The organism is Chryseobacterium sp. C39-AII1 (assembly GCF_039672645.1).
Taxonomy (GTDB): Bacteria; Bacteroidota; Bacteroidia; order Flavobacteriales; family Weeksellaceae; genus Chryseobacterium.
Genome location: NZ_JBDFPQ010000011.1, coordinates 65861 through 123531, shown reverse-complemented (window position 1 = coordinate 123531; position 57671 = coordinate 65861). Strand labels below are relative to the sequence as shown.

Sequence of the window (57671 nt, the reverse complement as noted above, 5' to 3'; positions counted from 1 at the left end):
ACAGCGCTTCTTTCGCAAAATCGGTTGTTGGCCTTACATCAAAATTTTTCGGAGCGGCTATTTTCTTGGCTTTCCATTTGCCTGAGATTATTCTGTACATGTTTTTAGTTGTTAGATTGTAGGTCATAGGTTGCAGGCTAGGAACTAAGACCTATCATCTGTTACCTGCGACCTAGTTTAATATAAAATTTTTATTAGGAAGATTATCAAATACAATTTTCAGATTCTTTACAAATTTTTGTAATTCTGAAATAAAGGTTTCATTTTCAGTGGTTTCTCCGTAAGCGAAAAAGTTGGTTTCATTAATTCCGAAACCTATTTTACTTAAAGTAAACATCACAAAATAAAGAAAATCCACCTCGGAGTTGATGTCCAGATTGTTATATAAGATAATTTTTTGATTGTCGATGGCGAAAAACTCACATTGATTATGATAAAGATTAATGTGAATTTCCTTATTATTCTTATTATTGATAGAATTTAAAAACTTTTCACCTGAGAAATTAAAATGAACCGGAATCGCCAATTCTTTTATTTTCTTGTAAAAATCTTTTGGAAAAGTGTAATAAAACTGAATTTTAAACTTCTTATTTACCGAAAGCATTAATTCTTCATTCTCTTTATCCACAGGTGCATTAAAAGAGATTAAATCAAAACCAGCTTCATGCTCCGAAAAACCTTCAGGCATTAGTGTAAAATGATTTAAAGCAGAAATCACAGAAATTTCATCGAATCTCTGTTTAATTAAAACTTCTTCTAATTGATTAGAAATAAAATTTTCCGGCGTTTCTTCGTCTACAAAGTAAGATTTTTCCTCCAAAACGTTTTTGTTCTTTACGATTTGGTAGATTAATCCGTCTTTGGTAAAAAGTAAATTAAGTACGTTCATATTTCAATTCCTGCAAATTTAGTGAAATTCTACCATTACCGCACCCGATTGATGGTGAAGTATTTCCTTATTATAAAAATCGAGATTAGTCTGGCTTTCCAAAACATCCAAAACCATTCTTTGTAGCGTTCCATCGCCAATTCCGTGAACGATTTCCAATCTTTTCAAATTATTTTTTCTACAAAAAGCCATCACTTCCAGTAATTTTTCTTTCTGAATGAATAATCTTTCAAAACTATCATAGTCACTCGGATTTTTAACTAAATTATGAAAATGAAGATCTAAAACCAAATGATTTTTATGATGTTTTTTAGAAATTAGTTTTTTAGGTTCTGCTTTTTTGACGACTTTAATATTTTCGTAAAAATCAACGTTTTTAGGAACAAGTTTCTCTTTGGGATATTGATGGGTGAAGCCATATTCATCTTTAAAAACCACAATATTTCCCTTCGTGGAAGTTACAATGCCTTCCAGATCTTCATCAACTACAGAAACTTTATCGCCAATCTTCATTATTAATTCTTTGGTCCCAATTCAATTATTTCCAAATCTTTTATCTCGGTGTCGTCTACCACAAATCTCATCATCGTCCTCACTTTATGCCATCCCTGTTTTCCGCATGCACCGGGATTTAAATGCAGTAAATTATTTTTTTTATCAAACATGGCTTTCAAAATGTGAGAATGTCCTGAAATAAAAAGCTTCGGAGCTTTTGCTGCAATTTCATCTTTAGCCAGCGGAGTATATTTTCCGGGATAACCTCCGATATGAATCATCAAGACTTCAAGATTTTCGCAGAAAAAACGATTCACTTCCGGAAATTCCGAACGTATTTTCGGGCTGTCGATATTTCCGTAAACACCTTTTAATGGTTTAATTTTTTCAAGCTGTTCAATCACGTCCATATTTCCAAAATCTCCGGAATGCCAAACTTCATCGGCTTGCATGGCATAGTCTAAAATTCTGTCGTCAATATAAGAATGAGAGTCGGAGAGAAGAAGGATGTTTGTCATTATTGCAAAATTCTCTGCAAATTTATGAAACTAATTAGTTTTTATAAAATTTCAACTACAAAGTAATTTGATAAATCCTCGATTCTTCTTCCCAAGGATGATAGCCCTGCCCAATATATTGGTAACCATATTTTTCATACAAACCAATATGATCGGTACATAGATTCAGATATTTAAATCCTGCATTTTTTGTATCTTCTTCTGCTTTCTTTAAAAGCAATGAGCTGTAATTATTTCCGCGATGTTTTTCATCAATAAATAAAGCACAAATCCAAGGATAAAGGTCTATTCTGCTGATAAAATCATTGGTAATTAATCCGGCACAGCCAATAATTTCACTGTCTTTTTCCAAGAGATACCACTGGGGTAAAGATTGTTCGGCTCCTATCGCATGAGTAATCGAATCTTCGTACATTTTCGGATATACTTCCGACCAGCTTTCCTGAAAGTATTGTATCGCTTTATCTTTATATTCGGGGTTGTGTCTTATCGAAATAATTTTCATTTGAATGTTTATTTTTCGGGTTAAAATTCAAATTTAATTAATAAATGCGGAATTGATTAACTTTGAGAAAATTTAAAAAATATGAAGAAGAAACTTTCTTTTTTCCTTTTTCTTTTAACGGTGAGTGTTGCCAACGCGCAGGTTGAAGAGAAAAAATTGGACGAGCTGGTTCAAAATACCTTAAAAACTTTTGACGTTCCGGGAATGTCTGTCGGAATTATCAAAGACGGAAAAGTTATTTATTCTAAAGGATTTGGTGTTCGTTCGTTAACTACAAAACAGCCAATGGATGATAATACTTTGGTTGGGATTGCTTCCAATTCTAAAGGTTTTACGTGTACGGCTTTGGCGATTTTGGCAGATGAAGGAAAACTGGATTGGGATGATAAAGTTTCAAAATATATTCCTGAATTTCAAATGTATGATCCGTATGTTTCCCAAAATGTGACGATCAAAGATTTGGTGACGCACAGAGCAGGTTTAGGTTTGGGACAGGGCGATTTAATGTTTTTTCCTGAAGGTGGAAATCTGACGGTGAATGATATTGTACATAACGTAAGATATCTGAAGCCTGAAAATCCTTTCAGAACGACTTTAGACTATAATAATATCATGTTTATTGTTGCCGGAGAAGTGATTCACAGAGTTTCTGGATTAAGCTGGGCTGAATTTATTGAACAGAGAATTATGAAACCTGTTGGCATGACTTCAAGTTTTGGAAGTTACAACAGAGCAAAAGCAATTACCAATAAAATTGATGCGCACGCACCGGTAGACGGAAAAGCAATCGCCGTTCCTCACGATTGGAATGAAACGGGAAATGCAGCCGGAGGAATTATGAGTAACATCAAAGACATGACGACGTGGGCAGAATGTCTGATGAATAATTTCACAACCAAAGACGGTAAAAAACTGGTTTCGGATAAAAATGTTCAGCAGCTTTGGAGTTTGCAGATTCCGGATAAAGTGGCGGCTAAAAATCCTTATGACACGAATTTTTATGGTTATGGAATGGGTTGGTTTTTAAGTGATGTTAAAGGCCACAAGCAGATTCAGCATACAGGCGGATTGATCGGTACGGTGACTCAGTTTACCTTGATTCCTGATCTTAAATTAGGTATTGTGGTACTGACTAATCAACAATCGGGTGCAGCTTTCAACACTATTACAAATACTGTGAAAGATTCTTATCTTGGAGTGGCAGACAGAAACTGGTTGAAAACTTACGGCGAGAGAATGAAAAAAGTGGATGAACTTTATGATAAACAGAAAAAAGAAGCTTTTGCTAAATCTGAAGCCTTTAAAAAAGAGAAAAATCTTCATCCAAAATCTGAACAGTTTGTAGGAACTTACAATGACGTTTGGTTTGGAGATGTAGATATTGCTCAACAAGGAAATATATACAGGCTTTCATGCAAAAATTCTCCAAGGTTAAAAGGTGAATTATTGCCTTTCTCCAATAATTCTTTCATCATCAAATGGGACGACAGAAGCTATGATGCCGATTCTTATATCATTTTCAGTTACGATGAAAACGGAAAAGCACAATCTGCGAAATTAAAAGCAATTTCTGATGTTACCGATTTCAGTTTTGATTTTGATGATTTAGATTTAAAAAGAAAATAAAAATTTAAAGCTTCAACTTTTGTTGGAGCTTTTTTTATTTAAATCTGTCAAAGAGATAATCTAGATCTTTCCGGGATCATAAAAGAACAGGAGTTTCTTTTTAGCACCATCAAACTCCGACCAGGAATTGCAGTCGATCTCAAAACCGGCAACACCGCAAGTCGGGAAGTGAAAAATATCTTCCGAAATAGAATTGGCGAAATTGGAAATTCCGTTATTGTGTGAGAAAAATGCAACCGATTCGTGGCTGTCGTCTAAATCATAAATTACCGATTCAAAATTGCTTTCCGAGGGATTGTAAAGTTTCTCATCCGTAATAATATTGATATGATAGGTCTGATTAAAAATTCTGCACGTATTCAGCGCTCGAACCGCCGGGCTCGATACAAAAGAATCTATGGAAACATTGTTTGTTTTCATAAATCGGGACATATGCATGGCTTCTTCTAATCCCTTGTCTGCCAATGGTCTGTCGAAGTCCTCCGTTTCTTCCGGCCAGTCGCTTTTTGCATGTCTTACGAGGATGAGTTTCTTCATATTTTCGTTTTTGGAAAATTAAAATTATAAAAAAAATAACGGAATAAAACATGATTTATAAAAAAAACTGTGTTTGGAATAAAATCATTAAAATTTACTAAATTTGCAAACTTATGGGACAGATCCTTGCAATAGACTATGGAAAGGCTCGTTGTGGCATTGCTGCGACGGATGATATGCAGATTATAGCTAGCGGTCTGGATACGGTACAAACTCCTTTATTAGTTGATTTTTTGAAAAAATATTTCGGCGAAAATAAGGTAGATGAAGTCGTAATCGGGCTTCCTGTAGATTTGAAAGGAAATATTTCAGAAGTAGAAACAGACATTTTAAAGTTTATAGAAATTTTTCAAAAAGAATTTCCGATTGTAAAAGTGAATCGTCTGGATGAAAGATTTACCTCGAAAATGGCTTCGTTTTTTATTTCCCAAAGTGGAAAAAGTAAAAAACAGAGACAGGAAAAGGGATTAATAGATAAAGTAAGTGCAACCATCATATTGCAGAATTTTTTAGAACAAAGAACAAGATGATTTTACCGATAAGAGCCTTTGGGGATTCAGTTTTAAGAAAAGTAGGGAAGGATATTGATAAAGATTATCCGGCGCTACAAGAGTTGATAGACAATATGTTTGAAACGATGTACAGTGCAAACGGTATAGGGCTGGCTGCACCGCAAATCGGGTTAGACATTCGTTTATTCGTGATAGACGTTACTCCTTTAGCAGACGATGAGGATTATGAAGATATTAAGGATGAATTGGCTGCATTTAAAAAAGTTTTCATCAATGCGCAGATTTTAGAAGAATCTGGCGAAGAATGGAAGTTTAATGAAGGTTGTCTTTCTATTCCGGATGTAAGAGAAGATGTGAAAAGAAAGGAAACAATCGTGATCGAATATTATGACGAAAATTTTGTAAAACATACAGAAACTTTTTCCGATATTAGAGCCCGCGTAATTCAGCATGAATATGATCATATTGAAGGGATTTTATTTACCGACCATCTAAGTGCTTTAAAGAAGAAATTGGTGAAAGGTAAATTATCAAAAATCACTCAGGGAGACGTAAGCATCAATTACAAAATGAGATTTCCAAAATAGTTTTGAATAATTAAAAAAGAAAAATAAAAGCGCAAAAAGTTTCAGACTGAGCGAGTCGAAGTACTGAAAGCCGATTGCAGAATTTACAAAAAATAAAATTATGCTGTTAGAAAAAATAATTTCAATTTCTGGAAAACCAGGACTTTTCAAATTAGTTTCTCAATTAAGAAACGGATTTATTATTGAAGATGTTACTACAAAGAAAAAAGTAAGCATTGGAAACTCTAGCCAAGTAAGTTTGCTAGATAATATCGCGATGTTTACATTCGATAAAGAAGTTCCTTTGTTCGAAGTTTTTGAAAATATTGCTAAGAACAACGATTACAAAGAAGCTATTGCTCACAAATCTAGTGATGCTGAATTGAAAGAATTCATGTTAGCTTCTCTTCCAAATTATGATACAGAAAGAGTTTACGCTTCTGATATCAAAAAATTGGCTCAGTGGTACAATATTCTTCACAAAGCGGGATACATCACTCCTGAAAGCTTCGTAAAAGCAGAGCCTGAAACATTAGAAGGTGCGCCAGCTGAAGAAGTAAGCTTAGAAACTGAAGCTCCTAAAAAAGTTGCTCCAAAAGCAGACAAGCCAGCAACGCCGAAAGTAAAAGCGACTTCAGCTCCGAAATCAGCTCCAAAAACGACTCAGTCTAAAAAAGGATAATTCTTTTTTGAACTAAAAATATCAACCTCGTCAGAAATGATGAGGTTTTTTGTTTTCAGACTTAAACCGACATAGGAAAATGGAGCGTTAAGAAAATTAGAATTTAGTCGGTTAAGAAATTCCCACGGTTTGAGCGCGAGACAATTTTTTTACGAAGGACTTATGCTTAATTCGCGTGAGTTTTGGGGATTTTAGGTTTGAATTTTAATTTTTAGCGGAAGATTCCAAGTCTTGAATTTTTCGTTCTTTTGTTTCAAGACAAAAGAACATTCACAAAGATTTCCCGTAAATTTGTATCACTTTGAATTTTCAATTTATGAATACCAAACAGGAAAAACTAGAAGCCTTCGGAAGATTATTGGATATTATGGATGATTTGCGTGAGAAATGTCCGTGGGATCAGAAGCAAACGTTAGAATCGCTTCGTCATTTGACGCTAGAGGAAACCTACGAGCTTTCGGATGCTATTTTGCAAAATGATTTACAGGAAATAAAAAAAGAACTAGGAGATGTTTTGCTTCATTTGGTTTTTTATGCTAAAATAGGTTCAGAAAAGGAGAGTTTTGATATAGCAGATGTCATAAATTCTTTAAATGAAAAACTGATTTTCCGTCATCCACATATTTACGGTGATACCGAAGTAAAAGACGAAGAAGAAGTAAAGCAGAACTGGGAAAAATTAAAATTAAAAGAAGGAAATAAGTCTATTTTGGGCGGAGTTCCGAAAAGTCTGCCGAGTTTGGTAAAAGCCTATAGAATTCAGGATAAAGTGAAAGGAATTGGTTTTGAATTTCATGATGCTGAAGATGCCTGGAAAAAAGTAGATGAAGAAATTCAAGAGTTTCACGCGGAAACAGATTTGGATAAAAAAGAACAGGAATTGGGCGATGTCTTTTTCTCGTTGATCAATTATGCAAGAATTTCAGGAATTAACCCGGATTCTGCGTTGGAAAGAACCAATTTGAAATTCATTTCAAGATTCCAGAAATTGGAACAGCTTGCAGCTGAGGCAGATTTACAATTAGGAGAAATGACTTTGGAAGAAATGGATGTTTTGTGGGAAAAAGCGAAGCGTTTACAATAAAAAATGAAGGTACAAAATCCCATATATCATCGGTTTCAATATTTATTGGAATTCAAACAGACAGAAAGGAAATGGCATTTTCCTGTTCTTGCTGCGTTGTGTATCGGAAGTTGTTTATTCATCGGCTATTTCTTAGGAAAACCCAATTACGGAAGCATTTCCAGTTTGGGAGCATTAACGATTTTGTATCTAACATCAGCACCAATTACACAGAGAATGATTCATTTGGCAATTTGTGCTTTAGGAATGGTTTTTTCGTTTACCATAAGTCTGTTCTTTGGTTTTAATGTCTACTTTTCGGCATTATCAGTGGGAATTGTTGCATTTCTGGCTCATTTTATTTCGTCTTATTTTACAATTCCGCCGCCGGGAAATTTTTTCTTTATCATGGTTGCGGCAATGGCGAGTACCTTTCCATTTGATTTAGAAATGATTCCTATAAGAGTAGGACTGGTGGCAATGGGAGCTATTTTATCCTGTTCTTTTGCTTTTATCTATTCTGTTTTTGTTGAAAAAAGTAAAAAGGTAAGCATTCCACGAAGATCGTTTAATAAGAGGAGATATACCAGGTTTGTAGAAAGTTCAATTATCGGAATTTTCATGGCTTTGACTTTAATCATCGGTCATGTTTTGAAGTTCAATAATAGCTATTGGATTTCTATTGCAGCGATTGCCATTATTCAGGGACGAAATTTTGAACATGTGCGACAACGAAATATGCACAGAATTTTAGGAACTTTTATCGGAATAGGTTTTGCATGGCTCATTCTGCTATTTGATCCCGAAAAGATTGTGATGATCGTTATTATCACGATTTTACAATTTATCATTGAATTGATGGTAGTGAGAAATTATGGTTTGGCGGTGATTTTCATTACTCCCTTAACTATTCTTTTAGCAGAAACAGGAAGTGAAATTCATCATAATGTAGAACATTTAATGCACGCCAGATTGCTGGACACGATCATCGGAAGTCTGATTGGTTTGGCGGCAGGGTTTTTCCTTCACCATCAGCAGATTATTAATAACTTAGAGAAAAATATCAGATTCTCTTATTTTCAGTTTAAAAAATTTAAAAAATAAATATGTTGCGAACTCTTATCTTATCAGCATTCTTTTTGTGGAGCTGTAATCCGAAAGCTCAGGATTCGCCGAAAAATGAAGAATTAAAAGTGGAATTTTCTTTACCTAAAAAACTAAAAGAAGTTTCCGGGATCGCTTTGTCTCAGGATAAAAAAACAATTTGGGCCATAGAAGATCAGGGAAATAAAAATGTTGTTTATAGTCTGGATCTGCAGGGGAAACAAATTGCAGATGTCTTGGTGGAAAATGCTGAAAACAACGACTGGGAAGATATTACAAAAGATGCTCAGGGAAATATTTATATCGGAGATTTCGGAAATAATGATAACAACCGGCAAAATCTTTCAATCTTAAAATTAGATTTGAAAGATGCTTCTCAAAAAAATACAAACGTTGTTCAAACGACTAAATTCCATTATGAAGGACAAACTGAATTTCCTCCAAAAAAATCGAATTGGTTATATGATTGCGAAGCTTTCATAGAAATGGATGGAAATTTTTACCTTTTTACTAAGAACAGAAGCAAAGGTTTCGACGGAACGTTTCTTGTTTTCCAAGTTCCTAATAAAGAAGGTGATTTTGAAGCGAAAATGATCGGTAAACTGAAGCTTGACGGCGGTTATAGCGATGCCGCGATCACTTCAGCTACGATTAACAGTACAAAAGATAAAATTGTTTTGCTTAATCATAAAAATATTCAGGTTTTAACAGGATTTACGACCAATGATTTTTCTAAAGTAAATATCCAGAAAATCTCTTTGCATCATAATTCTCAAAAGGAATCCGTTGTTTTTCTTGATGATAAAACATTGCTGATTGCTGATGAAAAGGATAAGAAAACTGGAGGGAATGTTTATAAGTTTGATTTAAAATAAAAATAAAATCCGCAGAAACAATCTGCGGATTTTTTATAATTATTTAGTTTATTTTCTTCTAAAAAGTCATTCCTAAAGCTGCTGAAATTCTTCCGCCATCTGAACCGTAGAAATAGTTTAGTCGTGCTGAGAACATTTCTACAACGCTTAACCAAAATCCGCCACCAACAGATTGATGCCATTTTCTGGAATCTTCATGATCATTCCATACTCTTCCTAAATCATAACCCAATAAAATTCCCATATTGGCCGGAACAATATTATTTCTGATTCTTCCGAAATCCCAACGAATTTCCGAGTTGTTGGTAAAGTAAGATCTTCCTGAAAAACGGTCATTTCTGAAAGCTCTCATTCCGTTATTTCCGCCAATGCTCGCCGCTTGATAAAATTCAAAATTATTATTACTGATCCACATTCCGTTGCTCGAATTCGCAAAAACGAAATTTCCTCTAGGATCAATTTTATGATCGATGGTAAAAGTTCCTTCCAAGGCAAAAAAGTTTTTATCAAGATTGGAAAGATTGGTTTTCCATTGCAGATTTGCCAAAAACTCCATACCCAAAGTCGGGAAGGCAGCATTATCCAAGTTTTTATAGCCGAAAGTATAATTAGCTCCTCCAAAATACTGATTATTAAATACCTCAGGATTTACATCTTGCGAAACGTCTACAAAACGATTTCCTTTTCGCTGAACTTTATTGTTCTCAAAATTCAACTGAAATTTATTCTCAATATTTCCCCAGCTTTTTCTTGAAATAGAGGGAGCAAAATAGATCTTAGAAATTCTTGCTCTGTTGTATTCACGCCCCGTTTCCTGCTTATCATATGGGCTTTCGTTTGATAATCCGAAGAAGTTTTCAGAAAAACGCGGAGTGCTGTAAAGAGCATCTAAATTGAAATCCCAGCCCCAGATCGCTTTTTTGAAAATTCCTTTATACGCCACGTTGAATCCCGCGGTTGCCGTATAAAAATTCACTTTCAACGTATGTCTTTGAGTAAAAGGGTCGCGTATGAAATTATTCACTGTGTAAGAACCCAATAGTCCTACGATAACACCGTCATCAGGATTGTAATCTAAATTAGGATAGCCCGCAAAAAAGTTGTATTTCGGATGTTTATAATTATAGGTATTAATATCATAATCATCAGAGATATTTTTCGTTGCTTCATGTGTGTTGTAAGTGTTTTTTTGAGATTTGAAATCATAAATTTTTACTTTGCTTCCATTGGTAACATTATAAGTATCATGATTATATCCTCCAATCAAACGGATGGTTGTTTTAGGTTTTCCATCCCCTGAAACATCGTAAATATCGTCATCTTCCAGACCGTAAATCCACAATTCTTTAGTTTTAGAATCATCATACGTTTTTTCAAAAACCAACTCGGGATTTTCCTGCTTTTTGTCTAATGAATATTGTTTTACATTAACTGAATTTCCTGTTTTTGTAATCACAAATTTATCAGGATGTACCGTTCCTGCTAACGGAACTTTTTCCTGCAGAACATCGAAATATTGACTTGCATAAGTCTGTAATTTCAGTTTTCTGGCTTTTAATTTTCTTTGAATATCAGCAATCGTTTCATCTTTTACTTCTTTCGGAAGATTGTCAAAAGCTTCATCAATATCTTTATCACTCAGATGATCCTGAATGTATTTTGCCTGTTCGATCCATTCTGGTTCTGTAGATCTTTTCAAGAAAATCAGATCTAAAGGATAAGGTTCCATCGCCAGCCATTTTACACTTTTAATATCATCTTTAAACGTCTTCATATGGCGAATTGCAGGAATATTCATAATGATTTTAAAAGCGGTACCATCATATTTACTGAAAGCCTGATCTCTGTCTCTTGGGATTGGTTTGTAAATTACTTTGTCACCTTCCTGATATTCTGCCCATTTCCATTGGTCGGAATGTCTGTCCCAGTCGCCAATCAACATGTCAAATATTCTAGCTCTGATGTAAGATTCCTGATCAATCGAATATTTAGAGTTTTTATTCAAATTTTTTAAAACATCATCCGTAGAAACAATATCTTTTGCATTTCCTAATGACGCCAATGTTTTCGGATCTGAAGAAAAACGTTCTTCGATCATGTACATTTCATCTCCGTAATGCTCGTTATATTCTCCCAAAGCCTTTTGTTTCGGAATGTAATATAATCGCGGATTGCTGTGGAAAAGATTCACTTTATCCGCCAGATTTCCTACTGAAAATGGAGTGAAAGGATGGTTGGTTGTATAAAAATCAAGCAAGAATTTTTCAGGGAAAGTATTATTCAATTCGTTTCCGAACGTACTTTTTTTGAAAGCGACATTATTAAGAAAACGAACCGCGCTTTTTTTCACGCCTCGCATTACAAATTCCTGTCCGTCCTGTGCTTTTAATCTCAAACTGTTAGACTGGTTTCCGCCACCTTCGCGGAAAGGTGTATAACCGCCATCCAGTGCGGCAATATTAGCGGTTGGCAGATCGATTGGCATTCCGTAATATTTTCGGTAATGCTCGCCCCAAAGCCAAGTGTAAAAACCTCCTTTTTCGGTTAATTTTTTAGGATAAATGGTTGATGTAACCTGTGATGGAATTGAACTTGGAAAATCATTGATAAACTTCTTCGGCTTATCAAAAACTTGGATCTGGGCTAATTTTTCGAATTTATTGTCTTTTGTAGAAAAATATTCTACATCGGTACTTTGATCTTTTCTGATATTTAAGACCGCAAAGCCACTTCCTCCGTAAGAAAAATCAGTTTTCTCTGCAATGGTGGCAGGGTCTGTTTTGGAACCCGCACCGCTAATGATTTGTCGGATATTTCTTTCCTGATGATATTGCAGATTATGATCGTGCCCGGAAACAAAAATAATATTGTCTTTATCCTGAACAATACTTTTTAATCTTCCGGCAAGATCGGCGTAATGTTGATTGTTGATATCCTGTGGATTGGCTCCTGATGCATTTCTCAGAATATTAATCGTCGTAGCAACTGCCGGAGCCGGAATTTTACCTTTTAATGGGAAGAGATGAGTTTTTGCAGAATTAAAACCGGCGTGAGTTCCGCTGCTTATGATTGGATGATGAAGCGCAACAATGATTTTTTTGTCTTGATTTTTATTAATTAAATCTTTAAATTCAGTGAAGAGATCTTCGCGGGCTTTAACGTCACAATTTTTATTGATTCCCGGATATTTATCCCAATTTACAAGAGCCCATTCTGTATCAATAACAATTAATTTAATATCTTTTGTTAAGCTGATATCATCAATTCCACATGAATTTTTTGGCAGAAAAGCCTTTTTATCATTAAAATAATTTTTAACGAAATCTTCCTGAGCTTTTAGGCCGTTCAATCCGTGATACCAATCATGATTTCCTGGAATGACGACCGTTTTACCCTTGAAATTTTTGGTAATATCTAATTGATTTTCCAGTTTTTGCTTTGCCAATGCGTAATCTTTGCTGGATTCTTTAGGCATTCCGCTGGGATAGATATTATCTCCCACAAAGATCAGCATAGAATTTTTATCTGCAGAATCTAGCTTTGATCTCAGAAAGTTTAAGGTGTTCTGAGCCTGCGTTTCATCGGAATTTCCGGCATCCCCAATAAGGAAAATTTTAAAGTCATTTTCAGATTGTATATCAGATTTTTCTACTTCAGATAAGTTTTTACCCTTTTTTACGTTATATGTTGCGCAGGAATAAAGAACTCCGGCAGACAATACTACTCTAAGGACAATAGAAGTATTTTTTAGATGAGTTTTAAAGGATAAATTCATAAATTTACATTAACAAATAATCGGCCATGAGCATTTTACAAAAAGCCAAAGATTACGTTGAAATCTTATTCAAAGATAAGTTATCTTCTGTATATTTTTATCATAATTTTATCCATACCACCTATACGGTAAATAAAGCGGAGGAAATTATGAGAAACACACCTGTCTCGATAGAAGATCAGGAAAAAGTGTTGTTAGCACTTTGGTTTCACGATACAGGATATATCGAATGCGCGCTTAATCACGAAGAAAAAGGCGTAGAGATTATGAAAGATTTTCTACAAAAAGAAAATTATCCAGAAAATGAGATTGCAGAAATCACCAAGCTTATTTTGGCTACCAAAATTACTTACGAGCCTCAAAACTTATTGGAGCAAATTGTAAAAGATGCCGATTGCAGCCATTTTGCGAGCCACGATTATAATGATATTTCTGACGCACTAAGAAAAGAGTGGGAGCTTACCAATGTAAGATGTTTCTCGAATGATGAATGGAATGCCGGTAACCTTGAAATGCTGAAAAACAAGCATCAATATTATACTGAATATGCGAAGACCAACTGGCAGCCGCTGAAAGAGAAAAATATCAAGAAAATTGAGAAAAAACTAGAAAAAGAAGAAGATAAAAAAGAAAATTCGGGAAGTAAAAAAGAGAAAGAAAAAGAAGCAAAACCAGATAGAAGTGTGGATACTTTGTTCAGGGTGACGCTGAATAACCATACCAGATTGAGTGATATTGCCGACAGTAAAGCGAATATTTTACTTTCTGTAAATGCCATTATCATTTCCGTTTGTCTTTCTGTATTAGTTCCAAAATTGGATGCTCCGAAAAATTCTCACCTGGTTATTCCGAGTTTTATTTTGCTATTATCCAGTGTTCTGACAATTATTTTCGCCATTTTATCCACAAAACCAAATGTGACGAAAACGAAATTCACCAATGAGGATATTCAAAACAGAAAAGTGAATCTTCTGTTCTTCGGAAACTTCCATCAAATGTTGTTTGATGATTATCATAATGCGATGAAAGATTTGATAAAAGACCGAGATTATATTTATGATTCTATGGTGAAAGATCTTTATTTTTTAGGGAAAGTTTTAGACAGAAAATACAAGCTTTTATCCACAACGTATAAGATTTTCATGGCGGGAATTATCATTTCTGTGTTGTCTTTCGGATATGCGTTTCTTTCGCTTTAACTGTGAAATTTAATATAAACCAATAAGAAAATGATTGTCAGACAGCGTGCCAATTGGTTGAGAATGTTATTCATATGGAGAGGTTCTGTGTTGAAGAAAATAATGGCTCAACTTTTTGTGATTTTGCTGTTTTCGCTGTTTATTTATTTTTTTAAAGGAAGAATTTTCGATTATAAAGTTCATCTTAATCCGACTATTTTCACGTTAATTGGTTTGGCTTTAGCGATTTTTATGGGCTTTTGTAATTCCGCGAGCTATGACCGCTTTTGGGAAGGAAGAAAACTTTGGGGATTGCTCGTAATTGAAACTCGATCGCTAACCCGACAGATTTTATCTTATATTCCGAATGTTTCAAAAGAAGAAAAGCAAAAAATCATAAAACTGATCTCTGCATTTTGCTGGGCTTTGAATTATCAATTAAGAGATAAGTCGGGAACGGGAAATTTACCTCAATTGCTTTCTCCGGAGCAGCTGGAGCAGATAAATGGGAAGAAGTTTATTCCGAGTATTATTTTAGGTTTTATTGCAGATTGGCTTCATGAGCAACATCAAAAAGGAAATATTGACACGATTATTTTAACCCAAATAGACGATCAACTGAATCAGTTTTCGAATATTTCCGGAGGTTGCGAGAGAATTTATAACACGCCTTTGCCTTTTGCATACAGCGTTTTGCTGCATCGTACCGTGTATTTATACTGTTTTTGGTTACCTTTCGGGTTGGTAGATACTTTGGGCTGGATGATGCCGTTGATTGTTTTGTTGATAAGCTATACCTTTATTGCTTTGGATGCTATTATTCAGGAGATTGGTGAACCGTTCGGTGAGGAAGAAAATGACTTAGCATTGAACAGCATTTGCAGAACGATTGAGTTTTCCATTTTTGAGCAAGCGGAAATTCCGCAAGGAGAATTGAAAAAACCGGATTCTTATTTTATAGATTAAATATGAGTTAAGGAAACCCTCAACGCCAATAATCCCGTAATTCCCTGTAGATCCTCAACTCTTAAAAATTCAACATCACTCTGAAGAATTCCTTTTTTCTGAAGTTTGGTGATGTATTCTAAGTATTCTTTCTGGTTTTCCATTCCGAAATAAACGATGGTAATTTTTCCGGGGCAGGTAATTCTTTCCTGAGAATCTTTTACATGCGCTTTATCCAAACGCTTTTTAATAATTTCATAGTAAGAATTGTAGGCGCCATCTATATCAAAACGTTTTTCATCCATTCGGAAACGGATGTCTACTTTTTCATTATAAACAAAAATTAGCGAAGCAATATCTAAAGGAATCGAAAGATCCTGTTTGAAATTCTGAAATTCCCGTTCCATATTGCAGATGGTTTTCAGCTGCCAATATCTCAGTTTATGAACGACTTTCGAGGAATATTGGAGATCAGGAGCTATATTCTGACCGATAAACAAATTATGCTCTACACCGTCAGATTTAAAACGCTCATAATAATGTGGGAAAATCTGCTGCGCCTTTACCTGACTTTCATCCAGCATGTCTGCTAATTTCCTGTTAACCAGCGTGATTGATTCGTCTAGGCTTCTTCTGTGGCTATAAAATAAATGATTCTGACTGAAAACTTTAGAAAAATATTCTTTGATTTTTGCCTTAACTTCGTCAGAGCTTTTTACTTCAAGCTTGCCCTGTAAATAAGGATGAATTTCATCTCTCAGTAATCTTTGTAGGCGTTGTTCCGTGTCTGCTTTAATTTCATTATTCAGTTCATTTTCAAAAATATCTAATGCCAATAAATATTTCTCCGAATCTGAATTAATGATTGAAAAAATATCGTGAAGACAATCGATTTGCTCATTCAGGTCTTCCAACATTAAATTGAAACGTTTTTCTGAAGAAGAACGAATATCTGAAAAGCCAAAAAGCGGTGTTAAATTTTTAAATGAAATCTGTTTTAAAGTGTATATTTTTCTCGATAGAAAAGCGTTGAAATACTTCTCGGCTTCACTTCTGAATTTCCAAACAACACTGTCGTGAATCGTAGTATATTCACGCTGAATAATCGCTTCAATCTGATTGTTTCGCTCAAAACTGAATCTTGACAGTGAGAAAAGAATCATATCAACAAAAAATTCAAGCTTTTTGAGTTTTAAACCATTTAAACTGTTGGGTTGAGGCGATGTAAACTCCATGATCGCCAACAATTCGTTGTCTTTCATAATCGGAATCACCATAAAACTGTTGATATTGTTATCTTTTAAAATATTAAAAGATGGCATTTTTTTGATGTGAGAATCTAAGTTATCAACATTGGAAACTACAATTGGTTTTGAATTATAACTAAAATTCTCAAAAGCCGTTTTTCGAACTTCTTCATCAAAAGTGTTGATCCAGAAGTCAAGAATGTGATTGGTGAATACATTTTCGTAGATCGGAACTTTATCAAGTCTTTTTTCCTTTTTGTTGAAAAGCATTAACCCAAAATTGAGTTCGGAAATGTCGAAATAAGACTTAAAAATCTCGGTTAAATTTTCATCAGGAATAAGATTTTCCGGATCAATTTTAATCATACTTGATTTTAGATCTGATAAAGCGACTTCAGAAGTACAGTCCACCAAGGAAATAATTGAAAATCCGCTTAAGATCCATGATTTGGAAGGAAAATATTTTTTCCACAATTTGATATCATCAAGATTTTCCAACAGCATATTGATGGTATCTTCATCCGGAATTTTCACGCCGTCCGTAGGATAAACTTCACTAAAATCGGAGTTTACCGTAATTTTATAATGTTTCATGATTCCCTGTTTATTGGGAATATCATAATAAAAAGGGATGGAGGCTTTTATATCCCGTTTGAAATAGGTCTGAACGATAAGACAGCAGCAGAAAACATAGAATTCATCGTCATTGATATTTCTTAGTTCTATTTCGAAATCTTTTCCAGCATCTTTCAGAATATTTTTAAATCTTTCGGTGTAATTGAAGGTAATATTTGAAAGGGGAATGCTTGCCGCTTTTATTTCATTGTTGGTAAGTCCGGTCGGGAAAAGGTCTGCCAGAAGCAGCTTGATGAGGTCTTCGTATTTATCGAGTAACGTTAAATCCTGAAAGCCGTCTCTCAGTTCCTGAAAGTTTTTTGTTTTATCAATCAGTGATTCGGCGTAGTTGACACGATATTCCAGTCTGTCATTATATCGAATATGCTCCAGCACATCCAAATATTTTTTGAACGAAATATAAACCTGAAATGGAGAATCTTTTTTGTGGAAACTAGCCAAAGCTGAAATTTCAAGTAAAGTTATGAAAAAAGCGGGATTTGAAGATCTTGTATTTTTATTATTCTTCTAAGTGTTTGAATAGATTGTTATCAGATTTTATTTAATTTCGAAATTCGACATCAAAAAAGGCAGCCTTTGGAAGGTTTTAATTCTTTGTGAAGAAAAGTGAATTATTTTTGAATGATTTTAATGAAGGATATCTATTTTATAATATTTAAAACTCCTTGCATTGTCTGAGGTTACTTTAACTAGTATGGTATTTTTCCCAGCCCAAACAAGCTGATGAATATTAAACTGATCAGACATAAAACTTCGTGATTCTTTAAAATAATCTTTATATGCATTACTTTCTAAAACTCCTATAAAACTATTATTCTCATCATAAATTTGATTATAAAAGTAGGCTATATGGCTATTGTTGGGAGATATAAAAATTTGATCAATTCTGTCATCGCCTGGTGACATGATTTTAGAAATTTTACCACTGGCTTTATTTATCAGCTCAAAATTGCTAAATCCTAATCCTTCACTTACAGTATTAGAAGAGACTGCATACATATTCAGGGAAGGATAAAATCCTAAATATTCGTACCGATTTTCACCTTCTTTGCGATTCGTTGAATTATCACTTTCCTTTTTAAATTGCAAAATTTTATGATTTGTTTCCAAATAGAAATTATCACGATTCATCTTTGGGGTTGCATTTATGATTGAATGATTCTGTTTATCGTATTTTTTAAATTCTAATTCGGTTGTTTCTTTGAATGTTAATGGAGGATTCAGATCATATTTATCTTGAAACCCAAAAGATTGAAATTGCTGATTTTCAAAATTTACGATTTCTTTACGGTTGGATTCTGCGCCTATTTTCTTTGTCTTTTGGCAATAAACCAAAATGAATAGGATAGGGATTATTAATATTTTTTTCATCATTTACTTTTTAGCATTTTTAGTTCTTTAAGGGTAAATAAGAATTTTTATCTATGAAAAATGAGCTCTTTTTTCCATTGTCATCAATATTAACAATCTCTACATTTCCTGTTGTAATACCGTTTTTATAATTTTTTATGCAATAGTTGGTATGTGTATTACTGAGAGTTTCTTTCCAAACACCTTCTTTCAAATGATTCTTTATTATACCTTCTTCAAATTCACTTTTGTAATTAGTATTTTCTTGCTCGAAATACCTCACAATAATACCATCCTGCTGAATCTTATATTTTGTGTAAATGAGCAAACTTGAATTGGAGTCGTTGTTAACTGCAAAATATTTAATGTGAATAGTATAATTAGAATCAATATAGAAGTATTTATGAATGTCTCCAAAGAAATTGTAATACCTTTCGTCTGTTGCGGATAAATAAAAGGCTAAATTTAAATTATTAATTATTCCTTTTTCGCGATTATAAACCACCAAGTCTATACAATTGGAAATATTTAAAAATTCTCCATTTTTCATATTTGAATTCATTATAAAAATGTTATTCTTTCCAATATCAGGTAGTCTTTTGGCTAATGAATAATATCCTTTATATGTATTAATACTATCTATGGGTTCGATATAATTTAAACCGAAATCAAGGATATTCTTTTGTTTATATTTATAAAATTTATCAATTGGTAAGCTCGAATTTTTAAAGAATTTCTCATAATATGATAGGAATGACGAATCTTCAAATTCTAATAACTTAGTCTCAGAATCGTCCAAAAAGCCTAATTCATCATTATTAATAAATTTTTTAATCAGTAGCTCATTACCAAACGGTAATTTATTTATTTCAATGGTATCTAAGTTGCTTCCAGAACTTTCTTTACTAACGGTTCCTTCTTTATTTTGGCAATTCATTAAAAAAAGTCCACAAATTAGTCCTACGAATAAATATTTCATTATTTTAATTTTCAATATTTAATTTTGTTGGAGTATTTATTTTAAAGCTAGATGTTTTCTCATCCCATACTTCAATGATTGGCGATGTGATATAATAACTTCCATTTTTTCTATATAATTTCATCATAAAGTCACCATCTAATAAATTATTAATCATATCTGAACTAAATTCTTTACAATCTGTTGTCTCCGAATCAAAATATAAATAAAGATTGTTATTATAAAGGTATGGGATGCACGAAATTTCACACGCTGGCAAATCTCCTTGATAGAAAGTGATTTTATTATTAGTGATATTTAAAGTGTATTTCTTAAAAAGCTGATCGTAATTATTATTATTATTATTATTATTATTATTATTATTATTATTATTATTATTATCAAATTTGAAATTCCCTTTCCAGTTTTTTAAGTCAATTATTGCGGGTTTAATATTTTTTAATTTTTCATTATAATTTTCATCATCATCCTCTGTTAGGTTTCTAATAAAATATTTTTCTACTTTAGATCTATTTTCAGCATCAAACGTTAATATTTTTTCAGAGCCAAACGCATCGATTAACTTTATATAGGAGTAGCCATTAACTTTTAATTTATAATTTTTTGAGTTGGTTTTTAAATCAGCAATAATCCATGAAGGAATTTCTTTTCCAATAACATTTAATACTTCCGCATCGTTTTCCTCTTTTGCATAATGAAGTATCGTTTTTAAATCATTTTCATTTAAATTTTTCCAAGATTGACATAATAAATAATTATAAATATTGTGTTCAATATTTATATCACAATCTTTTTTTATATCTGTTATTATTGTATCTGAATTAGCAGTAGTTTTTTCGCGTACGAAATTTTTTTCGTTTTGATCTTTACAATTATATATAAATGATAGCAGAAGAATTAAAAGCAAACAATCTTTTTTCAGCATTGTAATTTGGTTTAAGAACTTATTGCATATACAATCATTAGCAATTTATTCATCGCATTTTTTTAATATAATTTCTTCATTAGATATATTTTGTTCTTGATTGAATTGACATTCAGTCATTTCTCTTTTTTTAGTTTTATTGTTATAAAATCCATACCAGTAGAATTTTAAGGTATTTTCGTCAACTGTTTTAACATAGGCAATAGGTTTTTCATTTGTATATTCACTCCAATCGAGTTTAATACCATAGGATCCTAAATCTTCTGGAATTTGTTTTAATTTATAAGCAATTCCATTTTCAAAGTCATATCTTTTTACCTCCTCCATCTCAATATATATTTGATTAAAAAGAACAACTAATGATGCATTTTTATTTTTGATTGTCAAACTTCCTAAGCCGCTTCCACAGTTGGTTTTCCAGATACCATTTGGCGAGTCATTATTCATATTTTCTTCTTTTGAAGAAATTATTTTCCAATTGTCTTTTAATTGAAAGATTGTAGTTTCTATTTTACAACAACCAATCGGGTTGCTTATTGTAATTGTTTTATTATTCTTGTTTATTTCTTTTGGAAAATAACCTTCGTTAAGTGGAAAATTTTTATCGAGATTGAACTTACCTGTTTCATTTTGAAAATAATAAGAATAAAAAGAACCTCCATTTCCGCCAGAGTCGTATAGAATAGCAAAATCTTCTAAGCCATCAAAATTAAAATCGGCAATAATAAAATTGTGATAAGTTTCTATGCCTTCTTCCAAGGGTAGATTTGTACCGAAATATTTTTTCTGATTAATTTTAAAATCTTTATCTAACCAAAATCCGGGATTGTAATTAATCTTTTGTATTACTTTATCATTATTTTTAATATCAATTTCGACCTTTAAAGGTCTATTGTCTTTATCCCTTTCTATTATAGAAAAATCAAAGGATAAATTTTGCTTTATATTTTCAACTCCTATATCAACTTTCTTATTTAAAGTCGTTACTTTTCGCTCACAGTTAAAGAGAAAACATAAAATAGTTATTACAAATAGTTGTTTCATTTTTACAATGTTTATTTATTTTTTATTCCCCTCTTGTATAAACTCTTTCTGGAATTTTATTTAAATCTTTTCCCTGCGATTTCATAAGTGAAACATATTGACGATAATTTGCTACTGCTTTTTCTTTTTTACCTTCTTCCCAATAAGCATCTGCTAGGTTTAAATATGCCACAACACGGTCTGGGAATTTTTTTAAAATATTATTAAGAATTAGTATTGCCTCATGGTTAATATGAGATTCTTGTAAGTAGTAGGCTATATTATTATAATTATTTATTGTACTTATACTTATTGGAAATTTTTCTAAAAGTTCAATAATTTCTTCTGTATTTAATAAACTCGTACACTGGTAGTTTTTATTGTTAGTTGAAACTATTTCAAGTGCCTGCTTTAATGTTAATTTTCGAATGAAATTTGAAAGGTTGTTTTCTGTAAAGCTATTTAAACTATTAATTGAGACGTTTATTCCATTCTTTGGTAGATAAGTATAATAAATTTTACAAATATTGTTTTGTTCAACGTACGTATTTTTCGAAAACTCGATTTTATCTATTTTAATTTGATTATAAAAATCAAAATAGAATTTGTAATTAATAATATTATGAGGATTATTGTCCTCAAATGTTTTTTTTACAACTAATAAGTTATTTTCAAAATATATATATTCTGATTTTGGTGTAATTTTTTGTTCCTTAAAATTAATATTAAAATCTTTTTGATCGAATGAAAAATCAATATTTGAAGATTGTTTGTTGGCAAATTCTTTTACTATCTTCAATGTCTTAATATCTATCTTAACAGTCTCATCAGATTTATTGATTATTTGATCTTGTGAAAAAATTTTGGTTTCTAAAAAATTGAAGATTATTAAATTATTATCTTGTGATAAACTTAAAAATTTATTTAGATGAGAATTTTTAGTAGAAGAAATATCTAGAAAACCTATTTCTGATATTTTTTCTTTTACTAAAAAAATATTGTAACCCCAAATTCCGTTTTCATCGCCTTCTTCAATAAATAGTAAACCTAAATTTTTATTCTTATAATAATAAGGAACTGATGTTAACGAGTTGTTTTGAGATTTTCCAATTATCTTATCATTGAAGACAATCTCGTTATAGAAACCATTATTAGTATTGCTAGAAGATATTCTAATAATTTTTCCGTCGATATTATATTCATAACTATAATTCTTCCCATTTAAAATGAAATCTTTTCTGATCTCTTTAACAGGTGTAAAAATTAAAGGTAGTGTGATTTCTGAATTAGGGTATTCAGAACTGTGTTCTTTTTGAATTTCTTTACCTTCTTTACAGTTATGTAAGGTAAATGTAAAAAATATTAATAATACTATTGCTTTCATATATTATCAGTGCTTCTATTAACTTTATTATATTTTTCTTGTAATGATCTATCGGGTGTAACCAATGAAATATAATATAATGGATTACATCTATATTTATAATGATCTCCTCTTTGTGGTAATTGTTTACTCGAAAATTCAATATGCAAATGTGGACCATGAGTCGCTTCAGCTATTCCAGTAACTCCTGATATAGCAATTACATCTCCCGGCTCAACATCTTTTTTTGTAAATTCATAGCTGCTTAAATGGGCATAAAGAATATATCTATTTTCTCCAGAATCATATGCGTCTCCTTTTGTTTGCTCTCTATCATATTTTAAAGTATAATTTTTTTTATTTTTTTCTAAATCATCTTTATCAACTTTTAGAACAATTGTTTTTCCATATCCAGGTATATTATCACTATACACAATTTTTCCCTTTAAACAAGCATATATTTTTGTTCGCTTATTAATTGCAAATATGTCTAATCCTGTATGTGGCCTACCTCTATGCCCTCCAAAAGAACTAAAATCTGGATCATAAGAACCATTAAAGTTGTGTACAGTAATTTGAGGATTATCTACAGGATCGTGCCAAGAGGAATTACTTTTTGATATTTGATTTTTAGCTTTTAATGGACAATCAGAAGCTTTTTCAGTTAGCATATCATATGCAGCCTTGACATAATCAAATCTAATATTTTTTTTATTTTGATCTTCCCCACTATTAATAATATTTGTGATTGTTAGAACATCTTTTTCTTGAACTCCTGAATTTGCTTTTTGGTTTAAATTGTTTGCGTCCCAAAAATATATTGCTGATAGTACAATGTATTCTGGCTCAAATACTAAATCCGGATTTTTAATGAAGTCTACATCTGGAAGTGAGAGTTTTTGTCTATTTTTATTATACCATTCTTGGAATTTTGTATAATTATTTCTACCTGTTAGCTGGATTAAGCCACGACCTCTATACTTATAGCCATCTTCTTCCGGATCATTTAATTTATTTAAAGGGCATTCATTGTTGCCTAAATCAAATCTTTTTGGATTTCTTGCATATGCATAATTTGCTATTTTTATTTCTATTTCTTTTGTAATCTCAGATTTATTTTTCTTATAACCTAATTCATTAGCATATTTTTTACCTTCTAGCGTCCTAAAGTTTTTTAAATTGCTAATAAGAGAGCCAACAGAGTGTACAAAATCTTCTTTATAACTCCAAAATTTTGTTTCTTTTGCTACTTGTCCTAAGAAATTAGCTCTTCTATAACAATTTTTATTAATTTCGAAATCACTCATATATTTATTTAAATAACTTATATATGCGGGTATCCTTTTATCATATGGAGTTTGATTTAAAATAGAGCCATGTCCTGTTACTTTCATAAACTTATCAAGATCATTTACTGTTAGGAGAATTTGGCAGGATTTGCATTCTTCTTTATTATTTTCTTGTTTTTTCTCTTGTTTCTTCACCCCAACCGTACTTTTACCAGTCTTCATTTTTGTTAAAGGTGCATCATCTCTTAAATTTAAGACAGAAGAATTTACAGTTTCTGATGTGTATTTAATTTCTATATAATACTGTTGCCCAGACAGATCGCCTCCTACTTTATACATTTCCTCATCAATCTTAATTTGATGAAGAGAAACATCACTGGTGATGAGTACAAATTTTTCATATACGGGATCATCAAAAGCACTGTCATCTTCAAAAAGTGTAAGTTTTATAGTTTTACCTTTCATGCCCTCAGATCGTATTTTTGCATAAAACGGAACATTTAATTGTAAATCTTTGAGGGGCTGCTGTCCCAGCGTTACAAAATGTGCACTCAAAATTTTCCCTTTCGGATCCGGAGCTTTTGTTTTTGCCTTTGCAGTGATAGGCGCTTTGAAAGCATCTTTTTTAGGCTTTTCAGGTGATGGAGTAGACCTTTTATTAGGCTCTTTTGGTTTGGGCGGAAATTTTTCAGGATATTGTAATTCAAGCGCTCGTTGAATGGGATTATCATAGTTTGGATTTTGAATATTCACATTTTTACTTTCACCCACCATTTTACCGTAATAATCTACCGTTACGTAATATTCGTGATTTTTTCCTTCGTTTTTATCGCCTTTCGCCACTTGCATATCCGCAATTCTTGCAGCTTGGGTATACAAAGCCATATTGAAACGTACTTCAGCCACTCCGTCTACCACATCTTTACGAAGTGGGATGGGATTGATCTTATTCATTTCATTGATTTTATTATGTCCGCTTCCTACCGCATCATCTTCCCAGAGGGTAAACAATACGGTTTCACCTTCCATTTCATCACAATACGCTTTTGCAATAATGGTGTCTGTATAATTTAATGGTTTTGAGATCTTATGATAATTCCGGTCAAAAAGCTCAACCTTTTTTACTTTTGGCTTTCCTGCTCTCTTTGTTTTAATGTGAAGCTCACCTTTGTCATTTCCTCTTGTTACCACGATTTTGATGCCTTCTCTTACCAGACTTTTCTGATTAAAATTGTAAGAAACAGTATCGCCAGTTTTTGCGTTTTGAGTTGTCTTTCTCCATTTTCTTTTTTCCAGCACATAAATTTCCCAATGTGCAGGTTGGGTAGAAATTGGGGAAAGAGGATTTGCAATCGTTTGATCTAAACCCACAGGAAAAATACTGTAAAATATGTCTTTTCCTATTTCCGGATTTGTTTCTCCTGATATAATTAAATTTGCCATTTTACTAGTATTTTATGAATAAAAATCTTCACCATCCAACTGGTCATTAAACTTCCTCAAATCCACTGTCGGGTTAATGTATTGATGTACTTTCGCATCAGCATTTTTAAAATTCTGTTTGCTGAGCTGTGCGCGTTGCCCGTGATCCAGGATTTTTATTTTTCCACCAATGGAACATTGAAGTTCTGAGATTTCGGTCAGAAAAGCATTTCCCAAAACTTTGGTGTCAGGATAAAATTTCTTCCATTTTCCTGCGGGAGCAAAGGTGCAGGGTTGATTATTTTGCAGCGAACAGTTTCCAAAGGGAACCGCAGGCGGATTAAACTGAAGATCATTTTCGGTAACAGCAAGATAATCATCAGAATTATCTTCGTTATTGATGTAATGCTTTTTATGGCTGCTCACTTTAAATTGCGGAAACTTTGTTCCTTTATCGCAAAACGCCTTTCCTTTCTGGATGATGAAAAGTTTGCCCTCATGCTCACCCGCATCTTTCTCTTTCGTTTCTTTTTCTTCTTTGGACTCTGTATTCTGCTCAGCATTTGGAGATGAATCACCAGAAGATTTTTCTGTATCATTATTTTCGGCTTTGTTTTCTTGAGCTTTAGCTTCTTCAGTTTTTTTCCTTCTTTCTGCGATAACGGCATTCATTTTTTCCACTTCATGCGGTTCTGGAATGGTGAGAATCATGCCTTCTTTGATCTCATTTCCGATCCCTCGTTCGATGGGGCCTTTGAAGTTGTGGAATTCTTTAAGCGAATAGGCGCTCGGTAAGCCTAATTTTTGAGAAAGGGACAGCAGAGTATCACCTTTTTGAACTTTATATTCTTTCATGATTGTGTTTTTTTGTGTTTTATCAAATGTATAAAATTATTTTAAATTGAGTTTAATTTTTGTAGTTTCCTTTACATTATAGAAATATGAATCGATAATAATATCAGCCTGTTGCAGGAGTTTATGTTGTTTAGACAGATGAAAGTTTCCGGTAATTTTAGATTCCAGCAATTCATCTTCGTCGTGTTCTGCATTGCTAATCGGCAGATGATTCAGAATTTCCTGCTGACTTCGATCATCGATACATTCTGCATTGAGCGTGACGGAAATATCCTCCGCGATCGTGATGAGGTGTTGATTTTTATACAAAATTCTTTCAGACATATATCTGCTGTTGCTTTCATTTTTTCCTGAAGTGTATTTTTTGAAATAAGGATAAAAATAGGTTTGCAAAAACAAATCCTGCTGATAAGCTTTTATAAGCTCATTTTTTACTTCAATGGTTCTACGGACTTCTTCAATATACGCGATCGAATTTTCATCCTTATAAGTTTTCAGTAAATCGTGTTGAGTCGTTTTCCATCTTTTCAAAATTTCATGATAATTTTTTATGTCATGAATTTTTCTGTTAAGATCAATTTCCAGTCCTGCCGGATATAAACATGCAGAACATTTCAATGCCAGTTCATAAGCTTTCATTTCTGCTTTTTCACTGTTTACCGTAAGTAGTTTTTTTTGATACAGAAAAGTAATATGTTGCTCTTCTTTCTCCAAATACTTCAGCCGCACGTCAAATTCACTTGTATTTTGAAGAATATCATCCAAAAAATCCTGAATGATGAATTGAATTTTTTCATCCATCTCATTAAAAATCGGAAGCAGAATTCCGTTTTCAATTAGATTGTTTGCCCGGTTTGTCCTTTCTTCTAAAACTTGCTTTTTTCTAAGAATATAATGTTCAATTTCTTTTTGGTCGGGTATGAAAATTTCCTGTCCGACAAATAGAGTAGGACCTAAATGGTTGGAATCATCAGGCGTATGAAGGTAATGATGATCTTTTAAAATATTAATATCCGGGATATGATACATTTCGGCAATTTGTTCCAATGTTTCACCTTTTTTCACAATATGGGTTTGTAAAAATATATTCATGATGCTGAAAATTTACAATGAAATGATATTGAGAAAAGTGAAAAGTTGCTGATCCGATTGTCGCAAAAAGAATTTCTTTTGGAAAGTGGTATTTTTCATTATTTGGTGTTTTATATTTTCAAAAATAGAAAATTAAAATCAGATAATATGATTTTTGGTAATAAAAAGTTTAGGTAGGAATTGATTTAAATTAAAAGTAAGCGTTAAGGCTGGAAGATGGAGGAGGGAAGAATCAAAACATTCAAATTTGAATTTTCATTTTCATCTTCATAGTATTAGAAAACAAGACTAAAATAATTCTTTATTTTCTTTTTAACGCTATCGATCGCTAAAGCTTTATCTATCATTTTAAATATTTTCGATCGCAATGGCGTTTTACTCAGCATATGATAGCAATAATTAACTATAAAAATTCAAAGCCTTCAACTTTGAGCACAAAGCCCACAAAGTTTTATGATCAAGAGATGTTTTTAAGTTTCACAAGGCCGTTCCACTTATAAAAGATAAAAAATTCTCCCCCAAGTTTTGAGATTGAACCTAATTAACCAAGTTTCAATCGAATTTTAAACCAACAAAAAAGCACAACATAAATGCTGTGCTTTTGATTTTTATCTTGAAGATTGATTTTTACAATCCGAAAACTCCTGCAAATAAATCCGGGGCAACTCCTAAAACAATAACTGATGCGATGATGCAAACTGCAACGATATTGTAAGTCAGTGTTACTTTTTCTGAAGATTTGAACGTGCTTTCTTTGAAGAAGAACATAGAAATAATCAGTCTTAAATAGTAGGCAATAGAAAGAGCAGAACCCAAAACTGCTACGATTACCAAGAATACTCCGTGGTTAGAATTCATTGCCTGAGAGAATAAAGCAAATTTCCCCATGAAACCAGCCGTTAACGGAATTCCTGCCATTGAAAGCATAGAAATTGCCGCTACTGTTGCCAATAAAGGTTCTGTTTTTGCCAATCCTTTGAAAGCTCCGAAAGAAGTTTCTCTTTTTAGCTTTTCAACATAAATCAGACACATAAAAACTCCTACTGTTGATAATGCGTACGCAAATAAATAGAACGCCAAATTATAAGTAGAAAGGCTTGTCATTCCGAAGAACACCAAACCGATGTATCCCGCGTGAGAAACTGAAGAGTAGGCCAACATTCTTTTTGCATTCGTCTGAGCAAGGCCCATAACGTTTGCCAAAAGCAAAGTGATAATTAAGAATACTCCGAAAACATTGATCCATTCTTCTGTAACACCACCGAAACCAATGGTCATTAATCTGAATAGTGCGAAAAATCCTGAGATCTTTACAACACTCGCCATGAAAGCGGTGATTAATGAAGGTGCTCCGAAATAAACATCAGGGCTCCACATGTGGAAAGGTGCTAATGCTACTTTGAATGCCAATGCACAAAGAATCAATAAAACTCCTAAGATGAACATCACGTCTTTTGGATTTGAAACTCCGAAATCCTGGATTTTATATAAATCGAAACTTCCAACACTTCCGTAGATAAATGCGATACCGAACAGTAAGAAACCTGTCGCGAAGGCACCCATTAAGAAATATTTGATTGAAGCTTCGTTTGATCTTAGATCTGTTTTGTTAGCTCCGGCCATTACATATAAAGGAATAGAAAGGATCTCAACTCCTAAGAATAGCGTTACTAAGTTTTGGTATCCGAAAAGGATAATTCCACCACATAATGCGAAAAGCATTAATGCGTATAATTCTGACTGGTGACTTCTGTGGTTGCTGAACGCAAAACCTCCCAAAAAGAATAATAATAATGTCGTTACGATTGATATTTTAGTGAATAACGCAGTATTGGCTGTGTAGTCATACATGTGTTTGTACTGTCCGAAGAAAGCACATTCTGGCATGAAACTTACCCATAATGCGATGATTAATCCCAAAATCCCAATGTATCTTGCGAATTTCCCTTGTTCAAAAACTCCTGAAAATAACGCAACAACTGCCGTTAGGAAAACAATAATTAAAACACTCATAATTTATATTTGAGATTTTGAGTTTAAAGTTTAAGGTTTAAAGTCTGATGTAAAAATTTTACCTCCAAGCTCTATTTCTCTTGTCTTTTAACCTTTTTTAATCTCCTAATTTTTTAATTTTTAAATCTTTTAATTTTTTAATTGGCCATTGCCGTGTAGATAAACTTCAACGAACTATTCACCATTTCGATTATCGGTTGTGGGAAAATACCAAATACAATCACAAAAACCGCTAAACTTGCCAATACAGAGAATTCTACTGCAGATAAATCTTTTACTGTGCTCAACACGGCGTCGTCACCTTGTCCGAACATTGCTTTTCCGTAGAATCTCAATAAGTATACAGCACAAAGAATTACCGTAAGACCAGCGATTACCGCTGCCAATCCGTTAAAATCATATACTGCTTTCAACAGGATAAATTCTCCGATGAATCCATTAGTCAACGGAACTCCCATTGAACCTAATAAAATGATCAAAAACAGCACTGCAAACTTAGGAGCAACTTTCGCCAAACCTCCCATTTGTCTGATGTCTCTTGATTTAAATCTCTTGTATAAAATATCACAACAGTAGAATAGACCTGCCACGTTGATACCGTGAGCGAAAGTCTGTACCAAAGCACCTTCAGCACCTTCGATGTTGAAAGTTCCCCTTAACGTAACTACCGCAGAAGCGAAGATACCTGCAACCATTAATCCAACGTGAGAGAAAGAAGAATACGCAATGATTCTCTTCATATCTGTCTGGATGATCGCGATCAATGCTCCGTGAACAATTCCTACAATAGCAAGTATAATTACAATCTGCCCTGAAATTCCTGCAATCGGAAGGGGAGTGATTGGTAATAAATAACGCATAACTCCGTACACCGCCATTTTAAGCATGATACCTGATAAAAGCATCGATCCCTGAGTTGGTGAATAAGTATACGTATCCGGCTGCCAAGTATGAAAAGGGAATACTGGTAATTTCACCGCAAAAGCAAAGAAAATAAACCAGAATACCACAGTTTGTTGTGTTTCGTTTAATTGAGCATTATATAAATCTGTCAGTGCAAAAGATGCAGAGTGATTGTATACATAGATCAATCCCGCTAACATAAATAATGACCCAACGAATGTATATACGAAGAATTTCGTAGTGAATTCCATTCTTTTATTTTCCTGACCCCAAAGTCCGGCAATAAACCAAATCGGAATCAACGTTACTTCCCAGAAAATGTAGAACAACAATCCGTCAAGCGACGTGAAAACTCCTACAAGCCCGAATTGCATCAGCAAAATCAATCCGTAGAATGTATTTCTGTAGCTTACATTTTCATTAAAAGAAGATAAAATAATGATTGGCGCTAAAATATTTGTCAACAATAAAAGAAGCAAGCTCATCCCATCGATACCGAAGTGAAGCGTACTTTTAATAAATTGTGACCAAGGATAGGTAATCTCATACTGTAAAGAACTATCTACAGTCGGTCCAAAATTGAAATCCGAAGCAATATAGAACGTTACAAGCATTTGAACCAATGCAATTCCCAGTGCCAAATATTTGCTGGATTTATCTTTCCATGCAAAAACTAATCCCGAACCTACTAGAGGTAATAGTAATAATGTTAATAATAAACCAGACATTATTGTAATATAAAGTTAACAATCAGTATAATTCCCACAGCCAAAGACATGATTAGAATGTAGTTTTCTACATTTCCGTTCTGGATACGCTTCATCGCTTTTCCGCTGTCTTCAGCACCTTCACCTACGAAGTCTACAAAACGATCAAGAATACCTTTATCAAACATCTTTCCTCCGCGTCCTAATCCTTCAACAGTTTTTACAATTAATGCATTGTAAAGTTCGTCAATATATAGTTTTTTAGCAGACAGTTTCTCCCATCCTGTGTACTGCTCTTCCGGTAACGCTTGTTTTTTCTTATTTACATAAGTATTTTTAACAATGAACCATACGCAGAAGAACATTAGAACTGTTGCTCCTAAAAGTATCATTTCAGTACCAAACGGAACTCCCGAAAGAGTAGCCTCCATTTGTTTAAAGCTTTCCTCAGTAAGAACCGGCTTCAACCATTCCATTAATTTTGCATAATGACCGTGACCGATGAAGTGAGGAAGGTTAATTAAACCACCCAATACAGAAAGAATAGCCAATACGATCAATGGTAATGTCATATTTGTCGGGCTTTCGTGTAAGTGGTGTTTTTGATCTTCAGTACCTCTGAACTCTCCGTGGAAAGTCAAATAATATAATCTGAACATATATGTTGCAGTAATAGCTGCTAAAATGAATAAGATTACCCAGTAAATAGGGTTTTTAGCAAAAGCTGCTACTAAAATTTCGTCTTTAGAAATCATCCCTGAAAGTAAAGGGAATCCTGAAATAGCCAATGTTCCGATAAGGAAAGTAGCGTGAGTGATTGGGATGTATTTTTTCAAACCTCCCATGAAACGCATATCCTGTTCGTTGCTCATGGCGTGGATTACAGAACCTGCTCCTAAGAACAATAATGCCTTGAAGAAAGCGTGCGTCATTACGTGGAACATCGCTGTTGTATAAGCTCCCAAACCTAAAGCGATGAACATAAATCCAAGTTGTGAAACTGTAGAGTAGGCCAATACTTTTTTGATGTCGTTCTGACGTAATGCGTAGAATCCTGCTAAAGCAGCCGTTAAGAATCCGATGAATAAAATTCCTCCCTGAACTGTAGGTGCTAAAGTAAATAAGAAGTTTGATCTTACTACTAAATAGATACCCGCAGTTACCATCGTTGCCGCGTGAATTAACGCAGAAACAGGAGTTGGCCCAGCCATCGCATCCGGAAGCCATGTATATAGAGGAACCTGAGCCGATTTACCGGTAGCACCAATAAATAAACTTGCCGTAATAAAGATAATTACGCTTCCGTCTAATTCAAATTTTCCAGCGTTTTCTGCTACGGTAAGATAATCAACAGCGTTTGTTTGTCCAGCGATCATGAAGATACCGATTAGCAACGCAAGGTCACCAATTCTGTTCATAATGAAAGCTTTTCTTGCTGCTTTACCATATTCTTCGTTTGTGTACCAGAATCCGATTAGTAAATAAGAACACAATCCTACACCTTCCCATCCGATGAATAGGATCAGGTAGTTGCTTCCCATTACCAATAATAACATTGAGAAGATAAATAAATTTAAATAAGTGAAAAACTTATAGAAACCTTTATCGTGACTCATATATCCGATAGAGTACAGGTGAATTAAAGAACCGATACCTGTGATGATCATTACCATCATTAATGATAACTGATCAATCTGGAATCCGAAATTGATCTGAACTCCGTTTACTCTAAACCATTCAAAAGCTTTTACGATCACGGGTTGGCTTTCTGAATTGAAACCCAAGAAAATACTTACTGCGATGCAGAAAGATGCAAAAACCATTGCCGTAGCCAAACTACCCACAACAATTTTTGGAAGATTTTTCCCGAAAAGACCGTTAATAAGAAACCCTAAAAGTGGTAAAAGTACTATTGCATATACTAAATTCTCCATTCTTATCCTCTTAATTTATTAAATATACTTACATCTACAGAACGGGTATTTCTATATAGCATAGCAATAATTGCCAAACCAACTGCTACTTCCGCAGCAGCAACCACCATAATGAAGAAAACTAAAAGTTGTCCGTCTCCGTTACCTTTGTAGGCAGAAAATGCAGCCAATAAAAGGTTAGTAGAATTTAGCATAAGCTCAACACAACCCAAAATAACAATAGCATTTTTTCTCAACAATACGCCCAACACTCCCAAACAGAATAATACTGAAGAAAGAATGATGAAATAATTCAGAGGGATGCTTTGTATAAATGTATTTACTTCTCCCATAATTTTATAGATCTTTTTTACCGATTAATACCGCACCTACAATACCTGCCAAAATAAGGATGGATGCAAGCTCAAACGGCAAAACATATTCATTAAACAAAAGTCTGCCCAGATTTTTCGTTAAACCAACACCTTTGTCTACATTTTCAACAACGATATGGTTCTGCTGAACACCTCTGAATACGCCTAAAATTCCAATTAATAAAAGACCAGCTGTAAAAACTCCGACAAACTTTAAAGTATTGCCCTTCTTACTTTCGTCTTCTTTATTAAGGTTAAGCATCATCAGGATATAAAGGAATAATACCATGATCGCTCCGGCGTATACAATAATCTGGATAATCGCAAGGAATTGTGCATTCAGAAGGATGTACATACCCGCAATAGAAAACATCGTAACAATTAATGACAAAATAGCATATAAAGGATTTCTAGCAAACACGAAATAAACCGCACTCGCCACTGCTAAAAACGCCACCAAGAAAAATAAAAACTGATCCATTATTTTACCGCATTTTTTTGTTTCTCGGATTGTCTTTCAGTGATATCAATCCTTTGATTTATTTTTTCAACCAATTTATCTTTTCCATAGATGAAAGAACCTCTGTTGGTTTCCACGTCTACCAATCTGTCTGTAAGATAGATCGCAGATTTCGGACAAGCTTCTTCACACATACCGCAGAAAATACATCTTAGCATATTGATTTCATATACTGATGCGTATTTTTCTTCTCTGTAAAGATCTTTTTCTTCCTTAGTTCTTTCAGCAGCAGTCATTGTAATTGCTTCTGCAGGGCACGCCACTGCACAAAGTCCGCAAGCCGTACATCTTTCTCTGCCTTCCTCGTCTCTTTTCAAAACGTGCTGACCTCTCCAGATATCTGCTCTCGGTTTCTGTACTTCCGGATACGAATATACTGCGGGAGCACCTTTCAATACGGTTCTTACAGCATGCTTAAATGTAATCCCCATTCCTGTAAAAATCGCAGGTAAGTAGATTTTTTCAGCAAGGGTCATTTCTTTATTAGAAACAACTTTTGATCTGTTCGTAAGTTTCATTTATTGTAATTTTTTAGGCTGAACTTCTATTCAGCATTTAAAAATATATTCTTATCTCTTAGTTTGCAAACGCTAAAATTACAGCACCTGTAATTAATAAGTTTACCAATGCCATTGGAATTAACGTTTTCCAACCTAAGTGCATTAATTGGTCATATCTAAATCTTGGAAGCGTCCATCTGATCCACATGAAGATCAAAATTCCGATCACTGTTTTAGCTAAGAATGCTACGATACTCAAGATTCCTGCAGTGTTTTCACCCCAGTTTTGAGTTACCCATTCAATTCCCGGATAGTTGTACCCTCCGAAGAAAAGAACCACCATGAAAGCATTAGAGATAAACATATTCACGTATTCACCGAACATATATAAACCTAATTTCATTGATGAGTATTCTGTAGAATATCCTGTTACCAATTCAGATTCACACTCAGGTAAATCGAAAGGGTGTCTGTTTGTTTCTGCTAAAGCTGCTACAAAGAAAACAAGGAAAGCAATCGGCTGGTAGAAAATGTTCCAGTTAAGACCCGAAACCCACGGAATGAATCCCCAAAGTTTTCCTGTTGTCTGGCTTTCTGTGATTTCTTTTAAATCTAAACTTCCCGTCATCATAATGATAGAAAGTAAAGCCAATCCCATTGCCAATTCGTAAGAAATCATCTGAGAAGAAGCACGGATGGCACCTAATAATGAATATTTGTTGTTCGAAGCCCAACCTCCGATCATGATTCCGTAAACACCAATTGAAGCCATTCCGATGATGAAAAGTACACCAACATCGATGTTAGCCACCTGTAAGTCATAAGAAGTACCTGCAATATTTAAACTTTTACCCCAAGGAATAACCGCTCCCGTGATTAATGAAATAAACATTACCAAAGCCGGCCCCAATACGAAAAGGAATTTTTCGGCATTGGCAGGTGTAAAATCTTCTTTAAAGAAAAACTTTCCACCGTCAGCAAGAGGTTGTAGCAATCCGAAAGGTCCTGCTCTGTTGGGACCAATTCTATCCTGCATGATAGAGGCAACTTTTCTTTCTGCCCAAGTAGAGTAGGCTGCAATCGTTAACGAAAGCAAGAAAAGCGCTAGTACAAGTATAAGTTTAAATGTAAGTAAATCCATTTTTTTTATTGTTTGAAGATGGAAGCTGGGTGCTGGAAGTTTTGCAATTCTTCGCACAGCTTATCATCATATAATCAAATTTTATCTTTTTAAATCTAAATGTTTGAATTTGAAAGATGTTTTTGTTTTTAACAGTTAAAAAACTTCCATCATCCAGCATCAAACTTCCAGCTTTTTATTTTTCGTCTTTTTCACTGATTTCCTTCGCCATCGGATTGTCTAAAACTCTTAGTTCATCCTTTGGTTTTTCGTAGTGGTTCAATGAAATAACCGAATGTCTGTCGATGTGTCTAGGACCTTCAATGTTCCAGTCTGAAAGAGATTTTCTTTCGAAACGACAAGTATCGCAGATGAATTCTTCAACTTCACCCCACTGATCTTTTCTTGCAGTTACTCTTGAAATTTCGTCACCTTTCATCCAAACCGTAGCTTTTCCTGAACATTTATCACACTTACAAGTAGCATTCATTGGCTTTGTGAACCAAACTCTGCTTGCAAAACGAGAAGTTCTGTCTGTTAATGCTCCAACCGGACAAACGTCGATTACATTTCCGATGAAGTCGTTATCTAAAGCTTTATTTAAATAGGTAGAAATTTCAGCGTGATCTCCTCTGAACAAAATTCCGTGCTCTCTTTCTCCAGTTAACTGGTTGGCAGCGAGTACGCATCTTGCACAAAGAATACAACGGTTCATGTTCAATTTAATGTGAGGACCAAGATCGTCTGCTTCGTACGTATTTCTTTCAAATTCTGTTCTTGTCTGAAGATTTCCGTGCTCATAACCCAAATCCTGAAGGTGACATTCACCAGCCTGATCACAAACAGGGCAATCAAGAGGGTGGTTTACCAATAAGAACTCGGTTACCGCTTTTCTACCTTCCTGAGCTTTTTCAGAAGTAAGATTTTTTACTTCCATACCATCCATCACATTGGTTCTGCAGCTTGCAACCAATTTTGGCATAGGACGAGGATCTGCTTCCGATCCTTTAGAAACTTCCACAAGGCAAGTTCTGCATCTTCCTCCACTGGTTTCCAATTTGCTGTAGTAGCACATTGCAGGAGGTACAGATTTTCCACCGATTTGTCTTGCAGCTTCCAAAATAGAAGTTCCAGGCATAACTTCGGTAGTCTGTCCGTCTATAGTTATTTTGAATTTTTTAACCTCTTCGCTCATATTCTATGCTTTTCGCTTATGCCTTAGCAGTTAAGCTCTATTTTAATTATACTTTTTTGTATTAAATGTATATCCAATTCCGAAATTGAATTCTCCAAAAACGAAATCCTGTGCAGCTTTATCGGGCTTATTATTAAGGGTTGTCTTAATATCCGGCATATTGATGTATCCGAATTTACCTTCCGCCTGCAATACAATATGTCTCAATACCACAACACTTAGAGCTGTTCTGATATCTGCTCCGAAACCTGCCAAGTGGAATCTGTCACTTCTTTCATTTCCCATTAGTTTTACATTAGATTTCGGTACCAAAGCTCCGATACCTGCTCCATAGCTCCAAAAAACATCAATATTCTTTTTATCATAAATATTCATGTATTTCTGAGCACCGATATTTACATAATTAAGACCGTCTGTATGTTCAAATGTTAATAATTTGCCATCCGTAAGATCTACTCTTCCGTTGTTTACCAGCGATGCATATTCAGGATTGTTGATATATCCTTTAAAATCAACGGTCTGGTTTTGATCCATCACATATTTCATGTGATCCATCCCTAAAGTAATCCCTAAATTATCCTTAATAAAATAAGTTACTCTGTAGTTTACCTGAGGAACCGTCACTTTTCCGGGGTTGAAATATAAATTCCATCTGAATGCCGATTGTCTGTCGTGAGCCACTACATTATTCAACTGAAAATCATATCCATCACCCTTAAAACGGATGTCTGAATTTGAATACATTGAATTATTCCATCCCCAAAATGCCAATACTGAACCTTTTTTAAAAGGATTTACTTCCTTTTTGTAGGTAGGTTCTGTAATTTCATTTGTGCTTCTATCTATTAAAGTATCTTTTTTTGCCTGAGCAAAAACAAGATTCGACATCATTAAGCCGACAACCAATAATTTATTCATCTAATTAAGCGTTTTTTTCAACCGCAGGGATTGGATCTGCATAATTGCCCAATCCGTAATTTTGTGTCTGAGACAACTCAGGGTTTTTAATATGCCATTCAAACTCATCTCTGAAGTGACGAATAGCCGCTGCAACAGGCCAAGCCGCTGCATCACCCAATGGACAGATCGTATTTCCTTCGATTTTTCTCTGGATATCCCAAAGTAGATCGATATCTTCCATTTTTCCTTCTCCTTTCTCGATTTTTTTCAAAATCTTGTACATCCATCCCGTTCCTTCACGGCAAGGAGTACATTGTCCGCAACTTTCGTGATTATAGAATCTTGCCAACGTCATCGTATGTTCTACGACACATTGGTCTTCATCTAATACGATGAAACCTCCTGAACCCATCATTGTTCCGGTAGCAAAGCCACCATCTGCTAATGATTCGTAGTTCATATATCTTGGTTCTCCGTTTACGGTTTTTAATAATAAATTAGCAGGAACAATTGGAACTGAGCTTCCTCCAGGGATACAAGCTTTCAGTTTTTTTCCGTCTTTAATACCGCCGCAATATTCTTCAGAGTAAATGAATTCTTCAACCGTAATAGTCATGTCGATTTCGTAAACTCCTGGTTTGTTGATGTTTCCACAAGCAGAAATCAATTTCGTACCTGTAGATCTTCCAACACCGATTTTAGCGTATTCAGCTCCTGTAATATCAATGATTGGAACGATTGCCGCGATAGATTCAACGTTATTTACTACCGTTGGTCTTTCCCAAAGTCCTTTTACAGCTGGGAATGGCGGTTTTAGTCTCGGATTTCCTCTTTTACCTTCAAGAGATTCAAGCAATGCAGTTTCTTCACCACAAATATATGCCCCACCACCTCTTTGAACGTAGATTTCTAAATCGAAGCCTGTTCCTAAAATATTTTTACCTAAAAATCCTGCTGCTTTAGCTTCTTCAATCGCTTCTTCCAAAATATCAGGAATCCAAGAATATTCTCCACGGATATAAATATAAGAAACGTTTGAGCCTAAACAGTAAGATGAAATTAGCATTCCTTCAATTAATAAATGAGGAAGAAATTCCATCAGATATCTGTCTTTGAAAGTTCCCGGTTCAGATTCATCGGCATTTACCACCAAGTGTCTTGGCACTCCTTCCGGTTTTGCCAAAAAGCTCCATTTCATCCCAGTTGGGAATCCTGCTCCACCACGTCCACGAAGTCCTGAAGCTTTTACTTCTTCAAGAATTTCGTCCGGTGTCATTTTCAAGGCTTTTTCAGCTGCTGTGTAACCTCCCTGTTTACGGTACGTTTCAAAGTAGCGGATACCTTCTATATGTGCGTCTTTAAGTAAAAGTTTTTTACTCATTTTTTATTATGCTTTTAGCATTTAGCTTCTTGCTTTTGGCATTTAGCTTCTTGCTATTTTTGTTTAAATTTATTTTAGCCCAAATCAACCTGTCCTTCTCTGCAAAGCTCAAGGATTTCGTCAACTTTTTCTATCGTTAAATTTTCATGAAAGAATTTTCCTAACTGCATCATTGGAGCATATCCACAAGCACCCAAACATTCAGCAGGCTTTAATGTGAACATTCCGTCTTCCGTAGTCTGTCCGTCCTTAATGTTCAGTTTTGTTCTGATATGATCCAGGATTTTCTCGCTTCCGCAAACCATACAAGGCCCTGTTCTGCAAACTTCCAAAACATATTTACCAACCGGTTTCATGTTGAACATGGTATAAAAAGTAGCTACTTCATATACTTCAATTGGCTTAATACTCAATAATTCAGCAACATAATCCATCACAGGAACGTCTAACCATCCTCCGAATTCTTTCTGTGCTATATGTAGAACAGGAAGAAGAGCAGATTTCTGTCTACCTTCAGGATATCTTGCGATAATTTTGTGTACCTGTGCTAAACTTTCCGGTTTAAAAGCTATTGTTTCGCTCATTTTTTATCTAAGATTAAAGAACATAGAAAAAAGAGAAAAGACTCTGAGATTCGTGTTCTAAATTCAATTTTATATTGGGTAATGAAAGTCTGTTATCTTTCATCTATTATCTAAATTCTAATTATGCGTCTAATTCTCCCGCAATAATATTCATACTACACATGGTAACGATCGCATCTGAAATTACAGAACCTGTAATCATCTCTGGATACGCTTGGTAGTAGATAAAACATGGTCTTCTGAAGTGCAGTCTGTAAGGACTTCTTCCACCATCACTCACTAAATAGAACCCTAATTCTCCGTTTCCACCTTCTACAGCGTGGTAAACTTCACCTTTAGGCACATCTGTTTCTCCCATTACGATTTTGAAATGGTAAATCAAAGCTTCCATTTTTTGATAAACATCTGCCTTTTCAGGAAGATAGAAATCAGGTACATCCGCGTGGAATGATCCTTCAGGAAGATTTTCGTATGCTTGTTTGATGATTTTAATTGATTCCCAGATTTCCTGTTGACGAACCATGAAACGGTCGTAAGTGTCACCAGAAGTTCCTACTGGAATTATGAAGTCGAAATCTTCATAAGAAGAATAAGGTTGTGCAACTCTTACGTCGTAATCTACACCTGTTGCACGTAAGTTTGGACCTGTGAAACCGTAGCTTAATGCTCTTTCAGCAGAAATTGCTCCTGCTCCGATGGTTCTGTCCATGAAAATTCTGTTTCTTTCTAATAAAGTACAGAATTCTTTGAATCTTGGTGGGAAAGTTTTAAGGAAATCCTTTAATAACTCATGGAATTTCGGTGTGAAATCTCTTTCAAAACCTCCGATTCTTCCCATATTGGTCGTCATTCTCGCTCCGCAGATCTGCTCGTACATATCATAAATACGTTCTCTTTCGATGAACATGTATGTAAGACCAGTAATTGCTCCGGAGTCCATCCCGGTTACACCATTACAGATAAGGTGGTCACCGATTCTTGCTAATTCCATTAAAATAACACGCATATAATCTACACGCTTTGGAACTTTAACTCCGATTAGCTTCTCAACTGTCATGTGCCAACCTAAATTGTTGATTGGTGCAGAACAGTAATTCATACGATCGGTAAGGGTAGTGATCTGAGAGTAGTTTCTTCTTTCTGAAATTTTCTCAAATGCTCTGTGGATGTATCCAACTGTTTGCTCGGCGTGAAGGATTCTTTCCCCGTCCATCGTTAAGATATTCTGGAAAATCCCGTGCGTTGCAGGGTGGGTTGGTCCTAAATTGAGGGTGTATAATTGACCGTCAATCTGCTCCTTACTGTCGTACTGGTTTAGTATATTAGATAATGAGTTATCTTTCATAATTTAAATGCTTTAGGCGATAGGCTTTAGGCTTTAAGCTATTGCTTACTGCTTACTGCTTATTGCATTATTTTTTATCTTCCGAACATGCTATCGTTCTTGTCGGTTCTGGTTCCATCTTCCAAACGATATTCCTTCAACATGGGGTGGTATCCAAGATCTTCCATATTTAAAATAGCTCTAAGATCTGGGTGCCCTTTAAATTTAATTCCGTAGAAATCAAAAGTTTCTCTTTCCATCCAGTTAGCTCCTGCATATAGTTCCACTAAAGAATCTACTTCTATATTTTCTCTGGACATAAAGATCTTCAGTCGCAATCTGAAATTAGACATCATATTATGTAAATGATAAACAACGCCTATTTCTTTTTCTGGAAACTCAGGGTAATGGATTCCACAAATATCTGTAAGGAAGTTAAATTCTAATGATGAATCTTTAAGATAGTGAATGATCTTCTTAATATCTTCTTTCTTTACCTCGATTGTCAGCATTCCATATGGTTCTGAACTTTCGATTACAGATTCCGGAAATTCTCTTGTGATTGCTTCTAATACAAATTCGTTTGTCATTTCCGTTAGTTGCTTATGTTGTAAGAATCTAATAATTTCTGATATTCAGGAAGATCTCTTCTTCTGATGCTTTCGCTTTCAGCAAGAGCCTGAACCTGCATTACTCCTTCAATAATTTGTTCCGGTCTTGGAGGACATCCAGGAACGTAAACGTCTACAGGAATAATTTTATCGATACCTTGTAATACAGAATACGTATCAAAAATACCACCGCTGGAAGCACAAGCTCCAACTGCAACCACCCATTTCGGCTCTGCCATCTGAGTGTAAACTTCTTTTAGGACAGGTCCTAATTTCTTTGATATAGTTCCGCAAACCATCAGCATATCTGCCTGTCTTGGTGAGAAAGAGTTTCTTTCCATACCAAATCTTGAAGCATCATACGTTGGGTTTAGGGTAGCCATAAACTCGATACCACAACAAGAGGTTGCAAAAGGTAAAGGCCAAAGTGAAAACTTTCTAGCCATCCCGATTACACTGCTCAGTTTCGTTGCGAAAAACCCTTCTCCTTCAAATCCTTCCGGAGCAGGTGCATCTGTTCTTATTACTGGTTTGTTATCTGACATAATTTCTTCTTCTTAAATAGTTTTATTTATCCCAATCTAAAGCGCCACGTTTCCAGACATAGAAAAATGCCATGAAGAAAATCGCCACGAAGGTAAGTACTGCCAAGAATCCTTCCATTCCGAATTCTCTGAAATTTACAGCGTATGGGTAAAAAAATACGATTTCAATATCGAATAATACGAATAACACCGCTGTCAAAAAGTATTTGATGGAAAACGGCGTTCTTGCATTTCCTTCTACCGGGACACCACATTCCCAGCTTTGGTTTTTTACAGAATTTCCTTTTTTCTGTTTAGGGCCTAAAAAATGCGCTCCAAGCAAAGAAACTGCTACGAATGCTACCGCAACACCTGCTTGTATTAGGATTGGAATATAACTTTCAGGTAAATTCATTTTTGCATTATTATCTCAATTTGCAAATTTAGCGAATAAACAAGAAAGCATGAAATTTATCAGCTTAAAAGTGGCTTGAAAATGGGTGAAATCGGTAATTTAGAATTGATAAAAATAAGATTCTATTTCTTCATTTTTTTTAGCAAAGAGAACGCCATAAATGAAATATATCCAAAAAGAATACTTGCATAAATAATATTAATCGCAGTATTGGTTCTGTCGTCATCCGATTGTAAAAAGAAATTGTAAATAATAAATCCGGCAATTAAAATTCCAAAAATAATAAGATGTGGCTTCATGATGAATTGGGAGGGGTTTGGGAGTACTAGGGTTTTAGAGTAGTAGAGTTTTGGGGTGAGTTAAATTGGTAAGATTACTCATTACCAATTACTCATTACCGACCTCTAAGGAGTAAGTTCTTCTTCTCTTATGGTTTACCGGATTGTAATCCTGCCAAAGCACCTGAACACTTTTATTTTCTTCCAGTTCAGGATTGGTTTCTGCAAACTGAATTCCCATGCTTGTAAATCGTACAAAAATCTCCTTGAAAATAATAGCCGTTACGCCACGTCTCTGATATTCAGGATGAATTCCGATAAGGTAAAAGTTGGCGCGGTCATTTTTCTTACTTGCCTGTAAAAAATGCCACCAACCAAACGGAAACAATTTTCCTTTTGATTTTTGTAAAGCTTTTGAATAAGAAGGCATCGTGATCGCGAAGGAAACCAGCTCATTATTCTCATCTACCACGCAGATTACGTAGTTTTTATCGATAAATGGGAAGTACTTTTCCTTGTATGTTTTTATTTGTTCTTCAGAAATCGGAGTGTAAGTTGAAAGATGTTTGTAGGTTTCATCCAGTAATTTAAACATAGGTTCTACAAACGGTAAGATTTCTTCTTTCGTTTTAAAATGAAGAACTTTAAGCTTATATTTCTGAGCAATTAATCCACTGAATTTTTCTACTTTTTCGGGTAAAACTTTAGGGAAGTTCATTTCAAATTCTACCCATTCTTTTTCTTTGGTTAAGCCAAGATCTTCAAGATGTTTTTGATAATATTCATGATTATAAATCCCGATCATCGTGGCCAGCTTGTCAAATCCCATTGTCAGCATTCCTGCTTTGTCGAGATTGGTAAAGCCCATTGGACCTTCTATTTTATCGATATTATGCTCTTTAGCATAATCAATTGCCTTTTGGATTAATGCTTTTGAAACTTCTTTGTCATCAATAAAATCGATCCAGCCAAAACGAACCTTTTTTATACCTAATTCTTTTTCCTCCTTGCGGTTAATAATCACCGCAATTCTTCCCACTACTTTATTATCTTTCTTGGCAATGAATTGTTTAGATTGAGAATAGTTTAAAGCCGGGTTTTCTTTGGCATCCCAAATTTTAAATTCATCCTTTATAAAAGAAGGAACATAATAGGGATTGTTTTTGTATAAATCCATTGGGAATTGTACAAACTGCTTTAGATCATTAGGCGTTTTTACTTCAATAACTGAGACTGTAGACATAAGTTCAAAAGGGTAATTAATCAACAAATATAAATAATAAAATCGTAATACTTTGGCATAGTTTTTACATCTTAAAGCTTGAAAATATACAATAAAGTTAGTTAAAAATGATAGGTTATTACATAATTATCGGAATTTCGATGCTTGTAAGCTGGTGGGTTTCATCTAGATTGAAGTCGAAATTTGAGTATTATTCCAATATGCATCTTAGGAACGGGCTTTCTGGTAAAGAGGTGGCGGAAAAGATGTTAAGAGATAACGGAATTAATGATGTTCAGGTAATTTCGGTTCCCGGACAGTTGACAGACCATTACAATCCATCAGATAAAACAGTGAATCTTTCAGAGGCCGTTTATATGCAGAGAAATGCTGCTGCGGCGGCAGTTGCGGCTCACGAATGTGGTCATGCGGTTCAGCATGCGGTAGGATACTCGATGTTGCAATTGAGATCAAAGCTGGTTCCTGTAGTTCAAATTAGCTCCAATTTGATGCAATTTGTTCTTATTGGAGGAATTATGATCATGGCTGCAACCAGAAGTATAGATAATCCGAACGGAAATACACTAGTTTTAGCAATCGGTGTTATTATGTTCGCATTTACTACACTGTTTGCATTCGTCACACTTCCAGTAGAATATGATGCGAGTAACAGAGCTATGAAGTGGTTGAAAGATACAGGAACAGTAACTGCAGAAGAATATGTAGGAGTTCAGGACAGTTTGAAATGGGCAGCCAGAACGTATGTTGTTGCGGCAATCGGTTCACTGGCACAGCTTCTTTACTGGGCATCTTTATTGATGGGTGGAAGAAGAGATTAATCTTTAAATTCAAAAGAAACATACTGCATCTCGGACAATTTGTCTGAGATGTTTTCTTTTTGTGCCAACTTTAAGGAAGCGGTTAGAATACAATTTTCATCCGCATCAAAATCTAATACTTTTGCATCAAACTTTGAAAGCAGGGTGAAAATGATATTTTGTTGATTAAAATTAAACTGAATTTCGATTTGTGTTTCCAGTTCTTTGGTGATGATATTGGCTTCTTCCAATGTAATTTTAGCACACTCTTTATAAGCCTTTACCAAACCTGAAACACCTAATTTTGTTCCTCCATAATACCGAACAGAAATCACAAGAACATTCGTGATCTCATGAGCCAATAGTTGATTGTAAATTGGTAAACCTGCACTTCCGGAAGGTTCACCGTCATCATTAGCGCGATAGTTTTCCCCATTTAAACCCATTCTGAATGCATAACAATGATGTGTTGCTTTCGGATGTTCAGCTCTGATTTTTTCTAAGGCGGTTTTTAGTTCCTCTTCATTATTTACAGGAAAGGCAAATCCAAGAAATTTGCTTCCTTTTTCTTTTAATAAAGTATTTTCTATGGGTTTTTCTATGGTTTTGTATTCGAACAGCATTGTTTATATGTATGCTTCGACAAAATTAACAGGACAAAATTATGTGTTATATTGTCAGGCTGAACTTGTCGAAGCCTTTTTTAATTATTACGATAAAATTCAATCAAATTATCTCTAAAATTCTCAACCTTATTAAATGTAAAATCAAACTCAGGAGCTTTCGTTCCATTTTCCAGTTTCAAATTTTCATTTTTGATCACAATCGCTTCATCCCAAAGATTAGCATTAATGAATTGTTGTAAAGTAAAGCTTCCTCCTTCAATAATAACTGACTGAATTTGTTCTTTATATAAAGCTTCCATTACATCTGAAAGAAAATTCTCTTTATCAATTTTAATAAAATGAATATGATCCTGAACTTCTTCTTTTACAGAGTTGATCACAATCGTCTTGGCTTCTCGATTGTAAATGTTAAAGTCTTGCGAAACTTTCAATTCAAAATCAATTAAAATTCTGACAGGATTTATGCCTTCTACATTTCTAACATTCAAACTTGGATTATCATTCAAAGCAGTTTGTGTTCCAACCAAAATGGCATGTTCATCTGCTCTTAACTGATGCACAAACTGATTAACCAAAGAATTAGAAATAGAGTAGGGTTTGAAATCTTTATCTAAAAATCCGTCGCCCGATTCTGCCCATTTTAAAATTATGTAAGGTCTTTTCTTTTCATGATAAGTGAAAAATCTTTTGTTCAGTTCAATACATTCATTTTCCAAAACTCCGGAAACAACTTCAATCCCTGCATCCTGAATAATCTTTTTTCCTTTTCCATTTACCTTATCATGAGAATCCATGGCACCAATCACCACTTTTTTGAAACCTAATTCTTTAATTTTCAAAGCACATGGCGGAGTTTTTCCAAAATGAGCACATGGCTCCAAAGAAACATAAATAGTAGATTCAGGGATCAACGATTTATCTTTCACGGAATTAATCGCATTTATTTCCGCATGAGGTTCTCCAGCTTTATGATGATAGCCTTCCCCGATAATTTCGGCGTTATGTACAATTATGCTTCCCACCAAAGGATTAGGATAGGTTTTTCCGATGGCTTTCTGAGCCAATTCGATACATCTTTTAATATAAAATTCGTCTTGCATATTGAATGAAAAAAGCGAAGTCAAATTACTTTGCTCCGCCTTTTTAGATTTTTAACTATTTTATTCTCCCGCGATAATGCTGTGAAGATTTTGTTTTAAGGTTTCCAAATGAGCTTTTTTCTCATCAATCGAATCAAAAGTATCTTTCAGCAAAGGATTATCTTTTGTAGGATTTTTAAAGAATGCCAAATTGTTTTCCAGTTTTACGATCTCAGCTTCAAGATCAGAAATCTGGTTTTTAATTTTTCTTGCCTTATCCGTTAACTGATTTTCAGATAGACCTTCTTCTTTAAGTTCTAATTCATTGATTTTGTTTAATTTCAATTTCTCTCTCAACGTTTTGTTGAATTCAGAGTTAATTGAAATTTTATCTCTCGGTACTTTTCCGATATTATTCCATGCTGTTTTTATCGCTTCAATTCTTTCGATGCTTCCTTCTTCATTCGTAACGGTTTTCAAATCATCAAGAATAGCTTTTTTGTTCTTGTAATTTTCCTTCCAATTATCGGTTGAAGTATTGCTTTTTTCTCTGTAATTGTTGAAGAAAGCGTTACATGCATCACGGAAATCGTCCCAGATTTTGTTCGTCATGCTTTTAGGAACATGCCCGATCTTTTTCCAGTCTTCCTGAAGTTTTTTGAACAACGGAACAGCAATATCCCATTCTTCATTGGCTTGATTATCCTGAGCAGTTTGAATTAATTTTAATTTTTCCTCAAGATTAGACTGTTGAGAACCTTTTAAAGATTTATAATACGTATTTTTTGTAGTATTAAAGCTTCTCAACGTGGTTTTGAAATCATTCCAGTTTTGGTTTGATAATTTTCTCGGAACACTTCCGGTTTTTAAGAACTCTGAACGAAGATCTTCCACTCTTCTGATCGAGTTTTGCCAATAATTATGATTTGGCGTTTCTGCAGGTTCAGATAATTTTTTAATCTCGGCGATAATTTGAGTTTTTTTCTCAAGATTAGCCGCTTGTTCAGTTTCAATAGCTGCAGAAAGTTCAGATTTTCTTTCGTGGATTTTATTAGAAATTTCTTTGAATTCTTCCCAAGTTTTTTCACGGAATTCTTCTGCTACCGGCTCAGCTTCTTCCTTCCAAAGTTTATGAAGGTACTGAAGTTCGTTTAATGCTTTTTGAATGACTGGCTCATGCTCAAGTTGCTTTGCACGCTCAATAATGTGCTGTCTTTTCTCAAGATTATGATTATATTCCTGCTCTAAGAATTCTTTATTTAGATCCAACATTTGATAAAACTGATTCAAATGATGGAAATAATTATTATTAAGAATTTTAAATTCAGACTTAGCCACTTGCCCCGCATTCGACCAATCTTCTTTTATTTCTCTGATAGATTTAAATAAATTGGTGCCTGGCTCTGAATTCGTATAAAGATTTTTAAGCCTTTCAATGATGGTTTGGCGATGCTCAAGATTCTTCTTTTGCTCTTCTTCCTGACCTCGTTGGTAAGTGTCATTTTTCTCTTTGAAAATATTTACCAAAGCAGAAAATCTTGCCTGAGAAGGATGCTCATAACTGAAGTTTTCAGGAGCATTTCCCGCATCTACATATTCATGCTTTTTGTCTTCCACTTCATCATGGATGTAATGACTTGCTTTTTCTTTTAACAGATTGAATTTTTTGAAGTCTTCACCCGCATTTGGCGCGTTGATGATTTTCTCCATTTCCTTCAAAGCATCTGCTAAAGTGATTTCTACATCTTCATGCTCTTCTTCGTGTTCAGCCTCTTCCTCGTGAAGTTTTTCATCGTTTGGAACCTCAGTTCCCGATGTTTCTTCTTGAGATACTTCGTTAGAATTTTTCATTTCTTCGTTTTCAGAAAGATTGTTTTCTGTAGTCATAGCAAATCGTTTATGTGAGTGGCATTAATATCCTTTAAATATAGCCAAAAAGCCAATTAAAGTACTAATTTATGTTATTTTTTTTGAAAATTCCAAATTTCCCAAGCTTTTTCTGCCTGTTGTTCCAACATATAATAGCCGTTTACCGTTTTGGCTCCTTTCTCGGAAGCATTGATGATAAATTGAGTATAATTCGGATTGTAAATTAAATCTATAATTAAATGATCCTTAGAAACTCCGTCAAAAGGAAAGTTCAGACAATCTTCCACATTCGGGAAAGTGCCGACCGGAGTACATTGAATGATAACGGTATTTTCCTGAACGGTTTCTAAATCTAAATTTTCAAAATTGATTTCAGATTTTCTTGAAATGGTTTTTGAAGCAATTCCGTTTTTATCCAAAACATATTTTACGGCTTTTGCAGCGCCGCCATTTCCTAAAATTAATGCTTTTGTATGATGATCTTTTTTGTGGAGAAGTAATGTTTTCTCAAAACCAAAAGCATCTGTATTATAGCCTGTTTTTTTACCATTTTGAATTAAAACACAGTTCACAGCGCCTATTTTTTCTGCTTCATCGCTTAATTCATCCAGATAATCAATAATTTTTTCTTTATAAGGAATGGTAACATTAAAACCTAAAAGATCGGGTGTGGAAAATAAATTTTCAACCTCATGGATTTCGTTTAAATCAAAAATGTTGTAAGAAAAGCCTTTCAACATCAGTTTCTGAAATTTATCTTCAAAGTATTTTTTTGAGAAAGAATAGGAAATGTTTCTTCCTATCAAGCCTAATTTTTTATTGGAATCCATATGATCAAAAATAAAAAAAAGACCGATAAAAATCGGTCTTTCATATAAAATATTTTTTAACTTTTATTCTACAATAAATTTAGTAGAGAAGTTATCTGTTCTAAGAATGTAATTTCCTTTTACCAAACCTTTTAAATGGATTCTGTTTGATGTTTTAAAAGGATTTTCAATCGTCTGAATCAGTTTTCCGGAAAGATCATAGATCTGAGCTTTAGAAATTTTGTTCAGGTTTTCTCCTTTTACAAACAATTCGTTGTTTTTAACAGGGTTTGGATAAATTGTAAATTGAGATTTATCTTTTGATGTTTCTGAAGTTGCTAATGCTCCTGAATAACACGTCCATGAAAGGTCGTCAATAGCAATTCTATTATCAGTAACAGAATTTTCAATTGAAATTACAACGTTTCCGCTTACATTAATATTGTTTATTGTAATTGGATTTGCTGGAGCTGCCGATGTGTAAGGAATTGTTCCAACGGTGTTACCATTTACTTTAACTGTTAAACTTCCTGCAGTACCCGTAAATTTCAATTGTGCTTTTACAGATAAACTTTGAATACCACCAGCAATTGTTGAGCTTGTTAAGCTACCATTTCTAATTGTAATTGCTTTTCCGTTAAGGGTTTGGTCAATTCGGGCATCCGTAGCTGTCCAAGTAATACTGTTATTAGTCCATGTTCTTGTATCGTAAGCAGGAGTCGTTGGTGATGTAGGAATATTTGAAAAATCTTCAGTTCCACAGCTTCCACCTACAGGTCCGTCGAGTGTTGTTTCTAGTGCATCATTACTTTGTGGAGAAGAATTTCCTGCTGCATCTTTAGCAATTACATGGAATGAGTATGGAGTAAGCGGAGCTAATCCAGTAACAACAGTTGAAGTTCCAGAAACCGTAGCTTTCAATGTGCCATTTGCATATACGTCATAAGCGGTAACTCCAATATTATCTGTTGCAGCCGTCCAGCTTACAGCAATTGAATTTGAAGTTGGATTGTTAGCAATGAGGTTGGTTGGAGCTGTTGGAGCTTCTGTATCTAGCACCGGAGTTCCCCAAACTTGATTTACATATTCTGGATGGTCAATGTATGGGTTTCTGTTTCCCTGATATTCAAACGATTTATTGTTTCTGTTTATTTCTTCTGGAGAAACAGGATCCATTATGTGCCAAGCTAATAATTGGTTTAGCTCCCATGTTTGAAGTCCTGGATAAGGAGAATTACCAAGCATATTCCCTGAAGTGAAAGTTGAAAGTTGGTTTTGGTATCTTGTAACAAAATAAAAAATCATTCTTGCAACATCTCCTTTGAATGCATCAATAGGTTCAAAAACAGTTGATGAGAATCCTTGGGATACTGAATTTCCCAGTTTGGAACCATTTTGGGAGGTATAAGATGCTGTTCCTACTTTTCCAAAAGGATGGTTAGATCTATAGCCATTTACTTTTCCATCTGTTGGACGGATAAAGTTAATGTCTGAATACATTGGCATTGCACTCCCAAATAAACTTTGTGGAACGATATGTTCTCTGTTGTAACAATCTCCTTCTACGGAATAATTTCCACATTGATCAGATGATACATGGTGATATACATATGGATCATTACCATTTGGGTTTTCTGAATAAATGTCTAATACAGTACCATCATTTTCATAAAAGTTATCTGTATCTGTAGTCACATAACCATTGTAAAGATTGTTGTAACTTTTTGGCGTGTGGTTATTGGTTATAATTTGACTTAACGCTGTTTTTAGATCAGCGCCTGTAAGACCGGCTGCATTATTGTAATAACCAGAAGGTATTTGCGAGAATGCATTAAAAAATGCAAATAATAGCAAAAAGGGAAGTAGATTTCGTTTCATTTTTAAAAATTGGGTCGCAAAGATACCAAAAAATTAAAAAATCTTTATATTAATTTTTGGTAATGTAATCTTTACTGATTTTAGAAAAGAACCAAGAAATCGCGAAACCAAAGATGGATGCGGTAAGCGCAACAATAAAATAATTTTTACCCACAATTTTTACGGGGAAGGGTAAAGCCTCATTTGCTCTGAAAAATTCTGTGTACAGTTGGAAATAGCAAAGTGCTGTTCCAAGAATTAAACCTGTGATAACTCCTAAAGTTACAATTAAAACTCCGGTATAGAAATACGTTCTTCGTAAATGACTCAAAGGGAAACCTAATGAAATCAAAGATTTTGCCTGTTCTTTTTTATCAAGCTGTAAAATAATAATGGCTCCTGCCAAATTAAATGTCGTGATAAAAATAACTAAAGCAAAAATGAGATAAATAAATAACTTTTCGGTATTAATCATTTTCCAGAAAGCCGCGTTTTCTTCTTCTTTGGTTTTGATTTCTATATCTTTACCTAAAGACGAAATTAAATTTTGCTTTACCGAATCTGTATTTTCAGGATTTTTTAATTTTATAACAATCTGGTAAGCTGATTTTTTGGGAAGGTTTAATAATTCTTCCGTCAGTTCAATAGGAGAAACGATATAATTGTCTAATTGATCATTTCCGGGAAAAATTCCCGTTACCAGAATGTCTTTTTTGTTGTAAATATCTTCCTCATTATTAATAATTCCTGTGCCGGGTTTAGGCATGAAAATCGTGGCATAATCTGTGGAAGAACCTACAGGGATTGATAATCTATTGTCTAAAGAATTCTCCATCAAAACTTCATTAGAATATTCGAAGCCGGGATAAGAACCATAGAAAACATTTTTATCAATAGGATTTACTTTAATATAAGCAGAATCTACCCCACGCAGGTAAGCAATATCACCTTTTCCGTTATAATTAATGTAAACTTTTTCTTCAATAACTCTTGAGAAATAGTTAATTTCCTTATTATTTTTTAAAACAGAGGTGATTTTAGGTAAATCTTTAATTGTTTTTCCGGAAGCGCTTTTGATCGTTAAATCTGCATGAAGATTAGAAATAAGGTCTTTATTTAAATCTTCCAATCCGGAAAAAACAGAAATAATAACGAACATTGCAGCAACAGCAACCGTCATCGCGCCAACCGCCAACCACGTAATAAACGTAACGGCAGTACTCCCTTTTTTAGCCAAAAGGTACCTCGAAGCGATATAAAATGCAATGTTCTTCAAAATTTATAAAACAGGGTTATCGCCTTCGCCTCTCAATTCTTTCTCCAATCTTTCCACATCATCAAGAGCGGTGTCTAGATAAAAATTAAGATTAGGAATTACACGAACCTGTTTTGCCATTTTCTGGCCGATAAAATTTCTGTATTGAGCTTTGTTTTCCTCAATTTCTTTCATTACAGCAGTACGGAATTCCTGCGGAAATATGCTTAAATAAATTTTGGCAATACCCAAATCTGCAGTTACCTTTACATCTGAAACCGATACTAAAATGCTCTGTTTGCTTTCTGCAGCCTGTTTGCGGAAAAGTTCTGCGAAATCTTCCTGTATAATCTGTGCTACTTTTCTTTGTCTGTTACTTTCCATAAGTTATGCAAATTTAGTATTTTTGTTTGAATTGATACTTTGAAATTTGTTGTCTGTATCAAATTTACGACTTAAATATTATTAAACTTTATGAAATTAGAACATATTGGTATTGCCGTAAAATCTTTAGGTGTCTCAGATGAACTTTTTGCGAAACTTTTAGGAAAAGAATCTTACAAACAAGAATCTGTGGAAAGGGAAGGGGTAATCACTTCATTTTATGCTGCCGGAGAAAGTAAAATTGAGCTTTTGGAAGCCAGTAAAGAAGAAAGTCCGATCTCAAAATTCATTCATAAAAAGGGAGAAGGTATCCATCATTTGGCTTTTGGTGTTGAAAATATCGGTGAGGAAGTGAAAAGACTGAAAAAAGAAGGATTTGAATTTATCTCTGAAGAACCTAAAGAAGGTGCTGATAACAAATTAGTTGTCTTCCTTCATCCAAAGTCTACGAACGGCGTGCTGGTAGAACTTTGCCAAGAAAAGCAATAAAAAATTTTGTAGTAAAAGAAATTTTGCTATTTTTGCAAGCACAAAATTTAACCAAGTTTTGAGGTCCTATAGCTCAGTTGGTTAGAGTCCCTGACTCATAATCAGGTTGTCCTTGGTTCGAGCCCAAGTGGGACCACTTTAAGCACTCTTTTGAGTGCTTTTTTTATTTCTATACTATACCGTACTTAAGATCTCTCACAAAAATTTAAAAACCAAATTTTAGATTAATTATTTTTCATTAAATCTATGGTAAGTTGTTGAATAAAAATAATTTAAAAATATTTCCTTTTGTAGAGAATTTCAAGAAATATTTTTACATTTGTATCAACGCAAACACATTTATATGATGAAAACAATTGTTCCTAAGCACTTGCATCTGCCTTCGATGGTTCTTGAGGAAAGGCAGTATCACTACAATTTTACTAAAAAGAGCTTTAACCAAGAAAAAGTATTTTCATTCGATTTTACTTTTATTCATAACGGGCAGACTAATGATGAGCCTAAAAGACCTGTTGTAAAAATTAATCGAAGTAATCTTTTAATAAATAAAGAAAAACCTGATGAAACGCTTATCAGTGAACTTTTATATCATTCCTCACAGGCTTTATTTCCTTTGAGATTATCTCTCAATTCTTATGGTTACCCTAAAAATATCTGTAATCATGCTGATATCGTTGAAAGATGGAAAAGCTTTATACCAAGATTCAAGCCTTATTATGAAGGTGAAAAAGCAATAAAACTGCTTAATCGTATTGGGAAAATATATCGAAATGCAGGTTATTTATTAAATAGTCTAAGAAAAGATGTCTTCTTTTCGGTTTATTTCTTTCCTATTTATGGAGATTATGGAGTAGGTAGGGTTACGAGTATTGAGGGTTACGAGTTTTGTTTTAATTCTGGGCAAAAGATCAAGTACACTTTGGATTTGGAAATTTTACATGAATTTACCGAGAATGGTAAAATCAAAATCATGGTTAAGGGTAAATCTAATATAAACGAAAATGATACGGTTTCAGGATATTTTTTAATGAATAAAGACCGAACAATTCATGAAATAAAAATGGATTTCTTCTTCGTTGATTATAAAGAAGAAATTAACATTCAGATTTTTGAAACGAAAGAAATTGCAGAAAGAAAATCGGCTTTTAATGTCGTGTATGATGAAAAAGAAGAAAACGAAAATCTAATGAAGTCAAGAGGATTTTTCATAGAAGAAGTTGAAAGTGATGATGTACCAAAACACAAATAACAATTATGAAAAAAGGATTTATTTACATTGTAAAAAAAGGGGAGACCTTAGAAAGTATTGCCGATGATTATGGGATTTCTGTGTATCAGTTAAGAAAATTCCACAACCTTTGGTGTGAAGATATTAATGATGGGATTGCCTACAAAGTTTGGGAAGGAAAAAAATTGACGGTAGAAAGGGAAATGCCTTCTAAAGAAGAAATTGATGCTCGAAAAGAGGAAGAATATCAGCAGGAAAAAGAGAAAAAAGAAGTACAAAAGCAGAAAGAAGAGGAAACTCAACGTATTGAGCACGAAAATAAATTCTATGTCGTGGACGGTGCAAAATGTGTCTGCGATAAAGGCGCTGTTCCTGCTACTTTAAAGGTAACTTCTCATTCAAAAACTATTTTCAGCAGTCGTAATAATGATGAAAAGTTTGTGGGAACTTTAGAAGATGTTCAGTTCAAAGAAGGAAACAGCTGTTTTGGAAGTTGTACCGCTAAAAATAACAATCCCTGCGCTTTTGTTCCTGCCGGAAAATGGAAAAAGCCTTATGAAAAAATGAAGATAATGGACAAAGAAGCTCTTCTTGAAATATCTTATCTAATGTGTTCGGTGGGCGGAAAAATTACGGTACAGCATCATGGGCAAAGCGTGATCATGGGAAGCAATAATGTGCAGAAGGCAGATGCAGAGCTTATGAACCAAGTGATGCCCGGAATTAATTTTGAAGAGTTTCAGGCTGAATATGATGAAAACCAATATTATTTATAAATTAATTATGGGTAAAATTTTAAGTGGAATAAAGGGAGAACGTTTCCCTTTGATTGGAAAACAAGCTCAGAAATATTCAGTGACTTTTGATGAGTCGGTAGATATTGGAACGATAAATGATGATGAAATTCTATGGCAGATATACGCTGCTAATGAATATGATGAATACGAGAAAGTTCCGTTCTCGGGACAGAAAAAAGGGAGACTAACGACCTATACGTTTTTAGAAAAATTATTAAATAAAAATCTACAACTCCAAGCGACATACAAAAATGAAACCGTAGAATTGCATATAACTCCGCAAGCGAACGGAGAAATAAAAATAATTGATGTATTTTTTCTGGATGTAGAATATAAGATACGTGAAAAAGACAATCTGAAATATATGAATAGTGTGAATCTTCAAATTTACACGTTGAATATGTTGGATAAATATGTCGATTTTAAAATTTTTGGTACCTTAAATGGCATAGAAAAAGAGCTTTACAAAAGTGACCAGCCGTTAAAAATTGAACAGAAAAACGGAATTGTAAAAACTAAAAAGTCTATTTTGCTAAGTCCCGCTATGTTTATACAGACTCAGCAGGATCTATCTGCGAGCGTACATTCTTACAGGATAAAAGTCTGGGAAACGGATAATGAAAGCAATTTTTATGAGGAAGGTCTTATTGTAAAAAACGAGATGGGAAAAATGGAAGTTCCGCAGGATTCTCAAACGCCGGTGAAGACGGGAACTTCGGAACCTGTGAAGAAGAAAGAGGAAAGAAAAACAACTGAAAAGACTAATGGTTACTATTATAATTTCAATGGTATTTATGAAGGACGTGTAACGGGTCAAAATGGAAATGAAAGCGATGTGTATGCCTGTGAAGGTAAGGGAAGTGAAAAGGATACTTTTGTAAATGCTAAAAAATTGTTATCTAATCATGAAAAATTTATTAGAGATGCATCGACTACCTATGGAGAAAGTTCTGCAGCATATAATATTATAGATAAATTAGAATTTTATTCTATTGCAAGCGTACATAAAAGAAATAAGGTTGCATTTGGTGTAAATTCAAGTTTTGCAAAGAATTTTAGAAGCCTTTCTGATCTTAAGAGAAATGAAAATGAAGCAATGATATTTTCAATCGCTGCTGAAATAAATGCTTTATTAAATGGACATGATTACAGTAATGGAGCTAAGCAATGGGATGGTGCAGAGCAAACGCATATTCCCAAAGATACTCCGGATATTTCATCAAATGGGCGATTTATGTTTAAAGTCAATGTTATGGGCTGGGATATTAAAGATGAACATTATAAATCTTGGAAACTTCAAGTATCAAAAAAATTTGGTGAAAAATATTTTACTGCACCTCAAAAAAAATATGCCGTAGCAAATTATGGAAAAATGACTAATAAAAATAAGATAAGGCTTAATTCTGTTGCACAATACGGCTTAACAATGTTTTGGAAAGAAGTTGATATTATAAAAAAATAAAGATGATAAAACAATTCACTCTATTATTAATCCTAATTTGTATTTCAGTAAAATCACAAATTAGGTATGACACAATAAGTTTTGATAAAATTAAATTAAATAATACTATTAGTTTATACACTGATTTTAATTATTTAAAAAAAATTATAGATGATAAAGAAACTCATGCAAAAGTTTACACAGGAAAAGATATACAAATTCCTTTTGTTGCTTTTGATGATGATGATATAATTTATACGGTCTTTTCTAATAATTTAGTTTTTAATTATAAAGAAGAAAATCCAAATAAAATTTATATATCTTATATAAAAACAAATAAAAATCTAACCATTCAGCTTAAATTAGATGAAAAGAAATATATCACTCTAAATAATAATATGGCTTTAGTGATGTTAAAAAAATATTTTAAAAATTCTGCTTTAGCCTTCGCCAAGAATGGAAAAATTTTTAGATTAATAATTAGAAAAGAGAATAAATATGCCTATTGTGATTTAATATTTAGAAATAAAAAATTCGTAGAAATGTATTTAATTCAAAAATAAAGTATAATGAAGCGGAAATATGAAATATTTATTTAGTATATTATTTTTATTAGTAGGATACCTACATACTTTTGCACAATCAAAGGCATACAAAGGTATTTATATTGTTAATAAGATTGTTGACAAAGGAGAATATGTAGATGATCAAAAGATTAATAAAAAAGATGAAATCAATACAAAAAAAATCATCTATATACAAAATCCTAAAAAAGATAGTATTAACTATTATGAATTTTATGATTCCTCGATCTCTGAAAAGGTAAATCCCTATCTATATACACTCGCAAAAGAAAGGGATTTCTTGTCTTTAAATTTCAAAGGGAGCGATTATAATTCAAAAATTAAAATAGTTTTTAATAATCAATTAAAAACTATCAAAATCCAGAATAAAGATGTTTTTTATCTTACCGAAGCTTATTACAAATATCTTTATAAAAGCGTTTATCAAAATCAAAATCTTCCAGATTTAGTAGATTTCCTTCAGGATTTTCTCGAAGATTATAATTTTGAAAACTTAAAAT

56 protein-coding genes and 1 tRNA gene (2 of these 57 running past the window's edge) are annotated in these 57671 nt (G+C 33.8%); 17 read left to right on the top strand and 40 right to left on the bottom strand.

Annotated features, from left to right (window positions below; all coding sequences use genetic code 11):
* From ABEG63_RS16150 to ABEG63_RS16130, 5 genes are all read right to left on the bottom strand, one after another.
* Positions 1–100: the start of an RsmD family RNA methyltransferase gene (locus tag ABEG63_RS16150; RefSeq protein WP_346586217.1), read on the bottom strand. Its footprint begins 479 nt before the window's first position; 100 of the gene's 579 nt are visible here — the first part of the coding sequence; the start codon lies at positions 98–100; the stop codon falls past the left edge of the window.
* 72 nt (positions 101–172) lie between these two features.
* On the bottom strand, positions 173–889 hold the full coding sequence (locus ABEG63_RS16145; RefSeq protein WP_312391276.1) for a DUF3822 family protein: 717 nt from the start codon (positions 887–889) through the stop codon (positions 173–175).
* 18 nt (positions 890–907) lie between these two features.
* Positions 908–1402 (bottom strand): Smr/MutS family protein, encoded by a 495-nt coding sequence (locus tag ABEG63_RS16140; protein ID WP_346586215.1) that lies wholly within the window; start codon positions 1400–1402, stop codon positions 908–910.
* 2 nt (positions 1403–1404) lie between these two features.
* Entirely contained in the window at positions 1405–1902 is a 498-nt protein-coding gene (locus ABEG63_RS16135; RefSeq protein WP_346586213.1) for a metallophosphoesterase family protein, read from the bottom strand.
* A 55-nt stretch (positions 1903–1957) separates the two neighbouring features.
* Positions 1958–2407: a GNAT family N-acetyltransferase gene (locus tag ABEG63_RS16130; protein ID WP_346586211.1), complete on the bottom strand. Its 450-nt coding sequence runs from the start codon at positions 2405–2407 to the stop codon at positions 1958–1960.
* An 81-nt stretch (positions 2408–2488) separates the two neighbouring features.
* Here ABEG63_RS16130 and ABEG63_RS16125 point away from each other — a divergent pair, with 81 nt between their 5' ends.
* Positions 2489–4033, top strand: a complete 1545-nt coding sequence (locus tag ABEG63_RS16125) for a serine hydrolase (protein ID WP_346586209.1) — start codon at positions 2489–2491, stop codon at positions 4031–4033.
* 60 nt (positions 4034–4093) lie between these two features.
* Here ABEG63_RS16125 and ABEG63_RS16120 read toward each other — a convergent pair whose 3' ends face one another.
* Positions 4094–4570, bottom strand: coding sequence for a histidine phosphatase family protein (locus ABEG63_RS16120; protein ID WP_267404276.1), 477 nt, complete (start codon positions 4568–4570; stop codon positions 4094–4096).
* A gap of 113 nt (positions 4571–4683) precedes the next feature.
* Between ABEG63_RS16120 and ruvX the strand changes: the two genes are divergently transcribed.
* The 6 genes from ruvX to ABEG63_RS16090 all read left to right on the top strand — a co-directional run bounded on the left by ruvX (position 4684) and on the right by ABEG63_RS16090 (position 9372).
* On the top strand, positions 4684–5100 hold the full coding sequence (ruvX, locus tag ABEG63_RS16115) for a Holliday junction resolvase RuvX (protein WP_346586207.1): 417 nt from the start codon (positions 4684–4686) through the stop codon (positions 5098–5100).
* Positions 5097–5669, top strand: coding sequence for a peptide deformylase (gene def, locus ABEG63_RS16110; RefSeq protein WP_267404272.1), 573 nt, complete (start codon positions 5097–5099; stop codon positions 5667–5669). The genes ruvX and def overlap by 4 nt, the downstream gene beginning before the upstream one ends.
* A 100-nt stretch (positions 5670–5769) precedes the next feature.
* Positions 5770–6330 carry a DUF5606 domain-containing protein gene (locus ABEG63_RS16105; protein WP_267404270.1) on the top strand — a complete coding sequence of 187 codons (561 nt, stop codon included), beginning with the start codon at positions 5770–5772 and terminating at the stop codon, positions 6328–6330.
* A 316-nt stretch (positions 6331–6646) separates the two neighbouring features.
* Entirely contained in the window at positions 6647–7414 is a 768-nt protein-coding gene (gene mazG, locus ABEG63_RS16100; protein WP_346586204.1) for a nucleoside triphosphate pyrophosphohydrolase, read from the top strand.
* Positions 7415–7417: 3 nt separating this feature from the next.
* Entirely contained in the window at positions 7418–8497 is a 1080-nt protein-coding gene (locus tag ABEG63_RS16095; protein WP_346586203.1) for an FUSC family protein, read from the top strand.
* A 2-nt stretch (positions 8498–8499) separates the two neighbouring features.
* Positions 8500–9372: a hypothetical protein gene (locus tag ABEG63_RS16090; protein ID WP_346586201.1), complete on the top strand. Its 873-nt coding sequence runs from the start codon at positions 8500–8502 to the stop codon at positions 9370–9372.
* Between the two features lie 58 nt (positions 9373–9430).
* Here ABEG63_RS16090 and ABEG63_RS16085 read toward each other — a convergent pair whose 3' ends face one another.
* Complete coding sequence (locus tag ABEG63_RS16085) at positions 9431–13147, bottom strand: metallophosphoesterase (RefSeq protein ID WP_346586199.1); 3717 nt, start codon at positions 13145–13147, stop codon at positions 9431–9433.
* Between the two features lie 26 nt (positions 13148–13173).
* Between ABEG63_RS16085 and ABEG63_RS16080 the strand changes: the two genes are divergently transcribed.
* Together ABEG63_RS16080 and ABEG63_RS16075 are read left to right on the top strand one after the other, a co-directional pair.
* Positions 13174–14346, top strand: coding sequence for a Pycsar system effector family protein (locus ABEG63_RS16080; protein WP_346586197.1), 1173 nt, complete (start codon positions 13174–13176; stop codon positions 14344–14346).
* Between the two features lie 30 nt (positions 14347–14376).
* Entirely contained in the window at positions 14377–15291 is a 915-nt protein-coding gene (locus ABEG63_RS16075) for a bestrophin family ion channel (RefSeq protein ID WP_346586195.1), read from the top strand.
* Here ABEG63_RS16075 and ABEG63_RS16070 read toward each other — a convergent pair.
* From ABEG63_RS16070 to ABEG63_RS15945, 26 genes are all read right to left on the bottom strand, one after another.
* Positions 15288–17594 (bottom strand): GAF domain-containing protein, encoded by a 2307-nt coding sequence (locus ABEG63_RS16070; protein ID WP_346586193.1) that lies wholly within the window; start codon positions 17592–17594, stop codon positions 15288–15290. The genes ABEG63_RS16075 and ABEG63_RS16070 overlap by 4 nt on opposite strands.
* A gap of 186 nt (positions 17595–17780) precedes the next feature.
* Complete coding sequence (locus ABEG63_RS16065; protein WP_346586191.1) at positions 17781–18524, bottom strand: hypothetical protein; 744 nt, start codon at positions 18522–18524, stop codon at positions 17781–17783.
* A 19-nt stretch (positions 18525–18543) separates the two neighbouring features.
* The gene (locus ABEG63_RS16060) at positions 18544–19482 is read right to left on the bottom strand and encodes a hypothetical protein (RefSeq protein ID WP_346586189.1); all 939 of its coding nucleotides are present in this window, start codon (positions 19480–19482) and stop codon (positions 18544–18546) included.
* A 4-nt stretch (positions 19483–19486) separates the two neighbouring features.
* Positions 19487–20407 (bottom strand): hypothetical protein, encoded by a 921-nt coding sequence (locus ABEG63_RS16055; protein ID WP_346586188.1) that lies wholly within the window; start codon positions 20405–20407, stop codon positions 19487–19489.
* A gap of 45 nt (positions 20408–20452) precedes the next feature.
* Positions 20453–21451 carry a hypothetical protein gene (locus tag ABEG63_RS16050; protein ID WP_346586186.1) on the bottom strand — a complete coding sequence of 333 codons (999 nt, stop codon included), beginning with the start codon at positions 21449–21451 and terminating at the stop codon, positions 20453–20455.
* Between the two features lie 22 nt (positions 21452–21473).
* On the bottom strand, positions 21474–22814 hold the full coding sequence (locus tag ABEG63_RS16045; RefSeq protein ID WP_346586184.1) for a tetratricopeptide repeat protein: 1341 nt from the start codon (positions 22812–22814) through the stop codon (positions 21474–21476).
* Positions 22811–25525 (bottom strand): hypothetical protein, encoded by a 2715-nt coding sequence (locus ABEG63_RS16040; RefSeq protein WP_346586183.1) that lies wholly within the window; start codon positions 25523–25525, stop codon positions 22811–22813. The genes ABEG63_RS16045 and ABEG63_RS16040 overlap by 4 nt, the downstream gene beginning before the upstream one ends.
* 12 nt (positions 25526–25537) lie before the next feature.
* Positions 25538–26359: a PAAR-like protein gene (locus ABEG63_RS16035; protein WP_346586182.1), complete on the bottom strand. Its 822-nt coding sequence runs from the start codon at positions 26357–26359 to the stop codon at positions 25538–25540.
* 36 nt (positions 26360–26395) lie between these two features.
* Entirely contained in the window at positions 26396–27451 is a 1056-nt protein-coding gene (locus ABEG63_RS16030; RefSeq protein ID WP_346586181.1) for a LysM peptidoglycan-binding domain-containing protein, read from the bottom strand.
* 627 nt (positions 27452–28078) lie between these two features.
* Positions 28079–29464, bottom strand: a complete 1386-nt coding sequence (locus tag ABEG63_RS16025; protein WP_312391243.1) for an NADH-quinone oxidoreductase subunit N — start codon at positions 29462–29464, stop codon at positions 28079–28081.
* Between the two features lie 137 nt (positions 29465–29601).
* The gene (locus tag ABEG63_RS16020) at positions 29602–31095 is read right to left on the bottom strand and encodes an NADH-quinone oxidoreductase subunit M (protein ID WP_346586179.1); all 1494 of its coding nucleotides are present in this window, start codon (positions 31093–31095) and stop codon (positions 29602–29604) included.
* Positions 31095–33008: an NADH-quinone oxidoreductase subunit L gene (nuoL, locus tag ABEG63_RS16015; protein ID WP_346586177.1), complete on the bottom strand. Its 1914-nt coding sequence runs from the start codon at positions 33006–33008 to the stop codon at positions 31095–31097. The genes ABEG63_RS16020 and nuoL overlap by 1 nt, the downstream gene beginning before the upstream one ends.
* 2 nt (positions 33009–33010) lie before the next feature.
* The gene (gene nuoK / locus ABEG63_RS16010) at positions 33011–33340 is read right to left on the bottom strand and encodes an NADH-quinone oxidoreductase subunit NuoK (RefSeq protein ID WP_055982308.1); all 330 of its coding nucleotides are present in this window, start codon (positions 33338–33340) and stop codon (positions 33011–33013) included.
* A 4-nt stretch (positions 33341–33344) separates the two neighbouring features.
* Positions 33345–33842 (bottom strand): NADH-quinone oxidoreductase subunit J, encoded by a 498-nt coding sequence (locus ABEG63_RS16005; protein ID WP_267404220.1) that lies wholly within the window; start codon positions 33840–33842, stop codon positions 33345–33347.
* Complete coding sequence (locus ABEG63_RS16000) at positions 33842–34399, bottom strand: NADH-quinone oxidoreductase subunit I (protein ID WP_312391229.1); 558 nt, start codon at positions 34397–34399, stop codon at positions 33842–33844. Before ABEG63_RS16000 ends, ABEG63_RS16005 begins: the two co-directional genes overlap by 1 nt.
* A gap of 58 nt (positions 34400–34457) precedes the next feature.
* Positions 34458–35522, bottom strand: a complete 1065-nt coding sequence (gene nuoH, locus ABEG63_RS15995; RefSeq protein WP_267404216.1) for an NADH-quinone oxidoreductase subunit NuoH — start codon at positions 35520–35522, stop codon at positions 34458–34460.
* A gap of 175 nt (positions 35523–35697) precedes the next feature.
* The gene (locus ABEG63_RS15990) at positions 35698–36696 is read right to left on the bottom strand and encodes a 2Fe-2S iron-sulfur cluster-binding protein (protein WP_346586174.1); all 999 of its coding nucleotides are present in this window, start codon (positions 36694–36696) and stop codon (positions 35698–35700) included.
* A gap of 42 nt (positions 36697–36738) precedes the next feature.
* On the bottom strand, positions 36739–37614 hold the full coding sequence (locus ABEG63_RS15985) for a hypothetical protein (RefSeq protein ID WP_346586172.1): 876 nt from the start codon (positions 37612–37614) through the stop codon (positions 36739–36741).
* A 4-nt stretch (positions 37615–37618) separates the two neighbouring features.
* Complete coding sequence (gene nuoF, locus ABEG63_RS15980; protein ID WP_346586171.1) at positions 37619–38977, bottom strand: NADH-quinone oxidoreductase subunit NuoF; 1359 nt, start codon at positions 38975–38977, stop codon at positions 37619–37621.
* 74 nt (positions 38978–39051) lie between these two features.
* On the bottom strand, positions 39052–39561 hold the full coding sequence (locus ABEG63_RS15975; RefSeq protein WP_346586170.1) for an NAD(P)H-dependent oxidoreductase subunit E: 510 nt from the start codon (positions 39559–39561) through the stop codon (positions 39052–39054).
* Positions 39562–39682: 121 nt separating this feature from the next.
* A complete protein-coding gene (locus ABEG63_RS15970; protein ID WP_346586169.1) occupies positions 39683–40906 on the bottom strand; it encodes an NADH-quinone oxidoreductase subunit D in 1224 nt (407 codons plus the stop codon).
* A 74-nt stretch (positions 40907–40980) separates the two neighbouring features.
* A complete protein-coding gene (locus ABEG63_RS15965; protein ID WP_346586167.1) occupies positions 40981–41475 on the bottom strand; it encodes an NADH-quinone oxidoreductase subunit C in 495 nt (164 codons plus the stop codon).
* A gap of 5 nt (positions 41476–41480) precedes the next feature.
* Complete coding sequence (locus ABEG63_RS15960; protein WP_267404201.1) at positions 41481–42041, bottom strand: NADH-quinone oxidoreductase subunit B; 561 nt, start codon at positions 42039–42041, stop codon at positions 41481–41483.
* A 22-nt stretch (positions 42042–42063) separates the two neighbouring features.
* Positions 42064–42435, bottom strand: coding sequence for an NADH-quinone oxidoreductase subunit A (locus ABEG63_RS15955; RefSeq protein WP_040996932.1), 372 nt, complete (start codon positions 42433–42435; stop codon positions 42064–42066).
* A gap of 122 nt (positions 42436–42557) precedes the next feature.
* Positions 42558–42734, bottom strand: a complete 177-nt coding sequence (locus tag ABEG63_RS15950) for a hypothetical protein (protein WP_267404196.1) — start codon at positions 42732–42734, stop codon at positions 42558–42560.
* A gap of 88 nt (positions 42735–42822) precedes the next feature.
* Positions 42823–43956: a GNAT family N-acetyltransferase gene (locus tag ABEG63_RS15945; RefSeq protein ID WP_346586166.1), complete on the bottom strand. Its 1134-nt coding sequence runs from the start codon at positions 43954–43956 to the stop codon at positions 42823–42825.
* Positions 43957–44063: 107 nt separating this feature from the next.
* On the opposite strand from ABEG63_RS15945, the gene ABEG63_RS15940 reads away from it, so the two are divergent.
* The gene (locus tag ABEG63_RS15940; RefSeq protein WP_267404194.1) at positions 44064–44774 is read left to right on the top strand and encodes a zinc metallopeptidase; all 711 of its coding nucleotides are present in this window, start codon (positions 44064–44066) and stop codon (positions 44772–44774) included.
* On the opposite strand, the gene ABEG63_RS15935 is transcribed toward ABEG63_RS15940, so the two are convergent.
* The 7 genes from ABEG63_RS15935 to rbfA all read right to left on the bottom strand — a co-directional run bounded on the left by ABEG63_RS15935 (position 44771) and on the right by rbfA (position 52632).
* Complete coding sequence (locus ABEG63_RS15935) at positions 44771–45376, bottom strand: YigZ family protein (protein ID WP_267404193.1); 606 nt, start codon at positions 45374–45376, stop codon at positions 44771–44773. The two genes, ABEG63_RS15940 and ABEG63_RS15935, sit on opposite strands and share 4 nt — an antisense overlap.
* 80 nt (positions 45377–45456) lie before the next feature.
* Entirely contained in the window at positions 45457–46479 is a 1023-nt protein-coding gene (ribD, locus tag ABEG63_RS15930) for a bifunctional diaminohydroxyphosphoribosylaminopyrimidine deaminase/5-amino-6-(5-phosphoribosylamino)uracil reductase RibD (RefSeq protein ID WP_312392685.1), read from the bottom strand.
* A 60-nt stretch (positions 46480–46539) separates the two neighbouring features.
* The gene (locus ABEG63_RS15925) at positions 46540–48345 is read right to left on the bottom strand and encodes a DUF349 domain-containing protein (RefSeq protein WP_346586163.1); all 1806 of its coding nucleotides are present in this window, start codon (positions 48343–48345) and stop codon (positions 46540–46542) included.
* 74 nt (positions 48346–48419) lie between these two features.
* Positions 48420–49157, bottom strand: coding sequence for a shikimate dehydrogenase (locus ABEG63_RS15920; protein ID WP_346586161.1), 738 nt, complete (start codon positions 49155–49157; stop codon positions 48420–48422).
* Between the two features lie 63 nt (positions 49158–49220).
* A complete protein-coding gene (locus ABEG63_RS15915) occupies positions 49221–51014 on the bottom strand; it encodes an endonuclease (protein WP_346586159.1) in 1794 nt (597 codons plus the stop codon).
* A 49-nt stretch (positions 51015–51063) separates the two neighbouring features.
* Positions 51064–52269, bottom strand: a complete 1206-nt coding sequence (locus ABEG63_RS15910) for an ABC transporter permease (RefSeq protein ID WP_346586157.1) — start codon at positions 52267–52269, stop codon at positions 51064–51066.
* Between the two features lie 3 nt (positions 52270–52272).
* Positions 52273–52632 carry a 30S ribosome-binding factor RbfA gene (rbfA, locus tag ABEG63_RS15905; protein WP_346586156.1) on the bottom strand — a complete coding sequence of 120 codons (360 nt, stop codon included), beginning with the start codon at positions 52630–52632 and terminating at the stop codon, positions 52273–52275.
* Positions 52633–52722: 90 nt separating this feature from the next.
* Between rbfA and mce the strand changes: the two genes are divergently transcribed.
* From mce to ABEG63_RS15870, 7 genes are all read left to right on the top strand, one after another.
* Positions 52723–53121, top strand: a complete 399-nt coding sequence (gene mce, locus ABEG63_RS15900; protein WP_346586154.1) for a methylmalonyl-CoA epimerase — start codon at positions 52723–52725, stop codon at positions 53119–53121.
* Positions 53122–53183: 62 nt separating this feature from the next.
* Positions 53184–53257 (top strand) — tRNA-Ile (locus ABEG63_RS15895).
* A 207-nt stretch (positions 53258–53464) separates the two neighbouring features.
* Complete coding sequence (locus ABEG63_RS15890; RefSeq protein WP_346586152.1) at positions 53465–54370, top strand: hypothetical protein; 906 nt, start codon at positions 53465–53467, stop codon at positions 54368–54370.
* Positions 54371–54375: 5 nt separating this feature from the next.
* Positions 54376–55125, top strand: coding sequence for a PAAR-like protein (locus ABEG63_RS15885; protein WP_346586151.1), 750 nt, complete (start codon positions 54376–54378; stop codon positions 55123–55125).
* 7 nt (positions 55126–55132) lie between these two features.
* Positions 55133–56608 (top strand): hypothetical protein, encoded by a 1476-nt coding sequence (locus tag ABEG63_RS15880; protein ID WP_346586149.1) that lies wholly within the window; start codon positions 55133–55135, stop codon positions 56606–56608.
* A gap of 2 nt (positions 56609–56610) precedes the next feature.
* On the top strand, positions 56611–57150 hold the full coding sequence (locus ABEG63_RS15875; RefSeq protein WP_346586148.1) for a hypothetical protein: 540 nt from the start codon (positions 56611–56613) through the stop codon (positions 57148–57150).
* Between the two features lie 19 nt (positions 57151–57169).
* Positions 57170–57671, top strand: partial view of a hypothetical protein gene (locus ABEG63_RS15870; protein WP_346586146.1) — the 5' portion only. The gene runs 437 nt beyond the window's last position; 502 of the gene's 939 nt are visible here — the first part of the coding sequence; its start codon is at positions 57170–57172; its stop codon lies off the right edge, out of view.

What these genes read in the sequence shown, in the direction of transcription:
- ABEG63_RS16030 (WP_346586181.1), bottom strand. Translation starts at nt 27,451, where the DNA reads ATGAATATATTTTTACAAACCCATATTGTGAAAAAAGGTGAAACATTG.
- nuoL (WP_346586177.1), bottom strand. Translation starts at nt 33,008, where the DNA reads ATGGAGAATTTAGTATATGCAATAGTACTTTTACCACTTTTAGGGTTT.
- ABEG63_RS16035 (WP_346586182.1), bottom strand. Translation starts at nt 26,359, where the DNA reads ATGAAAGAATATAAAGTTCAAAAAGGTGATACTCTGCTGTCCCTTTCT.
- ABEG63_RS16120 (WP_267404276.1), bottom strand. Translation starts at nt 4,570, where the DNA reads ATGAAGAAACTCATCCTCGTAAGACATGCAAAAAGCGACTGGCCGGAA.
- ABEG63_RS15890 (WP_346586152.1), top strand. Translation starts at nt 53,465, where the DNA reads ATGATGAAAACAATTGTTCCTAAGCACTTGCATCTGCCTTCGATGGTT.
- nuoK (WP_055982308.1), bottom strand. Translation starts at nt 33,340, where the DNA reads ATGGGAGAAGTAAATACATTTATACAAAGCATCCCTCTGAATTATTTC.
- ABEG63_RS15945 (WP_346586166.1), bottom strand. Translation starts at nt 43,956, where the DNA reads ATGTCTACAGTCTCAGTTATTGAAGTAAAAACGCCTAATGATCTAAAG.
- ABEG63_RS15965 (WP_346586167.1), bottom strand. Translation starts at nt 41,475, where the DNA reads ATGACAAACGAATTTGTATTAGAAGCAATCACAAGAGAATTTCCGGAA.
- def (WP_267404272.1), top strand. Translation starts at nt 5,097, where the DNA reads ATGATTTTACCGATAAGAGCCTTTGGGGATTCAGTTTTAAGAAAAGTA.
- ABEG63_RS16005 (WP_267404220.1), bottom strand. Translation starts at nt 33,842, where the DNA reads ATGGATCAGTTTTTATTTTTCTTGGTGGCGTTTTTAGCAGTGGCGAGT.
- ABEG63_RS15875 (WP_346586148.1), top strand. Translation starts at nt 56,611, where the DNA reads ATGATAAAACAATTCACTCTATTATTAATCCTAATTTGTATTTCAGTA.
- ABEG63_RS16105 (WP_267404270.1), top strand. Translation starts at nt 5,770, where the DNA reads ATGCTGTTAGAAAAAATAATTTCAATTTCTGGAAAACCAGGACTTTTC.
- ABEG63_RS16095 (WP_346586203.1), top strand. Translation starts at nt 7,418, where the DNA reads ATGAAGGTACAAAATCCCATATATCATCGGTTTCAATATTTATTGGAA.
- nuoH (WP_267404216.1), bottom strand. Translation starts at nt 35,522, where the DNA reads ATGGATTTACTTACATTTAAACTTATACTTGTACTAGCGCTTTTCTTG.
- ABEG63_RS16045 (WP_346586184.1), bottom strand. Translation starts at nt 22,814, where the DNA reads ATGAAAGCAATAGTATTATTAATATTTTTTACATTTACCTTACATAAC.
- ABEG63_RS16125 (WP_346586209.1), top strand. Translation starts at nt 2,489, where the DNA reads ATGAAGAAGAAACTTTCTTTTTTCCTTTTTCTTTTAACGGTGAGTGTT.
- ruvX (WP_346586207.1), top strand. Translation starts at nt 4,684, where the DNA reads ATGGGACAGATCCTTGCAATAGACTATGGAAAGGCTCGTTGTGGCATT.
- ABEG63_RS16000 (WP_312391229.1), bottom strand. Translation starts at nt 34,399, where the DNA reads ATGAAACTTACGAACAGATCAAAAGTTGTTTCTAATAAAGAAATGACC.
- ABEG63_RS15970 (WP_346586169.1), bottom strand. Translation starts at nt 40,906, where the DNA reads ATGAAAGATAACTCATTATCTAATATACTAAACCAGTACGACAGTAAG.
- ABEG63_RS15950 (WP_267404196.1), bottom strand. Translation starts at nt 42,734, where the DNA reads ATGAAGCCACATCTTATTATTTTTGGAATTTTAATTGCCGGATTTATT.
- ABEG63_RS16085 (WP_346586199.1), bottom strand. Translation starts at nt 13,147, where the DNA reads ATGAATTTATCCTTTAAAACTCATCTAAAAAATACTTCTATTGTCCTT.
- mce (WP_346586154.1), top strand. Translation starts at nt 52,723, where the DNA reads ATGAAATTAGAACATATTGGTATTGCCGTAAAATCTTTAGGTGTCTCA.
- ABEG63_RS16055 (WP_346586188.1), bottom strand. Translation starts at nt 20,407, where the DNA reads ATGCTGAAAAAAGATTGTTTGCTTTTAATTCTTCTGCTATCATTTATA.
- rbfA (WP_346586156.1), bottom strand. Translation starts at nt 52,632, where the DNA reads ATGGAAAGTAACAGACAAAGAAAAGTAGCACAGATTATACAGGAAGAT.
- mazG (WP_346586204.1), top strand. Translation starts at nt 6,647, where the DNA reads ATGAATACCAAACAGGAAAAACTAGAAGCCTTCGGAAGATTATTGGAT.
- ABEG63_RS16135 (WP_346586213.1), bottom strand. Translation starts at nt 1,902, where the DNA reads ATGACAAACATCCTTCTTCTCTCCGACTCTCATTCTTATATTGACGAC.
- ABEG63_RS16040 (WP_346586183.1), bottom strand. Translation starts at nt 25,525, where the DNA reads ATGGCAAATTTAATTATATCAGGAGAAACAAATCCGGAAATAGGAAAA.
- ABEG63_RS15985 (WP_346586172.1), bottom strand. Translation starts at nt 37,614, where the DNA reads ATGAATAAATTATTGGTTGTCGGCTTAATGATGTCGAATCTTGTTTTT.
- ABEG63_RS15990 (WP_346586174.1), bottom strand. Translation starts at nt 36,696, where the DNA reads ATGAGCGAAGAGGTTAAAAAATTCAAAATAACTATAGACGGACAGACT.
- ABEG63_RS16080 (WP_346586197.1), top strand. Translation starts at nt 13,174, where the DNA reads ATGAGCATTTTACAAAAAGCCAAAGATTACGTTGAAATCTTATTCAAA.
- ABEG63_RS15975 (WP_346586170.1), bottom strand. Translation starts at nt 39,561, where the DNA reads ATGAGCGAAACAATAGCTTTTAAACCGGAAAGTTTAGCACAGGTACAC.
- ABEG63_RS16020 (WP_346586179.1), bottom strand. Translation starts at nt 31,095, where the DNA reads ATGTCTGGTTTATTATTAACATTATTACTATTACCTCTAGTAGGTTCG.
- ABEG63_RS15960 (WP_267404201.1), bottom strand. Translation starts at nt 42,041, where the DNA reads ATGTCAGATAACAAACCAGTAATAAGAACAGATGCACCTGCTCCGGAA.
- ABEG63_RS16140 (WP_346586215.1), bottom strand. Translation starts at nt 1,402, where the DNA reads ATGAAGATTGGCGATAAAGTTTCTGTAGTTGATGAAGATCTGGAAGGC.
- ABEG63_RS16065 (WP_346586191.1), bottom strand. Translation starts at nt 18,524, where the DNA reads ATGAAAAAAATATTAATAATCCCTATCCTATTCATTTTGGTTTATTGC.
- ABEG63_RS16050 (WP_346586186.1), bottom strand. Translation starts at nt 21,451, where the DNA reads ATGAAACAACTATTTGTAATAACTATTTTATGTTTTCTCTTTAACTGT.
- ABEG63_RS15935 (WP_267404193.1), bottom strand. Translation starts at nt 45,376, where the DNA reads ATGCTGTTCGAATACAAAACCATAGAAAAACCCATAGAAAATACTTTA.
- ABEG63_RS16145 (WP_312391276.1), bottom strand. Translation starts at nt 889, where the DNA reads ATGAACGTACTTAATTTACTTTTTACCAAAGACGGATTAATCTACCAA.
- ABEG63_RS16060 (WP_346586189.1), bottom strand. Translation starts at nt 19,482, where the DNA reads ATGAAATATTTATTCGTAGGACTAATTTGTGGACTTTTTTTAATGAAT.
- ABEG63_RS15925 (WP_346586163.1), bottom strand. Translation starts at nt 48,345, where the DNA reads ATGACTACAGAAAACAATCTTTCTGAAAACGAAGAAATGAAAAATTCT.
- ABEG63_RS15955 (WP_040996932.1), bottom strand. Translation starts at nt 42,435, where the DNA reads ATGAATTTACCTGAAAGTTATATTCCAATCCTAATACAAGCAGGTGTT.
- ABEG63_RS15915 (WP_346586159.1), bottom strand. Translation starts at nt 51,014, where the DNA reads ATGAAACGAAATCTACTTCCCTTTTTGCTATTATTTGCATTTTTTAAT.
- ABEG63_RS16025 (WP_312391243.1), bottom strand. Translation starts at nt 29,464, where the DNA reads ATGAGTGTTTTAATTATTGTTTTCCTAACGGCAGTTGTTGCGTTATTT.
- ABEG63_RS16075 (WP_346586195.1), top strand. Translation starts at nt 14,377, where the DNA reads ATGATTGTCAGACAGCGTGCCAATTGGTTGAGAATGTTATTCATATGG.
- ABEG63_RS15940 (WP_267404194.1), top strand. Translation starts at nt 44,064, where the DNA reads ATGATAGGTTATTACATAATTATCGGAATTTCGATGCTTGTAAGCTGG.
- ABEG63_RS15920 (WP_346586161.1), bottom strand. Translation starts at nt 49,157, where the DNA reads ATGGATTCCAATAAAAAATTAGGCTTGATAGGAAGAAACATTTCCTAT.
- ABEG63_RS15885 (WP_346586151.1), top strand. Translation starts at nt 54,376, where the DNA reads ATGAAAAAAGGATTTATTTACATTGTAAAAAAAGGGGAGACCTTAGAA.
- ABEG63_RS16130 (WP_346586211.1), bottom strand. Translation starts at nt 2,407, where the DNA reads ATGAAAATTATTTCGATAAGACACAACCCCGAATATAAAGATAAAGCG.
- ribD (WP_312392685.1), bottom strand. Translation starts at nt 46,479, where the DNA reads ATGCAAGACGAATTTTATATTAAAAGATGTATCGAATTGGCTCAGAAA.
- nuoF (WP_346586171.1), bottom strand. Translation starts at nt 38,977, where the DNA reads ATGAGTAAAAAACTTTTACTTAAAGACGCACATATAGAAGGTATCCGC.
- ABEG63_RS16090 (WP_346586201.1), top strand. Translation starts at nt 8,500, where the DNA reads ATGTTGCGAACTCTTATCTTATCAGCATTCTTTTTGTGGAGCTGTAAT.
- ABEG63_RS15880 (WP_346586149.1), top strand. Translation starts at nt 55,133, where the DNA reads ATGGGTAAAATTTTAAGTGGAATAAAGGGAGAACGTTTCCCTTTGATT.